The following is a 55,001-nucleotide window of genomic DNA, read 5'->3' as shown; positions in this document are numbered from 1 at the left end:
CGCTCAAGCCGATCCGCTGGCCGCACCTCGACACCCACCTGGGCGTGGTGGTGCCGTACCGGGCGGCACCGGAGACGGGGCTGCCGACCGGGGCGGCGCTCGCCGCGTTGGAGCGGCTGGAGGAGCAGATCACGGCCGCCGCCGGGGGCGCGGTGCTGGTCGCCCACGAGAGCTGCGCCGGCCGCCGGACCTTCCACCTGTACGCCGAGGCGGACGCGAACCCGCTCGGGCCGGTACGGGAGGCCGTCCAGGGCTGGGACCAGGGGCGGGTGAGGCTGCGTTCCCGCTACGACCCGGACTGGCAGGCGGTCCGCCCGCTGCGCCCGTGACCCTTTCGCCGTCCGAGGGTACTTTCCGCCCCGGTGTGGGTAACGTCCGATCCGACCGAGCACGGCGTGCGGGTTGCGCCCAACACGGAGGATGTAGCCATGGCTTCTCTTGGAAAGTGGTGGGCAAGGCTCAGCGCCGTCGTTCTCACGGCGAGCCTGGCCGTATTCGTGCCGGTGGCGGCCTGGGCGTCGTCCGGCCCCGGTGAACTGGTGTTGGAGGCGGCCCGTCGGCCGCGCCGTTCCGGTATCGGCGCGGGCCTGTTCGGGCTGGTGTGCTGCGGCGTGGTCGTGGTGGGGATCGTGGTGGTCGTACTGCTGCTGATCCGCCGCCGGTCCGGCCGCCGGTGATCCGTTCTCGGCCGGCCGGCGCCTGATCCGGTGCCGGTCCGGCCGCTCTCCGGTCCCGCCGCCTGCCGGGTCCGTGGGATCACCTCCCCGGATCGCGGCGTCGGGTGCGGTGCGGGTGCGGGTGGTCAGCCTGCGGCGAGCGCGGCGTTGGCCTGGCTGACGAAGTCCCGCGCCGCCTCCCTGGAGGTGGCCCGGCCGGCCTGGGCGCTCTCGCCGATGGTGATCAGAAGGTCCCGGACCTTCGCGTGTCCTCGTGGTGGCGGCATCGGGGCGGGCCCGAACCGCTCGGTCATCGCGGTCTCGAAGGACGCGGTGAGTTTCATGCTCCGGTCGGTCAGCGTGTCCTCGACGTACGAGCGGACGCTGAGGTTGGCGCTCAGCCCGCGCTCGGTGCCGAGGATCTGTCCGGCCTCCACGTCGTTCACCAAAAAGTTGATCACGTCCGCCACGGTTTCCGGGTGGCGGGTGCCACGGAAGCCCGCCCAGTACATCGAGGCCCGCGCCCACTGGGCCTTCGGAGCGCCGGGATAGGTGACCAGGCCGAGTTCGTCCTGGGTCAGCTTCTGCAACTCGGGCAACTGGTTCGACCACATGAAACTGGTCGCGGCCTTGCCGGTGGCGACCAGTTGGCGGGTGACGTCGCCGCTGTTCGCCTCCGCGACGACCGCCGCCGACGGGGTGGCCCGGTTGGTCCGCGCCTGGCGCCACAGATCGAACCAGCGGGTCAGGTCCGCCTCGGTGAAGCCGAGCTGCCGTCCCCGGTACAACTCCTTGCCCTGGTCCCGCAGCCACAGCCAGAGGGCCCTGTAGTCGGCCGAGGGGTCCATCGTCCCGGCGACCTTCCCGTCGGTGCTCTCGGTGACCGAGGTCGCCCATTCGACGAACTCGTCGTAGGGCATGCCGATCCGGGGTTCGGGCAGCCCGAGACGGGTCAGCAGGCTCTTGTTGTAGATCAGGCCGGGGGTGTTCTCGGCGGCGGCGACCGCCATCGTCCGGCCGGCGACCTGACCGTACTGGGCCAGGCTGGGGGGCAGGCCGGTGACGTCGAGCCGGCCGCTGCGTACGTGGTCGGTCAGGTCGAGGACGATGTCGCGTTCGGCGTACTCGGTCAGGTAGTTGTCGTCGATCTGGAACAGATCGGGGGCGTTACCGCCGGCCGCCTGGCTGGAGAGGCGGTCGTAGTAGCCGGTGTTGCCCTGCCAGGTGACCTGGAAGGTCACCTCGGGGTGCCGGGACGAGTAGAGCTGGAGCGCCCGCTCGGTCAGCTCGGCGCGCTTCTCGCCGCCCCACCAGAAGATCGAGAGTCGGATAGGGCCCTCGGACGGCGTGTCCTCGGAGCCGCCGCAGGCGGTCAGGGCGCTGCTCAGCAGCAGGCCGAGGGTCAGGGTGGCGGCGGCCAGCGCCCGCGCGCCGACCCGACCTCCGGTGCCGGCCGTCGACCCGGTGGCGGTGACTCGGTGCCGACGTCCCCAACTCACGGTCGCCCGGCGCCGGGAGGGGCGGGAGGCAGAGGGCACGTTATCTCCTGACGGCGCCGGTCACGGGGCTGGATCGGGAACATTTACACCCGTACGCCCATCGGGTGTCAACGGCCGTCCGGTCGAGATCCACAGTCCGGTGCAGCGGTGGGGTAACGACGTATTGACACGTATGACGCACGGTCGTAACGAGCGCCCGCGCCCGGCCATTCCTGCGTCGGGTGTCCCGAATCGAGCCCGGTGCCCGGATCCGCGTCGAGCCGCGCCGTTCCTGCCCAGCTCGGGCATGGTGCGCCGGGCCGACGACGGAGTCGCGTCACACCGGGGCGACGGCAAGCGAGGTGCCGCGCCGGGACGTGATGTACTTGCCGGCGTGGAACTGCTGCACTCGGGCAAGGTACGGGACGTCTACGCGGACGGCGATGACCTGATCCTGGTCGCCTCCGACCGGGTATCGGTCTACGACGCGGTCCTGCCGACGCCGATTCCGGACAAGGGCAAGCTGCTCACCGCGCTCTCGCTGTGGTGGTTCGAGCAACTCGCCGACATCGTGCCGAACCACGTCATCTCCGCCACCGACGTGCCGCAGGAGTGGGCGGGCCGGGCGATCCGGGTCCAGCGGCTGGAGATGGTGCAGGTCGAGTGCATCGCCCGGGGCTACCTGACCGGCCTGGGACTCAAGGAGTACGAGCGCGACGGCTCGGTCTCCGGGGTCGAGCTGCCGCGTGGTCTGGGCGAGGCGTCGATCCTGCCCGAGCCGATCTTCACGCCGACGACCAAGGCGCCGCTCGGTGAGCACGACGAGTTCATGACCTTCGCCGACGTGGTCGACAAGGTCGGCGCGGAAACCGCCGAGCGGCTGCGGCAGATCACCGTGGACGTCTACTGCCGGGGCGCCGAGCTGGCCGCCGAGCGGGGCATCCTGGTGGCCGACACCAAGCTGGAGTTCGGCTGGGCACCGGACGGCACCCTGGTCCTCGCCGACGAGGTGCTCACCTCCGACTCGTCGCGGTTCTGGCCGGCGGAGTCGTACCAGCCGGGACGGGAGCAGTTCTCCCTCGGCAAGCAGTTCGTCCGGGACTGGGCGGTCAGTACCGGCTGGGACAAGAAGCCGCCCGCGCCGGAGCTGCCGGAGGAGATCGTCGCGGCCACCCGCGCCCGCTACGTCGACGTCTACGAACGGCTCACCGGCCGCCAGTGGTAGACCGCTCCGAGCGATACGGGTCTGGCGCGGCCGGGGCGCTCCATGATCCACGCGCACTCAATCTGTTCGTGGGGCGCCCTCGCCGACAGCTAGGCGCGCGTGGATCTAGCTGGCGAGCGGGCGGGCGGTGCCGAGTGAGTGGATCCGGGTCAGTCGTCGGTCCAGTTGAGGGTGCGCTCGACCGCCTTGCGCCAGTTGCGTAGTTCGCGGTTGCGGTGATCCGGGTCCATCGCCGGCTCCCACTGCGCGTCCTGCCGCCACTGGGCCCGTAACGTCTCCAGGTCGGGCCAGAACCCGACCGCCAGGCCGGCCGCGTACGCCGCGCCAAGGGAGGTCGTCTCGGTCACCGCCGGCCGGACCACGGGTACGTCCAACACGTCGGCGAGGAACTGCATGAGCAACTCGTTGCCGGTCATCCCGCCGTCCACCCGCAGCTGGTGCAGCGGCACCGCGGAGTCGGCGTTCATCGCGTCGACCACCTCACGGGTCTGCCAGGCGGACGCCTCCAGCACCGCTCGGGCCAGGTGCCCCTTGGTGATGTAACCGGTCAGGCCGGCGATCACCCCGCGCGCGTCGCTGCGCCAGTGCGGCGCGAACAGGCCGGAGAACGCCGGTACGACGTAACAGCCGCCGTTGTCCTCGACGCTGCGGGCCAGGTCCTCCACCTCCGACGCGGCCGAGATCAGTCCCAGGTTGTCCCGCAGCCACTGGACCAGTGAGCCGGTGACCGCGATCGCCCCCTCCAGCGCGTACGTCGCCGGTTGGTCGCCGATCCGGTAGCCGACCGTGGTGAGCAGTCCGTGGCCGGAGACAACCGGCTCGGTGCCGGTGTTGAGCAGCAGGAAACTGCCGGTGCCGTAGGTGCACTTCGCCTCGCCGGGCTCGAAGCAGGTCTGGCCGAACAGGGCCGCCTGCTGGTCACCGAGGGCACTCGCCACCGGCACCCCGGCGAGCACGCCGGTGGCCGTACCGTAGATCTCGGCGCTGGAGCGGATCTGCGGCAGCATCGCCGGGGGGATCCCCATCAGGTCGAGGATCTGCGGGTCCCAGTCCAGTGTGCGCAGGTCCATCAGCAGCGTACGGCTGGCGTTCGTCACGTCGGTGACGTGCTCGCCGGTGAGTTTCCAGATCAGCCAGCTCTCCATGGTGCCGAAGAGCACCTCGCCGCGTTCCGCCCGCTCACGCAGCCCGTCGACCTCGGCGAGCAGCCACATCAGCTTGGGCCCGGCGAAGTACGTCGCCAGCGGCAGCCCGGTACGGGCCCGGAACCGGTGCTCGCCGTACGTCTCGTCGAGCCGGCGCAGCAGCGGCACCGTACGGGTGTCCTGCCAGACGATGGCGTTGGCCACCGGTCGTCCGGTGGCCCGGTCCCAGACCAGGGTGGTCTCGCGCTGGTTGGTGATGCCGATCGCGGCCAGCCGGTCGGGGCCGATCGAGGCCCCGGCCAGCGCCTCCCGGATCGTCCACTCGACGTTGTCCCAGATCTCCTCGGCGTCGTGCTCGACCCAGCCGGGCTGCGGGAAATACTGCCGGTGTTCGCGCTGGGCCACGGAGATCGGGGTGCCGGTGGCGTCGAAGACCATGCACCGGGAGGAGGTGGTGCCCTGGTCGATGGCGGCGACATACTGCTCGGTCACCGCCGCACCGTACCCGTAATCGGCCGACCCGCGCACCGGCCCGGTCACGCGTCGGGCGCCGGTCCGGAAACCTAGGATGCGACCGTGCGCGACATCGCCGTCTTCAGCGGAAGTGCCCATCCCGAGCTGGCCGCCGAGATCTGTGCCCACCTCGGCGTCCCCCTGCACCCGGTCCGGGTCTCCCGGTTCGCCAACGACTGCCTGGAGGTGCAGCTACAGGCCAACTGCCGGGAGCGGGACGTGTTCCTGATCCAGCCGTTGGTCCCGCCGGTGCAGGAGAACCTGGTCGAGCTGTTGCTCATGCTCGACGCGGCGCGGGGTGCCTCGGCCGGTCGGATCACGGTGGTGCTGCCGCACTACGCGTACGCCCGGTCGGACAAGAAGGACGCCCCTCGGATCAGCATCGGTGCCCGGCTGGTGGCCGATCTGCTGGTGTCGGCCGGTGCCGACCGGGTGCTGGCGCTGACCCTGCACTCACCGCAGGTGCACGGATTCTTCAGTGTTCCGGTCGACCACCTGCACGCGCTGCGCGAGTTGGCCGACCACTTCAAGCGCTACGACCTGTCCGAGACCGTGGTCGTCTCGCCGGACCTGGGCAACGCCAAGGAGGCGGCGGCCTTCGCCCGGATGCTCGGCACCCCGGTCGCGGCCGGGGCGAAGCAGCGGTTCAGCGACGACCGGGTGCAGATCAGCGCGGTGATCGGTGACGTGGTCGACCGGGACGTGATCGTGCTGGACGACGAGATCGCCAAGGGCAGCACCATGATCGAGCTGATGGATCACCTGCGGGACCTGAAGGTGCGCTCGATCCGGCTCGCCTGCACCCACGGGCTGTTCTCCAGCGACGCACTGGAGCGGCTGAGCCGGCAGGACGGCGTACTGGAGATCGTCTGCACCAACACGGTGCCGATTCCGGTGGCGAAGCGGGTGCCCAAGTTGCAGGTGCTCTCGGTGGCGCCGGCACTGGCCGAGGCGATGCGGCGGATCCACAACGGGGAGTCGGTCAGCGCCCTGTTCGCCTGACGGTCGCCGTCGCGCCGGGCGCGGGTCCGGTCAGCCCACCGCCGGGTTGCCGGGGGCGAGGCTGGTGGTGATCCGTACGGTGGTGCCGGCCGGTCCGCTCCGCACCACGAGTTCGTCGCTGAGCCGGCGGGCCAGCCAGAGCCCCCAGCCGCCGGTGGTGTCCGGCTCGGGGCGGCGCCGGTCCTCCAGCCGATCGGCGTCGATGCCGCTGCCGTAATCGGAGATCTCGCAGTTCAGTGCCCCGGTCGCGGACCAGAGCCGGAGCCACCCCCGGCCTCCGCCGTGCCGTACGGCGTTGGTCATCAGCTCGTTGACCACGAGTACGAAGTCGTCGAGGCGGTCACCGGTGAGCCCCGATGCCTCGGCGAAGGCGGCTACGGAGTGCCGGAGCTCGGTCACCCGAGCCCGGTCGAAGGTCTCGGTGAGCGGCGGGGGTGCGTCGATGGGCACCACCGTACGCGGAATGCGGGGTGCGGTGCTGGTCATGGTCGACTCGCCATCGATCGAGAGGGTGCTTTATGGCATTTCCACCCTACGTCAGGTTATGCCGCAACCATCGCTCGGCCGGCCCGCGTCGCGGTGTCGGATCGGTCGCCGTGGGCTCGTGCCGACCGCGACGATGTGACATCGTCGGACCCGTGCCGCAGAGGTCGATCGAGCAGCCGGCCGGCGGCTTCCAGATACCGCTCTGGCGGGCGATCGCGGTCTTCCGGTTCGCCTCCCTCGGCTACGTCTGCGTCCTGGCTGTGATCAACCTGGGCGAGTACGCCCACCCGGTCGACGCCGTACCGGCGCTGGTGACGATGACCGCCTGGACGGTGTTCGCCAGCTACGCGTACGCCCAACCCGCTCGGCGGCACTGGCCGCTGCTCGTCGTCGACCTGCTCGTGGTGATCGTCATCCTGCTGACCAGTGTCCGGGTGGTCGGCCAGTCCGCGCTCGCCTCGGGCGTACCCACCCTGGCCGTCGCCTGGCAGGGCGGCCCGGTGCTGGCCTGGGCGGTCACCGGCGGCCGGCGGCGGGGCGCGGTCGCGGCCCTGATCCTGGGCGGCACCGACCTGCTGATGCGCGACCAGCTCATCCAGGCCACGGTGAACGGCGTGATCCTCATGTTGCTGGCCGGGATCGCGGTCGGGCACGTGGCCCGGCTCGCCACCATCGCCGAGCAGCGACTGCAACGCGCCACCGAGTTGGAGGCCGCGACCCGGGAGCGGGAACGGCTGGCCCGGGGGATCCACGACTCGGTTCTCCAGGTTCTCGCCCTGGTTCAGCGGCGGGGAGCCCGGCTCGACGGCGAAGCAGGTGAACTGGCCCGGCTCGCCGGTGAACAGGAGGCCGCGCTGCGGGCACTGATCGCCACCCCGTCGCCGACCCCGGCCGAGGCCGCCGCCGAGAGCCCGGAGGCGGACCTGCGTACGGTCCTCGGTGGCTACGCCTCGGCGACGGTCTCGGTCGCCATGCCGGCCACCCCCGTACGGTTGCCCGGCGGCACCGCCCGCGAGGTCGGCGCGGCGACGGCGGCCGCCCTGGACAACGCCGCCCGGCACGGCGGTGGCCGGGCCTGGGTGCTGGTCGAGGAGGAAGCCGGCGTGGTGACCGTCTCGATCCGGGACGACGGCCCCGGCATCCCCGCCCAGCGGTTGGCCGAAGCGGCGGAGCAGGGCCGGCTCGGGGTGGCGCAGTCGATCCGGGGCCGGATCGTCGCCCTCGGCGGCACCGTCCGGATCACCACCGCCCCCGGCCAGGGCACCGAGATCGAACTGCGGATCCCGACCGGCTGACCGGTCGGGGTGGCGCGCACGAAACGGACGACACCGAGGGTGGGGAACATGGGTACGGGTACGCCGATCCGGGTGATGGTGGTCGACGACCATCCGATGTGGCGGGAGGGGGTGGCCCGCGACCTGACCGAGGCCGGTTACGCCGTGGTGGCCACCACCGGTGAGGGCCGCCAGGCGGTCCGGATCGCCGCCGCCGCCCGCCCCGACGTGGTGGTGCTCGACCTCCAGTTGCCGGACATCTCCGGGGTCGAGGTGATCGACGGGCTGGTCAGCCGGGTGCCGGGGGTACGGGTGCTGATGCTGTCCGCCAGCGGCGAGCAGCAGAGCGTGCTCGACGCGGTCAAGGCCGGTGCCACCGGTTACCTGATCAAGTCGGCCGCACCGGAGGAGTTCCTGGAGGCCGTACGGCGCACCGCCGCCGGGGACACCGTGTTCACGCCGGGGCTGGCCGGACTCGTGCTCGGCGAGTACCGCCGGCTCGCCGCCGTCCCCGATCCGGTCCCGGACGACGGCACACCCCGGCTCACCGAGCGGGAGACCGAGGTGCTCCGGCTGGTCGCCAAGGGGCTGTCGTACAAGCAGATCGCCGAGCGGCTCGGCCTGTCGCACCGTACGGTGCAGAACCACGTCCAGAACACGCTCGGCAAGTTGCAGTTGCACAACCGGGTCGAGCTGACCCGCTACGCCATCGAGCAGGGCCTCGACGACTGACGGCGGTCCCGGTCGGGCCGAGCGGTCAGGGCGGTGGCTGGGTCAGGCCGGGGGAGCGGTCACCGGGTGGTTCGGTCTCGTGGATGGCGAGTTCCTCGGCGGTCGGTCCGCCGCCGGCCGAGCCCGCGTCGGCGGCGATCGCGTTGGTCTCGGTGTCGTCGCGGCTGCCCTCGTCCGGCTCCACCAGCCGGCCCACCGTCGGTGTGGTCGGCCCGCCCAGATTGCCGTGGTCGTAGATCGACACCGGGGAGCGGGGATCCGAGGTGGGACCCGGATCGATCACGTCCGCGTCGAGCTGCGCCTGGGCGGCGGCCTCGTCGCTGTCCGCCTCGGCCGAGATCGCCGGGTCGACCGGACCGGCGAGCGGGTCGTCGATCGCGGGTTCGGGCTGTTCGCGCGCGATCTTGTAGTCCACCGACTCGCCGTCGAGCTGTTCCTGGGCGGTGTTCCCGAACCGGTCGACCGCCTGTGGCACGTCGGCCGGCAGGGCGGCCGGCTGGCGGCCGTCCGCCTCCCGACCCGTGGCGACGTCGTCCCCCGCGGTCGAGTCGTCGTCGGCGGTGCCGGGCAGGCCCTCGGCCTCCGGGTCGGACAGGGGTACGGGGTAGTCGTCATCGCGCATACCGAGGGAACTACCCGTTGCCCCACGGGCATAACCGGTGGCCGCTGTCCGGGTGTCCCGGCCCCGGATCGGTCTGACCGGTTCATCCCCCGCACCCGCCCGGCCGGACCGCCGTCCCAATCCACAGTGGACCAGGCGGGTTCCGCGTCGGCTCGCCCGATCGTGGCCCGCTGCCACCGGACGCGACGTTCGTGCCGGTCGGGGGCGGGACGCGCGGCTCGCGGTGGGGCGTTCCCACCGACCGGTTTCGGGTACGCGTCCGCCGTTCGTCCGGGTACGCCGGTCTGACTCGTCCGGGTACGCCGGTCGCACCGACGCCGGCAGCAGGCGGAAAAACCGGCCCGGCCGGCCAACGGACCCGCCCCGGCCGCAGGGGCCGGCGGCCCGAGTTGCAGGTTTCGGCTCCGCCGAGCCCGGTTAACGGGAGACTCTGATCGAAAGCCCGTTGGCCCGGTCACCCGTACGGCGCGTCCGTCAACGGGAAACCCCGCTCCGGCCAGTCTGCCGCTGGCCCGGCCAGCCCTCGATGGAGGTGACCCCCGATGCGTGTCGGCCTCGTCCGCGCACACGCCGGCCCACCCGGCCCGTCCGCCACGGTGACCGGCACCCGGCAACACGTGGCGCGGGTGGCTGCCGAACTCAGCGGCAGGGGCCACGACGTACGGGTCTACGAGCGGCGGGACGACCCGGAACTACCGGACACCACCGACACCGACGGCTACCGGGTGGAACGGGTCCCGGTCGGCCCGTCGACCCGCGCCCCGACGGCCAGCCTGGTGCCGCACGTGCCCGAGTTCGGGCGCTGGCTGATCGAACACTGGTCCGGCGACTGGGCTCCGGACGTGGTGCACGGCCACTTCTGGATCGGCGGCCTGGCGGCGGCGAGCGCCGTACGGGAGACCAGCATTCCGGTCGTACAGACCTTCCATTCGCTCGGTGTCGAGCAGTTGCGCCACCTCGGTCGCGCGTACGCCGGGCCGGGGGAGCGGATCCCGCTGGAGCGCGCCCTGACCCGGGCCGTCGACCTCGCGGTGGCCCAGTCGACCGACGAGGTGGACGAGCTGACCCGGATGGGGCTGGACCGGGCGGCGGTGACGGTGGTTCCGGCCGGCGTCGACGTCGACCGGTTCACCCCGGACGGCGAGGCGGCTCCCCGCGAGCGCCGGTCCCGGATCCTCTCCGTCGGCGGCCTGTCGCCCGGACACGGACAGGAGGACCTGATCCGGGCACTGCGTCTGGTCGGTGACGCCGAGCTGATCATTCTGGGCGGACCGCCCGCCGAGGAGCTCGACCGGCACCCGGAGGCTGCCCGGATTCGCGAGCTGGCGGCGCAGAACGGCGTCGGCGAGCAGGTACGCCTGGTCGGCGACGTGCCGCACGACCGGATGCCGGCCTGGTACCGCTCCGCCGACGTGGTCGCCTGCACCCAGCGGTACGCCGCCGCCGGGCGGGTGCCGCTGGAGGCGATGGCGTGCGGGGTGCCGGTGGTCGGCTACGGGCTCGGTGGCATCGCCGACACGGTGGTGGACGAGGTCACCGGCCGACTGGTCCCGCCCGGTGACGTACGCGGGCTCGGCGTGACCCTGCGCCGGCTGCTCACCGACGACGCCCGGCGGTTCGCGTACGGGCACGCCGCCGTGGACCGGGTGCGGTGCAGCTACACCTGGGAACGGACCGCCGGGGCGCTGGAGCGGGTCTACGAGAAGGTGGTTCGCCTGCGCAACCCCGACGCCGTCAGCTGAACGCCGCGCCGCCCGCCACGCCCGGCCGACCGCCGACGCAACCACGTTCGGAGCGGACGGTCATACCGGGACGCGGTGCGCCGGCCGGGGCGCGGGAGCGGCGGTCTGGTGCTGCGGCTGCGCGTACCGGGTCAGGCCGATCACCGTGGCGAGGGTGACCAGGAAACCGAGCCCGGCCAGCCACTCCCGCCCCGGCCAGATCTTGTCGTCGAGCAGCAGCAGGCCGACGACCGCCGCCGGCAGCGCCCCGGCGGCGTCCATCGCGGCGATCGCGGCGGTGGTCGAACCCCGCTGCATCGCCAACCCGAGCAGGAGCTGCCCGACGATCGAGTGGACGATCAGCAGGTAGAGCAGCGGGTTGCGGACGCAGGACCCGAACGACTCGACCGAGGCCAGGGGCCGGGCGGAGACCGCCGCCGCGGAGAACGCCAGCCCGGCCAGCGCGCCCAGGGCCACCGAGCCCGGCACGCCGTGCAGGCGTACGGCGAAGAAACCCAGCGCACCGATCAGGCCGAGGGTCACGGTCAGCGCGACCACGACGGCCGCGCCCAGCGGCCGGGAGTGCGCCGGCCGGGCGGCCAGCACCAGCGCGGTGATGCCGACCAGGAGCAGCACCAGCAGGAGCACCTCGGTGGCCGGCAGCCGCCAGTTGAGCAGCAGGACGCCGAGTACCGCGGTGACCCCCAGCCCGGCCGCCACCGCCGCCTGGACCAGGAAGAGCGGCAGGTCCCGCCGCGCCAGGAAGGCGAGGACGAAACCGAGCGCCTGGCAGCCGACCCCGAGCAGGTACGTGCGCTGGCAGGCCAGGCGCAACAGCAGGCCGGGGTCGAAGCCGTGGTGGATCGTGGTGCGGGTGGCGGCCACCGACTGGAGCAGGTTCGCGACGCCGTAGGCGACGATCATGCCCGCCAGGAAGCACCAGCCCGCAGAAGCCACCCGGCGAGGATAGAGGTTCCCGGCCCGGAGCGCGCCGGGCCGACCTCAGCCGAGGCGTTGCAGCAGGTCGTCGTGGAGCAGCCCGTTGCTGGCGATGGCGCTGCCACCGGTCGGGCCGGTCCGGCCGGCGAGGTCGGTGAAGGTGCCGCCGGCCTCGGTGACGATGGGAATCAGGGCGGCCACGTCCCAGAGCGACAGCTCCGGTTCGACCATGATGTCGACCGCGCCCTCGGCGAGGAGCATGTAGCCGTAGAAGTCGCCGAAGGCTCGGCTGCGCCAACCGCCCTGGATGAGGTCGAGCAGTGCCGGCAGCCGCCCGTTCTCGGCCCAGCCGCCCAGCGAGGAGTAGCAGACGCTCGCGTCGCCGAGCCGCCGTACGCCGGACACCTTGATCGGGGTGGCGGCGGCGGTGTGCTTCCCGGCGTACGCGCCGTGGCCGGTGGCGGCCCACCAGCGGCGCCCCAGGGCCGGTGCGGAGACCAGACCGACGACCGGACGGTCGTCCTCCATCAAGGCGATCAGGGTGGCCCAGATCGGTACGCCCCGGATGAAGTTCTTGGTGCCGTCGATCGGGTCGATCACCCACTGCCGGTTGCCGGCTCCAGCGGCCGCCGTGGAGGTGCCGTACTCCTCGCCGAGGACGCCGTCGCGGGGGCGGGTGCGGGCCAGGGTGGCCCGGATCGCGCGTTCGACCGCCTGGTCGGCGTCGGAGACCGGGGTCAGGTCCGGCTTCGACTCGACGTGCAGGTCGTGTGCCCGGAACCGGGCCGTCGAGATCGAGTCGGCGGTGTCGGCGAGCACGTGGGCGAGGGACAGATCATCCGCATACCGGGCCATGGCCGGAAAGGTAGCGGAGATCCTTGGTCCACGCGATCAAGGACGCGCCGTCCGCGTGGCGTCGGCGCGCCGCCCGGATGCCGCCTCCGGCCCTGGTGCGCCGTCCGGACCGGCCGTGGGCTGTCCGGCTATTCGGTCGTCCGGGTGGGCTGTTCGGTCTCGCCCGCGCGGGACGCCAGCAGCCGGCGGTACGACGCCAGCCGCCGCGCGTCCGCGTGCCCGGCGGCGACCCAGGCCGGCAGTGCGCACTCGGCCTCGGCGGCGGTGTGCTCGCAGTTGGGTGGGCAGTCCACCGTCCCCTCGACCAGGTCGGCGAAGCCGTGCAGCAGGCTGTCGGCGGAGACGTGGGCGAGCCCGAAGCTCCGGATTCCGGGCGTGTCGATGATCCAACCGGCGGCGGCGTTCCCGTCCGACCTCTCCCCGTCCGGCCCGTCGGGGTTCGGCGGCGGGGGCAGGTGCAGGGCGATGGCGCTGGTCGAGGTGTGCCGGCCCCGGCCGATCGCGCTGACCACGCCGACCGCCCGGTCGGCGTCCGGCACCAGCCGGTTGACCAGGGTCGACTTGCCCACCCCGGAGTGCCCGACCATGACCGAGACCCGGTCGCCGAGCATCCGGCGCAGCTCCGCGAGATCGGAGTCGGGCCGGACCAGCACGTGCCGGAGATCCAGTTCGGCGTAGTAGTCGAGCACCTCCTCCGGGCCGGCCAGGTCCGACTTGGTGAGGCAGAGCAGCGGCTCGACGTCCGCGTCGTACGCGGCGACGAGGCACCGGTCGATGAACCCCGTACGCGGTGGCGGGTCGGAGAGCGAGCTGACGATCACCAGTTGGTCGGCGTTGGCCACCACCACCCGCTCCAGCCGGCCCTCGGGGGTGGTGTCGTCGTCGTCGGCCGTACGCCGCAGCACCGACCGGCGCTCGGCGATCCGCACGATCCGGGCCAGTGCCCCGTCCCGGCCGGTGGTCTCCCCGACCAGGAAGACCCGGTCGCCGACCACCACCGACTTGCGGCCCAGTTCCCGGGCCCGCATAGCGGTCACCATGGGCGCGGCGGCCGATCCGTCGTCCGGCCCGTGTTGCGTTCCGTCGTCCTCGGAGAGCACGCAGATGTAGCGGCCCCGGGCGACGGTGACCACGAACGCGGGTACGGCGTCGTCGTGCGCCGGCCGGGTGCGGGTACGGGGACGCGACGAACGGCCCGGTCGGATCCGGACGTCCTCCTCGCGGTACTCCCGCCGTTTGCCGGTCAGCTCAGCCCCCTCGACAGCTGCCGCGTCCGCAGGTCGCGGAGCGGATCGGGGGCCGGCTGCTACACGTTTCCGTCGCCGGCCACCATCGCTGACCATAGTGCCGGGAACTCCGGCAGGGTTTTCGAGGTACACCCCACGTCGTCCAGTTCGATCCCGGCGACGGTGAGCCCGATCACGGCGGCGGCGTGTGCCATCCGGTGATCGGCGTAGGTCCGGAAGGTGCCGCCGTGCAGCGGCCGGGGGTGGATCTCCAGGCCGTCCGGGGACTCGAACACCTGCGCCCCGAGGCTGGTCAGCTCGTGGGCCAGGGCGGCCAGCCGGTCGGTCTCGTGGCCCCGGATGTGTTCCACCCCGTAGAGCCGGGACGGGCCGTCGGCCAGGGCCGCGAGGGCGGAGAGCACCGGGGTCAGCTCGGCGACGTCGGAGAGGTCCGCCTCGATGCCGTGGATCACGCCGGTGCCGCGTACGGTCAGCCCATCGGTGTCCAGCGTCACCTCGCCGCCCATCCGGCGCAGCAGCGTACGCAGGGTGTCGACGGGTTGCAGGCTGTTGTGCGGCCAGTCGGTCAGGGTCACCGAGCCGCCGGTGACCAGGGCGGCGGCGAAGAACGGAACGGCGCCGGAGAGGTCGGGCTCGATGTCCCAGCCGCGTCCGGAGAGGCGGCCGGGTTCGACCACCCAGACGTCCGGCGTGGTGTCGTCGACCCCGGCCCCGGCGGCGCGCAGCATCTGCACGGTCATCCGCAGGTGGGGGGCGGACGGGACCGGGGGGCCGACGTGCCGCACGGTGACGCCGTGGGTGAACCGGGGCGCGGCGAGCAGCAGCCCGGAGACGAACTGGCTGGAGGCCGAGGCGTCGATGACGACCTCACCGCCGGCCACCTCGCCGGCACCGTGCACGGTCAGGGGCAGCAGGCCGCCGGGGGCGGCGTCGATCCGCATGCCGATGCCGCGCAGTGCGTCGAGCAGCGGTCCGAGCGGGCGGGTCCGGGCGACCGGGTCGCCGTCGAAGGTGACCGGCCCGTGGGCCAGCCCGGCCACCGCCGGTGCGAACCGCATGATCGTGCCGGCCAGGCCGACGTCGATGTGGGCCGGGCCGCGCAGCGGGTTCGGCCGGACCAGCCAGCGTTCCTCGTCGACGGTCGACACCTGGACGCCGAGGGCGCGCAGCCCGGCGGACATCAGCTCGGTGTCGCGGGCCCGCAGCGGCCGGCGGAGGGTGGACGAGCCGACCGCGACGGCGCTCAGCACCAGGGCGCGCGCGGTCATCGACTTGGAGCCGGGGAGGGTGACCGTCGTCACCACCGGGTCGGTCGCGGTCGGGGCGCTCCACGGCTGGGTGGGACGGGTCGCGGTCAGGTTTGCCACGCCTCCATTCTGCCGCGCCGCGCCGGGGCACCGGACTCGGCGGTCCGGCCGCTCCCGCTTGCCGGGATGGCCGGGTTCGACGGTGATCTCCGCTGGTCGTTCGGTTGATCTCGGTGCGGCGACAGGTTGATCTCGGGGGCGGCCGGTCCCGGATCCACGGACTAGCGTTGGTGCCATGTGTGGGAGGTACGCGACAACCCGCAGCGCGGCGGACCTGAGCCAGCTCTTCGAGTCGTTCGACGAGACGGGCGGGCGGCTCGACGCCGACTACAACGTGGCACCGACCGATCCGGTGCCGATCGTCCGAATGTCCGCCGGTGCGGGGGCGGCCGGCGATGCCGGGGCGGCGGACGAGCGGGACCGGGGCGACGACCCCGTTGACGGGCCGGCTCCCCGGCGGACGCTCTCGGTCGCCCGGTGGGGTCTGGTGCCGGCCTGGGCGAAGGACGCCCGGGGCGGCGCGCGGATGATCAACGCGCGGGCCGAGACGGTCGCCACCACCAACGCGTACGCCCGTTCGTTCGCCCGGCGCCGCTGCCTCGTCCCGGCCGACGGCTGGTACGAGTGGGTACGTGGGGACGGCGGCGCCAAGCAGCCGTACTTCATGACTCCCGCCGACGGCGGGGTGCTCGCCCTCGCCGGCATCTGGTCGGTCTGGAAGGGCCCGGACGGCCCGGTGCTGAGTTGCAGCGTGATCACCACCGCGGCAGTCGGCGAGTTGGCCGACGTACACGACCGGATGCCGTTGCTGTTGGCGCCGCAGCGCTGGGCCGACTGGCTCGACGGTGGTGATTCCGCGGCGCATCTGCTGGCGCCGCCGTCCGATCGAATGCTGGCCGGAATCGAGATCCGTCCGGTCGGCCGGGGGGTTGGCGACGTCCGCAACGACGGCCCGGAACTTGTCGCCCGGGTCGCCGCACCCCCATTGCGTACGGGTGCAGCGACGTCCGACGAATTGACGCTTTTCTGACGTGCCCCGCCACATTGGCGAGTGCTGATTTGCCAGAGTTAGGGGTGAATCGTCGCCCCGGACTTCCTGCAGGTTCTCCGCAGACCCTTGTCTCCGCCCGCAATAGTGCGATAGAACACAGCGCCGGCAGTGGGTACGGATTCGCACCGGGCGGGCGAGGCCCACCGATCATGCCGGTCCCACGGGGGAGGTGGGTGGATGACACGGGCGCGGATGCCACGCCCGCACGAGGTTGCCGCTGCACGGCGGGACCCGCGATTGTTGCGGGCGGTGGCGGAGCGGCAACTTGACGATGCCTGGCGCACCAGGGGTGTGTGCCAGAGCGTGGACCCGGAAACATTTTTTCCGGCACCGAGTGAACCGGCGGATGCGGCGGTAGCCCTCTGTCGTACCTGCGATGTCCAGGGAGCCTGTCTGGCCTGGGCGTTGGAGGTGGGCGACTGTCACGGCGTCTGGGGCGGCACCACGCCCCGGGAACGTCGGGCCATGCTGGTCGCCTGGCGCGGCCAGGTGCAGCGTGATCCGGACGCGGTGGTGGACGACAACGGGCCGCCGGTCCGGGACAGGTTGTTGACGCTGGTGCCACTGAGTCGCTGAGCCGTGACCGGCGGGTGGGCCGGCGACCGGGTGGGCCGGTGTGCTGCTGCGGGAGCAGAATGGCCGGGTGCTCCACGGTGACCAGGTTGTCGATACCCCGAGAGGGCCCGCGCGGGTGGACGTCGACCCGCCCGACGCCGGCTCGCCCGTCAGTCTGCTGGTGCTCGGTCATGGCGCCGGTGGTGGTGTGGACGCACCCGATCTGATTGCTCTGCGTGACCAGGTGGCCGCATCTGGTGGTGTTGTGGTGCGAATCACCCAGCCGTACCGGGTCGCCGGCCGCCGGGCCCCCGCACCCGCGAATCATCTGGACGAGGCCTGGTCGGCCGTGGTCGCCGTACTGGTGAAGCGGTATCCGGGGGTGCCGCTCGTGGTCGGCGGCCGGTCCAGCGGGGCCCGGGTGGCGTGCCGGACCTCGGTCGCGACCGGTGCCGCCGGGATCGTGGCGCTCGCCTTCCCGCTCCACCCGCCGGGTCGGCCCGAGCGCTCGCGGGCGCCGGAACTGCTGACCGGGCTGCCCACCCTGGTGCTCAACGGCGACCGGGACCCGTTCGGTGTGCCGCCGGCGGACGCCGACACGACGGTGATCGTCCGTCCTGGCGAAGGGCATGACCTGCGCAGGGATCCGCTCGGTACGGCGTCGCTCGCGCTCGCCTGGCTGCGGGAGCGGGGTTGGGCCCGATGACGGGTGTCCCGACCCGGATCTGACCGGCCGCTGACCCGCAACCGGGCCGTTTCCCCGGCAATCGGAGATCGTTGCAACTCATGATGCCGGCCGCCCGAGGGGACTGCACCACACACGTAGGACGAGGGTCCGGCGTCATCCTCCCAGGCCCTTCCTGGTCCCAGCCGTGAACGCCCCAGCCAAGGGTTGCCGGCCGGGACCAGGGATGGGGCCCGGATCACCGGAATGCCCCACCGGTCGCCGAGCGTTACTACTCCCGGAAGCTACTCAGCGCGAGGGGGTTGACCGGTGCCGACCGAAACACGGAATCCGGAACGCGCCGACCAGGACACGGGGCCACGCCGCTTGGTGCGGGGCCGACAGTCGGTACGGGCGACACGTGAACTGCGCACGGTGAGCACCGGCACGGCCGGAACCCAATCTACGAGCCCGCTTTTCCGCGTATCCTCGGCGGGAAAGTCGACTGGTTCCGTGGCGTCGCTGGCGCCGACGGGGCTGGTCCTGAGCACGTCCCGGCCGTCCGCTTCAGGTCGTCCCCGGGACGTGCAACCGAGGCGGGGGGATGTGCGGTTGACACGACCGGACAAGGCGACGGACGAGCGTCGGGCGCGGTTCGAGCGCGACGCCCTGCCCTTCGTCGATCAGCTCTACGCCGCCGGCCTGCGGATGACCCGCAATCCGGCCGACGCGGAGGATCTGGTCCAGGAGACCTTTCTGAAGGCGTATGCGGCCTTCCACCAGTTCGAAGAGGGCACCAACCTCAAGGCCTGGCTGTACCGCATCCTGACCAACACGTACATCAACTCGTACCGGCGCCGGCAGCGTCAGCCGATCCAGGCGCCGACCGAGGAGATCACCGACTGGCAGTTGGCCGAGGCGGAGTCACACACCTCCAGCGGCCTGCGGTCGGCCGAGACCGAGGCGCTGGACCGGTTGCCGGACAGCGACGTCAAGCAGGCGTTGCAGCAGCTGCCGGAGGAATTCCGGCTCGCCGTCTATCTGGCTGATGTCGAGGGCTTCTCCTACAAGGAGGTCGCGGACATCATGGGAACGCCCATCGGTACGGTAATGTCCCGGCTGCACCGGGGTCGCCGCAATCTGCGCAAGCTGCTAGAGCGCTACGCCGCGGACCGGGGCTTCCACGCTGCGGCGACGTCCAAGGACTCTGCCGCAGCCGGCCGGGAGGTGTAGGACCGTGAGTTGCGGTGAACCACACGAGACCGATTGCCGTGAGGTGCTCGCCGAGGTCTATCTGTACCTCGACCTGGAATGCGCCGACGAGCGACGGAATCTGATTCGCGACCATCTCGACGATTGCACCGGGTGCCTGCGTGAGTACGGCATCGAGCAGGAGGTGAAGGCGCTGGTCGCCCGCTGCTGCGGCAACGAGACCGCGCCGACGGAGTTGCGCGAGCGACTCCGGGTCCGCCTCACCGAGTTGGTCTTCGAGACCGACCAGTCGCGGGAGTACCTGCCGGACTGAGCCGGCGTCGGGCTGCCGTGTCGGGCACCGGCCGTTCCGACGACCGTACGTATCCGATCGTGCGCACTTCGATACGTCGATCTGTGTGTCCCGCGCGGGCCCTGGTTGCAGGGCCCGCCGCGGGACCGCCGAGCATCTCCGCCTGGCGGCGTCGAGCCTCGGTCAGGAGTTGGGGCGCTTGCCGTGGTTGGCGGCGCTCTTCTTCCGAGCCTTCTTCTTGCGAGACTTCTTCGCCATGCTGGCCTCCCGTCGGACAGGTTCTCCCGGGACCGGGAGTTGACCCGATGATGTTAGTCCGCCCCGCCGTGGCCCCCGCGCGGGCCGGCGCATGATTGGATACCGTTCGCATGTAACACCGCGCCGACGAGGGAGGGGCCACACCATGGCCGAGGAGATTCGCGCCGAGATGGTGGCGAACGTCTGGAAGGTCGTCGCCACCGCTGGCGACACCGTTTCCGAGGGCGACACGCTGGTGATTCTCGAATCGATGAAGATGGAGATCCCGGTCGTCGCGGAGTCCGACGGCGTGCTCAGCCAGCTTGCGGTCAACGAGGGCGACGTGGTGCAGGACGGTGACCTGATCGCGGTCATCGAATGACCGACCTGCTCGTCCGGACGGCGGTGCCGGCCGAGTTCGCCGCGATCGCCCGACTGACCGTGGCGGCGTACCGGGCGAGCGGTCAACTCGACAGCGAGCACGACTACTCCCCGACGCTGCGCGACGTCGCCGGGCGGGCGGAGGCGGGCGAGCTGCTGGTCGCCGTCGACACGCGTACCGACGAGGTGGTCGGGTCGGTGCTGTTCGTGCTGCCCGGCACCCCGTACGCGGAACTGTCCGGTCCGGGCGAGGCGGAGTTCCGGATGCTCGCGGTCGATCCGGCGGCCCAGGGCCGGGGCGTCGGCGAGACGCTGGTCCGGGCCTGTCTGGCACGGGCGGCGGAGCTGGGTCTGGGTGCGGTGGTGATCTGCGTACGGGACTTCGCGACCGCCGCGCAGCGGTTGTACGACCGGCTCGGTTTCGTCCGGACCCCGGAGCGGGACTGGTCCCCGGGTGTCGGGGTGGACCTGCTGGCACTGCGCCTGGAACGGCTTCCGGCGACCGCTCCGACGGGCGAACCGGTGATCGCCGGCTGACCGTCCCGACGTGCCCGGCGGACTCCCGCCGGGCCTCGGTGCCCCTGGAGACAGAGTTACGGCGTGGTGCCGATCCGGTCGATCAGCTCGTACGCGATCTCCAGTGCGAGTGCCCGCCGCTCGACGTCGGTGATCTCCGGGCTGCGCAGCGCGAACCAGCTGCTGTGTACGGCGAACAGCGCGAGCGTGGCCCGCAGTTGCGCGGGCGGTGAGTCTTCCGGCCAGGCCAGGACGGTGGCGAGCTGGAGCAGCCGTTCGCGCATCATCTGCCCGGCCGGCAGGCTCTTGAGCACGGTCTGGTTCTGGTCGAAGAACCGCATCACCGAGTGTCCGGCGCTGCCGAAGAACTCGTCGGCGTAGCGGCTGAGCAGCTCCCGCCGCCGGGCCGCCACGTCGAGCGGCGGCTCCGCGCCGAGCTTGATCAGGGCGTCGAGCCGGCCGAGCCGGTCCTCGACGAAGCTGTTGACGATGTCGTCCTTGCTCTTGAAGTGGTAGTACAGGGCGGCCTTGGTCACGCCCAGCCGTTCGGCTATCTCGCGCAGCGAGGTCTTCTCGTAGCCCTGCTCGGTGAAGAGTTCGAGTGCGACCGCCTGGATGCGGGCTCTGGTGTTGCCTGTGTTGTCAGACACCCCGACCCCCACATGTCCAATTGGCTTGACTCGACCTGGTCGCCAGCTTACCGTACGGCTAGTAAGGGCACTAGCCGGTCGGCAAGTAAGTTGGTTGCAGCTCAGGGGGAGCTTACCGATGACCCAAACCGAGCAGGCGGTGGCACGACCGAATATTCGGGTCGTCCTCACCGGTCTCATGATCGCGATGATGCTCGCGATGCTCGACAACATGATCGTCAGCACCGCGCTGCCCCGGATCGTGGGCGAGTTCGGCGGGCTGAACCACTTCACCTGGGTAGTGACCGCATACGTGCTGGGCACCACCGTCTCGACGCCGATCTGGGGCAAGCTCGGCGACCTGTACGGCCGCAAGGCCGTCTTCATCACCTCGATCGTGATCTTCCTGATCGGTTCGGCGCTCTGCGGCATGGCCGGCTCGCCGATGTTCGGCGGCACCAAGGACGGCATGATCCAGCTCATCGCCTTCCGGGCCATCCAGGGCCTCGGCGCCGGTGGCCTGATGGTCGGCGTGATGGCCATCATCGGTGACCTGGTGCCGCCCCGCGAGCGCGGTCGCTACCAGGGCCTGATGGCCGGCATCATGGCCATCGCCATGGTCGCCGGACCGCTGGTCGGCGGCTTCATCACCGACAACCTCTCCTGGCGCTGGGCGTTCTACGTGAACCTGCCGCTGGGCGGCCTCGCGCTGATCGTGCTGATCACCCGGATGCACCTGCCGAAGTACCGCACCGAGCACCGGATCGACTGGGTCGGGGCGGCCCTGCTGTCGGTCGGCATCACCGCGATCGTGCTGATCACCACCTGGGGCGGCAACGAGTACGACTGGACCTCCCCGCAGATCCTCGGCCTCGCCGTACTGACCGTGGTCAGCCTGGCCGTGTTCGCCGTGGTGGAACGGCGGGTGCCGGAGCCGATCCTGCCGCTGAACCTCTTCACCAACCGCAACTTCGCGGTCATCTCGGCGGTCGGCTTCCTGCTCGGCTTCGCCATGTTCGGCGCGATGAACTTCCTGCCGCTGTTCCAGCAGACCGTGCAGGGCGCTTCGGCGACCAACAGTGGCCTGCTGCTGCTCCCGCTGATGTTCGGCATGCTGGTCGTCTCGATCGTCGCCGGCCGTGTGATCACCAAGACCGGTAGGTACCGGGCCTTCCCGATCATCGGTGGGGTCGCGATGACCGCCGGCATGGCGCTGCTGATGATGATCGACGTCCACACCAGCAAGACGATGCTCTCGCTCTACATGGTCGTCCTCGGCGTCGGCATGGGCTTCCTGATGCAGACCTCGATGCTGATCGCGCAGAACAGCGTCGAGCAGAAGGACCTCGGCGCGGCCAGCGGCGCGGCGACCTTCTTCCGCTCCATCGGTGGCTCGTTCGGCATCTCGCTGTTCGGCGCGGTCTTCGCCAACCGGCTGCACGACAGCCTCGCCGACAAGCTCGGCCCGCAGGCGGCGGACCAGCTCACCAGCGGCGGCGGGGGCGGGGTGGACCCGGCCAAGCTGGGCGAACTGCCGGCCAACGTACGCGACGCCGTGCTCGGCGGGCTGGCGGACTCGATCTCCGGCGTCTTCACCTGGGCGGTCTTCTTCGCCGCCGCCGTGGCGGTGCTGGCCTGGTTCATCAAGGAGATCCCGCTGCGCGACAGCAACGCCCCCACCGACGGGACCCCGGAGGAGCAGGCCGAGACCGCCCTGGCCAGCGCCCCGGTCCACTGACCCGACCGACCGCAGCGCACTCGCGGCCCCGGGCTCGTCACCCGACCGCAACGCATTCGCCGGCCCCGTGCTCGTCATCCGAGCGCGGGGCCGGCGAGTTCGTGGGTCAGGAACGGCGCAGGTGCCGCCAGAGGCGCGACAACCAGCCGTGCGGGCGGGGGGTGGGTGAGTCGGCGGCCAGGATCGCGCGGGCGGTGGCCCGGGTGCTGGGGTCGATCTCGGGGGTCGCCAGGACCAGTTGGGCCAGCGAGCGGGCGATCGAGACCGGGCGCTGCCGGGCCACGGCGACACTGTCGGCGAGGCGTTCGGCGGCGATCGAGGCCACGTCGGCGCGGACCGCCGGGTCGACCCAGGCCGCGGTCACCAGCGCGCAGAGCGCCGCCTCGGTGACCCAGTCCTCGACCCCCCAGACCAGGTCGACCAGGACCCGGCGCCGGGTCGAGGAGTCCCACGGCTCGTCGGTGCGGTGGTGCAGCAGCCCGAGGCAGGCCCAGACCTGCACGCACCGGACCCAGAGGGTGGGGTCGTGTTCGGCCAGCGTCCGGCCCAGCGGGGTGGCCGGCGGCGCGGGCGGGTGCACCAGCAGCCCCAGCAGGTCGTCGACCTCCAGTGTGGCCAGGCCGACCGCGGCGTCGTACGCGGCCGGCGGGTGCGGCCAGGCCGGGTGGGCGAGTTGGCGGATCCGGTCGACGGCGGTGGGCGACGGGGCCGGCAGCGCCGGTACGGCGATCGTGCCCTGGTAGCTCCAGAGCCGTCGGGCCGACGATCGACGGGGCTCCCGGATGTCCGGCGCGGCCACCTCGGCCACCTCGACGGCCAACCCCGGTACGGCCGCCGCGACCGCCCGCATCGCGCTCGGCGGTTCCAGCCCGCTCAGCCGCAACTGTCCGCCCCGGACCGGGCCCTCGTCGGCCAGCACCTGCCGGAGCACGTTGGTGACCGCCTCGCCGGCCGCCGGGATCTGCCCCAGCCAGGGCTGGCCCTGGCAGCACTCGGCCAGGTCGCCGTGCTCGTGGGTGTCGTCCGGGTGGTCGCGGCGGAAGTCGGCGAGCGCCACCAGGTGATCCAGCCGGCCGTCGCGCTGGTAACGCAACCGGTGGCCGGTGTGCACCGCGCAGTCGAAGTCGGGGTCCCGGACCAGCGCCCGGTCGATCCAGCCGAGTGCCTCGTCGAGCCGCCCGTGGTCGGCCAGGGTGCCGGCGATGTCGGCGTACACCGAGAGGTCTTCGGGGTCGTGGTCGACGGCCCTGTTCAGCGCGGCGAGCGCCTCGGCGGTGCGGCCGGCGCTGCGGTAGGCGTAACCGAGCCACACCTCGGCCAGCTTCGACGGTGTGCTCCGGGCCCCGGCCTGCGCCCAGGTCACCGCCTGGTCGACGGCGCCGACCCGGCGGGCCAGCGCGGACGCCGCGCCGAGCAACAGGCCCTGGTCCGGGTACGTGTCGATCGCGTGCCGGGCCAGCAGCAGGTACGGCCGCAGCGGCTCCCGTTCGTCCTCGTCGACCGGGTCGGCGACGGCGGCGCAGATCTGCATCAGCAGCCGGGCGATCTGCTCCGGATCGAGTTGGGCCGGCAGTTCGGGGGTGCTGACCCAGGGGACCCCGGCCCAGTCGACGCCGGGCGCGTGCGCGGTGGCGGCGGCGAGCAGTTCCAGCCCCTCGTCGGGTCGACCGGTGGCGGCGAGCAGGTGCGCGCGGGCCACCACGGCACCGATGAACGGGTGGTGGTCGAGCGGGAAGAGGTCGACCCCGCCCTCGCTGCGGGCGGCCAGCCGGGCCAGCACCTCGTGTACCTCGGGCATGGTCGGCGCGTACGCGAGCGCGCCCGCGAGGTGACCGGCCGCGTGCCGCAGGTCGCCCTCTTCCAGGGCCAGCCGGGCCAACGCCAGCTCACCCTCGGCCGACAGCCGCGGGTCGTCCATTCCCTCGGACACGGTGTCGGCCTCTCGTCGCGCGATCGTTCCCCCCTGGGTCGGGAAGCCTAAAGCATGATCGGGATGGGCGGTGATTGTCTGCTCAATACTGCTCGGTTCGTTGCTCGGTAGCTTCTGTTCGTGCAAGACTGAGCATGAAACGCGCGGCTATCGCGCAGGATGGGGGAGGTCCTCGTGGCACATCCGGGAGCCGGTATGGCGGCCGACATCGCCGAGCAGCCGGCCGGTTTCGCGCGGCTGCTGGAGCCGGCACACGCCGATCCGATCGCCCGGATCGCCGCCGTGATCGCCGAGCGCCGCCCCCGGCACGTCGTGTTCACCGCGCGGGGCACCTCCGACCACGCCGCGCTCTACGCCGCGTACCTGACCGAGATCCGGCTCGGGCTGCCCGCCGGGCTCGCCTCGCCGAGCGCGGTCACCCTCTTCGACGCCCGCCCCGACCTCTCCGGCGCGCTGGTCATCGGGGTCAGCCAGAGCGGCGGCTCGTCCGACCTGGCCGAGGTCCTGCGGCAGGCCCGCGCCTCCGGCGCGCTCACCCTCGCCGTGACCAACAACCCCGACTCGACGCTGACCGGGGTCGCCGAACTCTCCGTCGACGTCGCCGCCGGACACGAACGGGCGGTCGCCGCCACGAAGACGTACACCGCCGAGCTGTTCGCCCTGCTCATGCTCATCGAAGGGGTGCGCGCCGGGAACGGCGTGCTGCCCGAGGAGGAGCGGGCCGCGCTGGCCGCCCTGCCGGAGCTGGCGGAACGTACGCTCGCCGACCCGACCGCCGCGCAGCTCGCCGGCCGCTACCGGTTCGCCGCCCGGGTCGTCACCACCGGCCGGGGCTACGCCTACCCGACCGCCCGCGAGGCGGCACTGAAGCTGATGGAAACCTCCTACCTGCCGGCGCTCGCCTTCTCCGGCGCCGACCTGCTGCACGGCCCGCTCGCCATGACCGACCCGGACGTGCCGGTGCTCGCGATCGTCGGCGCCGGACCCGGCGGTACGGCGATGCGGGAGGTGCTCGCCCGGGTCGGCGAGCGCGGGGCCGACGTGGTCGCGGTCGGACCGTCCGACGTGCCCGGTGCCACCGCCCGGCTGGTCGTGCCGCAGGTCGACGAGCGGTACGCCCCACTGCTGGACATCCTGCCGTTGCAGCAGTTGGCGCTGGCGCTGGCGCTGGCCCGGGGCGAGGACCCGGACGCCCCGCGCGGCCTGCACAAGGTCACCTCCACGCTCTGAACCGGTTGCCATGACCGCTTCGACGGGTGGACGTGGCAGGCTTGCCTGATGTCCACGCTGCGCGACCTTGCCGAGGAGCACACACTGCTCCGTCCGGCCGACATCGACCACCTGCACCGGGTCGCCGGCGACTGGCAGCTCCTCTCCGACCTCTCCTTCGCCGACCTGCTGCTCTGGGTGCCGGTCGACGGCGACGACACGGTTTTTCTCTGCGTGGCCCAGGTGCGCCCGACCACCGCCCCGACCGCGTACCAGGACGACCAGGTGGGGCGGATCGTCGGCGGGCCGGAGGTGGCCCACCTGACCGTCGCGTACACCCAGGGGCGGATCTGGCGCGAGGGTGACCCGGTCTGGTACGGCGACACCCCGGCCCGGCACGAGGCGATCCCGGTCCGGCTGCGCACCGCCGACGGCGAGTCGGGCGAGGTGATCGCCGTGGTCGGCCGGGACACCAACCTCTCCACCGCCCGGACCCCGAGCCAACTGGAGCTGAACTACCTCACCACCGCCGACGACCTGGCCCAGATGCTCGCCGACGGCACCTTCCCGCCACCCCGGCATCCGGGCGAGACCACCTCGGCGCCCCGGGTCGGGGATGGGCTGGTCCGGCTCGACGCCAGCGGCAAGGTCACCTACGCCAGCCCGAACGCGCAGTCGGCGTACCGGCGGCTCGGGTTCGCCTCGCACCTGGTGGGGGAGGACCTGGCGGCGTTGAACACCCGGCTGGCCGCCGACCCGCTGGACGGCACCGAGGCGGGTAACCGGGTGCTGGCCGCGTTGCGCGGCGAGGCGCCGGCCCGCCGGGAGATCGAGGCGCGCGGGGCGACCGTACTGACCCGGGCGTTGCCGCTGATGCCCGCCGGGGTGCCGATCGGCGCGCTGGTCCTGGTCCGCGACATGACCGAGGTACGCCGCCGCGACCGGGCCCTGATCACCAAGGACGCCACCATCCGGGAGATCCACCACCGGGTGAAGAACAACCTCCAGACCGTCGCCGCCCTGCTGCGCCTACAGGCCCGCCGGGTCGACATCCCGGCCGCCAAGGCCGCTCTGGAGGAGTCCGTACGCCGGGTCGCCTCGATCGCGCTGGTGCACGAGACCCTCGCCATGTCCTCCGACGAGGCGGTGGAGTTCGACGGGATCGTGGACCGGGTCGCGTCCGCCGCGACCGAGGTCGCCGCGACCGAGGTGGCGGTACGGATGCGCCGGGAGGGGACGTTCGGCGTACTGCCGGCGGAGATCGCCACCTCGCTGGTGATGGTGCTGAACGAGTTGCTGCTCAACGCGGTCGAACACGGCTTCCCCCCGCCGGACGAGGAGGGCGGCATGGAGGAGGGTGCGGCCGAGGTGGTGGTGTCGGCGCACCGGTTCCGCAAGCAGTTGCACGTGACCGTCGCCGACAACGGCCGGGGTCTGCCCGCCGACTTCGACGCCGCCAAGGGCAGCCGCCTGGGTCTGCAGATCGTCCGCGCGCTGGCCACCGGTGAACTCGCCGGCACCATCGAACTGCGCAACCGCGCCGAGGGCGGCACCGAAGCCGTCCTCGTCGTCCCCCTCGGCAAACGCTGACCCGCCGCCGCTGCTCCGTGCCCGCGCGGTGCCCCACCCCGTTGATCTAGGGCAAATACGTGTTAGTTGATCTCTGATCACCACCATTTGCCCTAGATCGCGCGGGGAGGGGGTGGGGAGGGGGGTGGGGGGGTGGGGGGATTAGCGGGTTAGGAGGGTGAGGGTTAGGCCGGGGAGGGGCCAGGTTTGGGTTACCCGGAAGGGGCGGAGGGCGGCGGCCTTGGCGGGGGTGGCGCCGGCCAGGGGGTTGGCGGTGTGGTTGCCCCGGGTGAGTAGCCAGACGCGGGGGACGCCGGCCAGGCAGGTGGCCGGTTGGGGGCACTCGGGGGTGGTGAGGGTGGCGGCGGCGACCGGACCCCGCGTCGCCAGCACGTCGCGCGGGTGGTGCTCGGGCAGGTAGTAGAGGACGGCGGTGTCGAGGAAGCCGCGCATGTCGCGGGGGGAGTAGACGATGCCGTCACCGGGTCGCTGGTGTGCACCGATGATGCGGGTGGCCGCCGGATAGTCGATCGGCGCCGAGCGGGGCGTCTCGTGCGTACGCCTGAGGCTGGCCTGGGCCGGGGCGCCGAGCAGCCCGGCGAGCGCGACCACCGGCAGCGCCCGGCGCAGCCGCAGCGGGGCGAGCGGACCGGCGGCGAGCAGGCAGGCGAACGGCACCGTGAAGAGCAGGTAGCGGGGCACCCAGAGCGGCGTGAGCAGGCCGCCGACGTAGAGCAGGGCGGCCGGAAGCAGCCCGCAGGCGCCGAGCACTACACCCCGACGTCCCCGGCTGACCAGGCCGATCGCGGCCAGCCCGACCAGCAGGCCGCCGACCGCGCCGCTCTGTAGCAGGTCGCCCGGCAGGTCGGGCAGGTCGGTGAGGGTCGGCGGGCGGACCCAGCTCAGTTGCCGGGCCTGCTGGTCGCGGCCGAGCCGGGCCAACGGTGCCAGCACCAGGATCACCGGTACGAGGGCGAGCAGCCAACGGCCGAGCCGGCGGTCGTGTTGCCGCCGCCAGGCGAGCAGTACCGCGACGGCGTGCCCGAGGACCAGGCTTGTCGCCAGCAGGTGTGACAGGCCCAGGCCGAGCAGGGCGGCGGTGTAGCCGGTCCAGCGCCACCAGCCGGGGCGGTGAAGTGCCCGTACCAGCAGCAGGGTGGCGAGTACGGCGAAGAGGGTGGCCGGGGCGTACGGGCGGGCCTCCTGGGCGTACCTGGAGGTGCTCGGCAGGACGGCGAAGAGCAGCCCGGCGATCAGGCCGACCCGCCCGTCGAACAGCCGCCGGCCGAGTACGGCGGTCAGCGCCGCCGCGCCGGCCATGCTCAGCGTGGCGGGCAGACGCAGGACGGTCACCGAGTCGCCGAAGAGTTCGATCCAACCGTGCATCAGCAGGTAGTACGCGACCGCGACGCCGTCGATGTTCGCGGCCAGCCGGAACAGATCGCCGGTGGGTCGGGAGGCGGCGCTCCAGGTGGCGAGTTCGTCGCGCCACAGCGGGGCGCGGTCGATCTGCACCAGGGCGATAGCCAGGGTCAGCAGGGCCGGCCAGAGCCAGACCGAGCGGTCGAACCAGCTCGACGACGGACGGACCGCCCCGGTGGCTGCCGGTAGTGGCATGGTCGACCCTCGTAGATCTGATCGGTCGAACGTCGTGTCCGAGGCTCCGCGATCAGCGGATCATGGACCTTCCGTCAGCATATGAGGCGTCGGCCCGACCGGAGAGGTTTTCGGCAGGTGTCCGGGTCCGGCCGTGGGGCGCTCAGAACGGGGTGACCATGATCAGCGACATGGCGTTGCGGTCGAGTTCGAAGGTCGCCGTGAGGCTCGACGTGGCGGGAATCGTGTACCGCTCCACCCGCTGGAGATCGGAACGGGTCGGGTCGTACGCGTAGTTGCTGGTGGTGGCGTCCACCAGGTAGCGCTCGACCAGGATGTTGCCCCTGGTGTACTCGGTCGGAAGATCGTCGATCGTCAGGTCGACCAGATATCGCGCGGTCCCGTCGGTCCACTGGTAGTTGGTGGCCAGAACGGCGATTCCGCTCCGATCCCGGGTGGCGATGGCATTGACCCCGATGCCCTTGGGACTCAGCGGCCCGGCGGTCGCCCTGATCCGTTGACTCTTGAGCTTCCGCTGCATCGCCACCAGGTTGTAGTACGGATAGACCTTGCCGTCGGCACCGTCGACCAGCAGTGATTTCCGGTCGTTCTCGCCGTGGTCGAAGACCCAGTGCATCACCATGTCGGTGCCGCCGGCGACGTAGTAGTAGCCGAGGGTGGACATCGCGGCGGCCTGGGTCAGCAGGTCCTCCTCGAAGGTGGTTCCGGTGTTCACGCCCGGGAAGACGCCGTATTCGGTCACGTACACGGGTGTGGCCGGGTCCAGGCCGCGTTCCGACAACCACTGCTGCGCGATCTTCTTCTCGGTCTGCGCGCTGGCCGGGTCCTCGCGACGCCGGTACTGGTGATAGGAGAGGAAATCGAGTTTCTTGGCCGGGTCGGGATCCGCCCGGAACCGGTCGAGGAATTCCTTGAGGAACGGCGATTCGAACGTGTATGCGGCGGGGCCGCCGATGCGCAGTGGAACGTCCGGGTCGAGTTCCTCGTTGAGCTCGTTCACGATGGAGTATCCGACCTTGTACCAGGTGTAGTAGTCGGCCGCGTTGATCGGGGCGCGCTCCACCGGGCTCGGTTCCCAGGTCTTGTCCGGCTCGTTGAACAGCTCGATGTACCGCAGACTCGGATAACGCTGTTTGTAGTGCCGGATACCGGCTTTCAGTACGGCCCGGCACCGCTGCGGGTCGTTCGGTGTCATCAGCTCCGGATCGCACTGGTCGAAGTTGGCGAAGATCTGCTGGGACAGGCGGTCGAGCTGCTCCGCGTACGGATAGAAGCGCTTGCCGCCGCCGGTCGTCGGATAGTCGAAGTCGTAGCTGTCGGTGAGGTGGTCGTAATAGCTCTCCGGCTTGAACCAGCCGCGGATGACAACCGGTTCGAGTTGCGCTATCCGTTTCTCGTCGAGCGCGGTGAGCGTCTGCGACGGGCCGCTCTGGTTCTGGTACCTGGCCGGGTTGTCGAGCGTGCCGAGTTCGGTGCTGGCGGCGACGGTCACGGTGGCGGGAAGGCCGGTTTTCGGTGCGGTCGGCGGCCCGTTCGACGGCGGGTCGGACGGGGTTGCCGCCGCGCCCGGCGGGTTCGGCTGTGGACGGAGGACGATCGTGACGCCCGTCGTGACGGCGAGGCAGACGACGAGCGCCCCCAGCCAGAACAAGGCCCTCTTCGACACCCGGTAGCCATCCCTCCCCGGGCCCGCTGGTCCGCGCACCGCGATTCGTCGGTCACCCGCCGCGAGCAGCGGTACGACCATGCGTTCCGCACCGGATCACGGATCCGTAAGGGATTGTACCGACGATTCCCCGGACAGGTTCTGCCGCTACCATGAGAACTGGTGGTCAGGCGTGTTGCGAGTTCGTGGCAGGTGCGTTCGCAACTGGCTGCGCCGTTCCGTTGATGCTTGCGGGCTGGAATTCCGGGCAGCGTCGAGATTCGTTGGAGGACGCACGTGGTGACCGCTGGCCGTAGATCGGCCGTACTGCTATTGGTCGCGTTTGCGGCGGCCGCGACTTTGGCGGGGTGCGGGTCGGACGACCGTTCGCCGGCCGAAGCGGCGGCGGCCGAGGCCGGAGTGCCGAGCCGGGTGTTGGGCGTTGCCATGGATCCGTGGCACGTCGACGAGTGGGCGACCGCGGTGGGTGCCAAACCGACCATGGTCATGGAATTCGAGGCGTGGAGCCGTAACCGTACGATCGACACGCACTTCGCCGAACTCCGGCGGCAGGGCATCAGGACGTTCATGCTGACCTGGGAACCGTGGCAGTCGGTGAGCGCGGACAAGGGCAGGGTCGCCCAGTACGTCGAGCAGCCGGAATTCAGTAACGCGGCGATCGCGGCGGGTAAGAAGGACGAATACATCAGGAGTTGGGCCAGATCCGTCGCGGCCTCGGGCCTGATCGTCTACGTACGCTATGCGCACGAGATGAACGGCAACTGGTACCCGTGGAGTCGGGATCCTGCCGCCTACGTCGCGGCTTGGCGGCACATAGTGGACATCTTCCGGGCGGAGGGTGCCACGAACGCCCGGTTTGTCTTTTCGGTGAATCCCTCCATCTTCGAGCCGGCCGCGGAGTGGGAGAAGAATCTGCGCGGGTACTGGCCCGGCGACGACTACGTGGACCTGCTCGGTTCGACGATGATTAACTTCGGTGCCCGCAAGGAGTACAGCGTCGCGGACTTCGTCGCCCGGTTCGACCTGGCCCGGCAGCTCTTCAACAAGAAGTTCATTCTCACCGAGGTCAACACTGCCGCCGCAGGGCGCGTCAAGTGGCTGAGCGATCTGCGTACCTGGCTCGACACGGCGGGCGCGGACTGGACCGAGGGACTCGTGTTGTCCCAGGCCGAGTCGCGTGGTGCGGCGCAGCTCGGCGACCGGGTCGGTGACCTGTCCTGGAACGTGGTGGACGACCCCGAAACCCAACCCGTGGTCCGCGGCATGTTGCAGGACTTCGAGAAGGCGCCGCCCAGACCGTAGCTCTCACCGGGGGCGGCCGGACACCGGCCCGGCCGCCCCCGGTCTCAGCCGCCGGGCGCGGGAGCGAGCTTCAGGCTGGTGACGCCGGTCCGGAACGCCTGGATCGTCTGGGGAGTGGCGGTGAACCGCCAGTCCTCGTTGCCGCCCTCCTTGGCGCTGTACTCGAACCACACGAAGCCGATGACCTCCGGATGCTTCGGCAGCCACCGGAAGAAGTCCCGGATCCAGCCGACCTTGCGCGCACCGGGCTGCGCACCGGTCTCGGTGATCACCACGGGCTTCTGGGTCACCGCGCGCAACGCCTTCAGGGTCGGTTCGAACACCGGTGCGGCCGTACTCTCCGCGACGGCGTAGCCGACCATGCCGACCCAGTCCACGTACTTGTCGCCGGGATAGAGCGCGCTGATGCTGACGTTGGGTACAGGACGGAGGATGTTCGGGCTCCAGAGCCAGATCGCGTTGGTGGCGCCGACCTTCTCGAAGATGTCGTGCACGTGCCGCCAGGCGCGGACGTACTCGCCCTTCTTGTTGCCCGACTGCCGTTCCGACCACGGGTACCAGTTGCCGTTCATCTCGTGTGCGAACCGGATCGCGACCGGCCACCTGACGTCGCGCAGCGCGGTGGCGAACCGCGTGATGTACGGGTCGAAGTCGCCGTTCTCGATCTTGGACAGGGCGTAGGCCGGCTGGCTGGTGCCGCTCTTGATGCCGGCCCACGGCTCCCACGACACGATCGGTACGGCGCCCTGCTCGTAGCTGCGTTTCGCGACGTCCGGCCGGAACTCCTCGGTCCACTTGGTGAACGTCATGATCATCGATGGCTTGGCGCCGGCGCTGGTCGACAGTTCGTCGAGTCGGGTGCCGGACCACGGCACGTCCGGCGAGCTGATCCCGAAGTGCTGGCCGGGCAGCGCCAGCACCGCCTCCTTCGTGACCACCGTCGGCCCGGACGGAGGACTCGCGGTGACGCTGGTGGCGGGGGCGGGCGCGGCGGCGGGCGCCGGCAGGTCGTCGGTGCCGGGCTTGAGCAGCCATCCGGTGATCGCCGCGAGCACCACCCCGTTCGCCACCATCCAGATCCGGAACTTCCGGCGTGACGCTTCCTTGTGCTCAGACACCGATCATCACCGAAGCCACCAGCATGAGCCCTCCAAGTGCGTACGGGACCAACCGCAGCGGGTTGCGTTCCTTCTCGCCCGCGAATCCGCCCGCCCGGGTGCCCCAGCCCGCGTTGTGTGCCATCCGGAAGAAGCCCAGCACCCGTACCGGCATCAGCAGCAGAGTGTTGATCATCATGAAGGTGGGCAGGTGGACCAGGTCGCCGGGGCGGTGGGCGAAGTGCCGACCGAACCGGATGGCCAGTGACAGGGTGGTCAGCAGCCCGCTCAGGACCAGGACCGCGGCCACCGCGAGCAGCGGACTCGTGGGCAGCGGAAGCGTCCGGTAGAGCTCGGAGTGCACGCCGGAGATGAGGGAGATGGCCCAGGAGATGAAGGAGCCGACGAGCACGAACGGGACCACGATGTCGGCGATGTAGAAGATCGCCAGCAGGGGGGTCCGGCGCAGCATCCAGCCCATCATGCGCAGGGTGTTGTACTGCGAGCCCCTGGCCCAGCGGTACTGCTGCTTCGCCAGCTTCTTGAGCTCGGTCGGCGCGTCGGTGTAGACCAGTGAGGTCGACTGGTAGACGGTCCGGAAGCCGCTCATCAGGGTGTAGTTGGTCAGCGTCCGGTCATCGCTGACCTCAAGGAAGACACCGAGGAACTTCTCGCTCATGAAGCGGTCCATCGTGCGTACCAGGATCGACCGGCGGAACGCGATGGTCCGACCCGGCAGGCAGCCGACCGTGCCCAGCACGCTCATCGCCGGCATCGAGTACTCGTTGCGGACGTTCTCCAGCCAGTCGGCCCAGCGGGTCAGCACCGTGCGTCCGGGATCGAGGATCCGCTGCTGGGTGGTGACCCCGCCGATCCGCGGATCGCGGAACGGCTTCACCAGTTCGGCCAGGGTGTTCGTGGTCCAGACCGTGTCCGAGTCGACCAGTACGGCGATGTCCGAGGTGGCCAGGCCGACGCCGACCTTCAGGGCGTTGCGCTTGCCCGGGATGTCGGTCCACGCCCAACGTACGCCAAGGTCGCCGCAGATCTTCTCCAACACCTCGTTGCGTGGTCCGTTGATCACCACGATGATCTCGCTGGGGTGCTGTTCGATGATCCGGTTCAGCACGGAACGGAACAGTTCCTCCGGCTCGTCGACCACCGGGATGATCACCGACGTGGTCACGTCGTACGGGGTCTTCCACGGCCGGTAGTGGCTGGCCAGGCTGACCCGCAGGATCCAGAGAACCCAGATCATGAGCATGAACGCGGCGAACAGGAAGAATTGCCCGCTTTCCGTCCATGCCCGAATTTGGAGGATAAATGCAAGCATTCGGTTTTATCCTCGTCTACCGCGTTGCCGGCGTCGCCGGGGGAGCGGCCGGGGCCAGGGTGAACAGGGTCAGGGTCAGTCCGGTCGGGCGCCAGGTGCGCTCCGCCACATACCGGGTACGCAGCTCGCCGTCCTTGGCCGCCGGCAGGTCGGCGAGGACGTCCTCCGTCGAGCCCGCCCGCAGGAGCCAGACCCGCGGTGCCCCGGCGAGGCACTTGGCGACGTCGACGCACTCCTGCGCCAGGAGCTGACCGTCGGTACGCGGAGCCCGCGTCATGAGTACGTCCCGGGGGCGCAGGTTCGCCGGCAGGTAGCGGGCCACCAGGTCCCGCCCGGTCCGCTCGTCGTGCGGCCCCGGACCGTAGACGATGACGTCCTCGGAGGTGAGGTGCTCGGCGAGTACGGCGGCGAGGGCGGCGTCGTCCTGCCCGTGCCCGTCGCGGGCCCGTACGTCCACCTGGGTGGAGACGGCCAACAGGGCGATCAGCAGGGTGGTGACGACACCGCGTACCACCGGAGCCCGCAGCAGGGCCGTGCCGACCAGAAGCGTCCAGGCGGGCAGGGTGAACAGCAGCGCCTCGGCGTGCCACACCCCGACGAACTGGCTGCACACGTAGAGCACGAGGACCGGTCCCACGGCCCAGGTCGTGAAGATCACGGCGGGTCTGCGGAACGAGAAGCTCAACAGGCCCAGCCCGACGACGATGCCGGCGAGCAGGGCCAGGCCGAACAGTCCCTGTGGCAACCGGGTGACCTCTGGCAGGTCGACCGGCGAGGTCCACTCGAAGCCGAGCTTCGGCGGTCGCAGGAGGTAGAAGAACCCGGCCACGACCACGAGCGCCGCCAGCGCGGCGACGAGCCAGGAGACGAAGATCCGGCGGCGCATGGTGAGGACCGCCACGGCGTGCCCGGCGAGCAGGGCCAGCGCGGGCGCGCTGACCAGACCGAGCAGTACGACCGCTACGCCGTACCCGAAGGCTCCGCCGAGGCTCGGCCGGTCGAAGAGGCGTACCAGGACGAAGGTGGCCAGTACGGCAAGGCAGATGCTCAGCGCCTGCGGACCGATCTCCTGGGCGTACCGGGAGGTGCTCGGCAGGATGGCGAAGAGGATCCCGGCGAGGAAGCCCACCCGTGGGGTGAGTAGGTCACTGCCGAGCCTGGTGAGCAGCGCGGTCGCTGCCACCATGGCGATGATGGCGGGCGCCCGCAGGGCGAAGTCCGAGCTGCCGAAGATCTCGGCCCACACCCGGAGTCCCAGGTAGTACGGGACCGAGGTGGATTCGAGGTTGCCGAGCAGCGGCCACACCTCGTGCCACGGTCGCAGGACGAAGCCCCAGGCATCCAACTCGGACGCCCGTTGGCCGGGCCAGTTCGGTCGCACCAGTGCCAGTGCCGCCATCAGCAGAGTGGGCAGCAACCAGGAAAGATGCCGCATCGCTAGACGCTGACCATCCAGACCGTTTTCGATTTCCTGGTCGTTGCTTTGGCGATCCCAGGCATCCCTTGGGGATGGCACCTCCACAGGCAGTGGCGCTTGCTGTTTCGGCAAGAGGGCGGTCTGGTCATTAGCAGGCATCTGAGCTCACCAAGGGCGGGCGAACGCGAAGTCGCGGGGCGGGAAGTGGGTATGTCCTTGCCGTGTTGCTGAGCCCCCTGGCCACCGTGGGGCGCAACAGGTTCGATGCTTGATCGTTTGTCAGCCTCAGCATGCTAGCCGCGAGGCCCGACAAGCGTTGCAGGCGCATGGCAAAGGGCGTCTGCTACATCTCCTGTTGATTGCGAAGAGGTTACGTAGCCCTGGGCCTTTTACGGATAGGCCGGGCACCTCCAGACAAACATCCCCGGCACCGACAGCCACTCGGTGAGGGTGAGAATTGTCATGCTGTCCTTTCGTAATCGGGTGCTACTCGGGCGCAATTTCCCTTTTGAGAAGCGCCCCGGCTGTGCCGGAGGGTCCGGCCGCGGCGGGCCGGTGCCGCCGCGTACGCCCGCGGCACCGCTGCCACCGCGGCGACGGCACCAGCGGCGGTGCCGGCCCGAGTCTTGGCGGTTGTCCCGGCCGCATGAGATGCTAGGCGGCATGAGCGCCGTCGAAGGCCGCGTCGTGACGCTGGGGCTGACCTGCCGCCGTCACGTCGACTACGGCCGCGTACGCAGCGCGATCTGTCCGGCTTACTGACGCCACCTGGACCAATTCTGTCTCGGGTGCGCTCCGCGCCGGCCTGCTGACACCGTTGTCTCCGCCCCGCTGATCAACTGGGGTGCCGTCGCTTCCGCGTACGTCGAGCAACTCGTCTCAGCAGACAAACGGAGGACGCCGCGATGGCGGTCAGCAGCACCCCCGCCCCACCCGAGCGCGCAGACGCACCGGTAGCCGCCGCAACCCGGCCGGCGCGGGCACCTCGCCGTCCGCGCGGAGAGGGCCAGTGGGCGCTCGGGCACCGCGAGCCGCTCAACCCGAACGAGCGGACCAAGAAGGACGACAACCCGCTCAACGTACGGGCCCGGATCGAGAACATCTACGCCCACCGGGGCTTCGCCTCGATCGACCCTGCCGACCTGCGCGGCCGGTTCCGCTGGTGGGGGCTCTACACCCAGCGCAAGGCCGGCATCGACGGTGGCCGTACCGCCGTGCTCGAACCGCACGAGCTCGACGACGAGCACTTCATGCTCCGGGTGCGGATCGACGGCGGCCAGCTCAGCCTGGCGCAGTTGCGCACCATCGCCGACATCTCGACCACCTTCGCCCGCGACAGCGCCGACATCACCGACCGGCAGAACATCCAGTTGCACTGGATCCGGGTCGAGGACATGCCGGAGATCTGGCGCCGGCTGGAGGCGGTCGGGCTGGAGACCACCGAGGCGTGCGGTGACTGCCCCCGGATCGTGCTCGGCAGCCCCGTCGCCGGAGTGGCGCAGGACGAGGTGATCGACCCGACGCCGGCGATCGACGAGATCGTCTCCCGCTACGTCGGCGACCCCGCCTACTCCAACCTGCCGCGCAAGTTCAAGTCGTCGATCTCCTGGCTGGCCGACACCCCGTACGAGGTCAACGACATCTCCTTCCTCGGCGTCGACCACCCCGAGTACGGCCCCGGCTTCGACCTCTGGGTCGGCGGCGGCCTGAGCACCAACCCGATGCTGGCCCAACGCCTCGGCGTCTGGGTGCCGCTCGGTGAGATCCCGGACGTCTGGGAGGGCGTTGTCTCGATCTTCCGGGACTACGGCTACCGCCGGCTGCGCCACCGGGCCCGGTTGAAGTTCCTGGTCGCCGACTGGGGCGTGGAGAAGTTCCGCGAGGTGCTGGAGAAGGAATACCTCGGCCGTACGCTGCTCGACGGTCCACCGCCGGCACTGCCGGAGAAGCCGGTCGACCACATCGGCGTACAGCGCCAGCGTGACGGGCGGTTCTTCGTCGGTGCCGCCCCGGTGGTCGGACGGGTCTCCGGCAGCCAGCTCACCGCACTGGCCGACGTCGCCGCCGAGCACGGCAGCGACCGGGTACGGCTCACCCCGTACCAGAAGCTCCTGGTCCTCGACGTCGCCGAAGAACGGACCGAGTCGCTGGTCACGGCCCTGCGCGGGATCGGCCTGGAAGCCCGGCCGTCGGTCTGGCGGCGCAGCACGATGGCCTGCACCGGGATCGAGTTCTGCAAGCTCGCCATCGTCGAGACCAAGGCCAGGGGCCAGGAACTGGTGGCCCGGCTGGAGGAGCGGCTGCGCGACTTCGACGCCGACCTCTCCATCCACATCAACGGCTGCCCGAACGCCTGCGCCCGGACCCAGACCGCCGACATCGGCCTCAAGGGACAGATCGTCGTCGGACCGGACGGGCGCCAGGTCGAGGGCTACCAGATCCACCTCGGCGGCGGCCTCGGCATGGCCCAGGGCCAGACCGCCGGTTTCGGCCGCAAGCTGCGCGGCCTCAAGACCACCGCAGAGGAACTTCCGGAGTACGTCGAACGAGTGGCCCGCCGTTACCTGGCCGGACGCCAACAGGGCGAGGCATTCGCCCAGTGGGTACTCCGGGCCGACGAGGAGGAGCTGAGATGAGCGACACCCGCGCGGCACCGCTGTACTGCCCGTACTGCGGTGAGGAGGACCTTCGGCCCAACGAGGAGTCGCACGGCGCCTGGGAGTGTCACGCCTGCGCGCGGGTTTTCACGGTCAGGTTCAGCGGACTACTGGGACGGGCGGTGGCGCGATGACCATGCTCTCGGCAACCAACCTCGGGCTGGTCCGGCTCGGCCCGGCCGCCACACCGGCCGACCCGGCCCGGCGGTCCGCCGCACAGCTCAAGGCACTGGCCGACGAGGCCGCCCACGAGTTGGAGGGCGCCCCGGCGGACGAGATCGCCCGCTGGGCGGCGGACACCTTCGCCGACCGGTTCTGTGTCACCAGTTCGATGGCCGACGCCGTCCTCGCCCACCTCGTCTCGCGGGTGGCACCCGGGGTGGACGTCGTCTTCCTCGACACCGGGCTGCACTTCCCGGAGACGCTCCGGGTCCGTGACACGGTCGCCCGTACGCTGCCGGTCACCGTCCGGTCGATCCGGCCCCGGCTGACCGTCGGCCAGCAGGACGGCGAGTACGGCCCGCGCCTGTTCAACAAGGCGCCGGACGACTGCTGCGCGCTGCGCAAGGTCGAGCCGCTGGAACGGGCGCTGGGCGACTACGACGCCTGGGCCGCCGGGCTGCGCCGGGACGAGTCCCCGACCCGGGCCAACACCCCGGTGGTGACGTTCGACGCCCGGAAGGGCAAGGTCAAGGTCAACCCGATCGCGGCGTGGAGCCAGGCGGACGTGGACGCGTACATCTCCCGCTGGAACGTGCCGGTCAACGAGCTGTTCCGGTCCGGCTACACCTCGGTCGGCTGCTGGCCGTGCACCCGGCGGACCAAGGCCGGCGAGGACCCTCGGGCGGGCCGCTGGGCGATGTTCGAGAAGACCGAGTGCGGCCTGCACCTATGAACCTGCCGGCCGGACCCGATGCGCCGGCGCCCGGACCCGATCCGGTGAGCCCGTGACCGCCGGATGGGATCCGGTGGTCCTGGTTGCCCACGGCAGCCGGGACCATCGGGCGGCGGTGGCGACCCGAGCGCTGGTCCGGGCGGTCGAGGCGGCCCGACCGGGGCTGCCGGTCCGGGCCGCGTACCTCGACCACACCGCCCCGGATCCGCCGACGGTCCTGGCCGAGCTGGAGTCGGCCGGGTACCGGGCCGCCACGCTGGTGCCGTTGCTGCTGACCGCCGCGTACCACGGTCGGGTCGACATCCCCGGTACGGTCGCCGCCGCCCGAGCGCGGGGCCTGCGGCTGCCGGTACGGGTCACCGACGTACTCGGCCCGCCGGACGTCTCCGTCGACCCCGACGAACTGCTGCTGGCCGGGCTCCGGCACCGCCTGGCCGAGGCCGTCGACGCCGAGGTGCCCGGTACCGGGTGGAACGCCGGGCCGGTCGGGGCGGGTGCGCTGGACGGGTTGGTGCTGGCGGCGGCGGGGACCCGGGACGCGTCGGCGCTCCGTACGGTCGAGGCGGTTGCCGGGGCCCTGGGAGCGGCGCTGGGCGTGCCGAGCCTGGCCGCGTACGCCTCGGCCGCCCCGCCCACCGCGGGCGCGGCGGTGGAGCGCCTACGGGCCGCCGGGGCCCGTCGGATCGCGGTCGCCACCTACTTTCTCGCCCCCGGTCGCCTCTACGAGAGCGCGGTGGCGTCGGCTCGGGCTGCCGGAGCGGTGGCGGTCGCGGCACCGTTGACCGACTCGCCGCAGCTCGCCCGGTTGGTGCTGGACCGGGTCGGCGTCGGGAGCGCGACGGCCCACCCGATCGCCGCCTGACCGGCTCGGTACCGGCGTTGCACGGGGCATCGGCGGCGCTCACCGCTGGCTAGGGTCACCGATCATGGAGCATCGTCAGCTGGGCCGTAGTGGTCTTCGGGTAAGTGAGGTCACCTACGGGAACTGGCTCACCCACGGGGAGCTGGTGGCGCGGGAGGCCGCGCTGGTGTGCGTACGGGCGGCGGTCGAGGCGGGTATCACCACCTTCGACACCGCCGACGTCTACGCCATGGGGGCGGCCGAGGAGTTGCTCGGTGAGGCGCTGCGCGGCGTACGCCGGGAGTCGGTGGAGATCGCGACGAAGGTGTGTCTGCCGACCGGTGCCGGACCGAACGACCAGGGCCTGTCCCGCAAGCACATCATGGAGTCCTGCCACGCGTCGCTGCGCCGGTTGGGCACCGACTACGTCGACCTCTACCAGGCCCACCGGTACGACGACCGGACGCCGCTGGAGGAGACACTGATCGCCTTCGACGACCTGGTACGTCAGGGCAAGGTGCGCTATCTGGGTGTCTCGGAGTGGACCGCGCCGCAGATCCGGGCCGCGCTCGATCTCGCCGACCAGCTCGGGCTGCGCGGCCGGATCGTGTCCAACCAGCCGCAGTACAACATGCTGTGGCGGGTGATCGAGCCCGAGGTGCTGCCGCTGTGCGAGCGGGAGGGGCTCGGCCAGGTCGTCTTCCAGCCGTTGGCCCAGGGGGTGCTGACCGGCAAGTACCGGCCGGGGCAGCCACCGCCGACCGGCTCCCGCGCGGCCAGTGGGGGCAGGGCGCCGACGTTCATCCGGCGGGTGCTCGGTGACGGGCTGCTCCGGCAGGTGCAGGCGTTGCGTCCGGTGGCAGCGGAGGCGGGCCTGTCCATGGCCCAGCTGGCGGTCGCCTGGACGCTGCAACATCCCGGTGTCAGTACGGCGATCATCGGGGCGACCCGGCCGGAGCAGGTGACGGAGAACGCGGCGGCGGCCGGGGTCAGGCTGGACGCCGATGTGATGCTGCGCATAGACAAGACACTGGCGGACCTGATCGAAAATGACGCCACGAAGACGGCTCGGATGATGGCGGTCAAAGCCGAGTGGGCCGGGGCCGAGTCGAGCCGCTAAGCGCGGATCCACAGTGATCCCGTTATGACGCGCGGTGTTGATCCATTCGCACAATGACAACAGAACGCGCCGGGGGAGTAACTCCCCCGGCGCGTTCAGCGTTTGTGGTTGGTCAGGCGGTGTGAGCGCGCAGGACCCGGAGTCCGCCACGGCGCTTGACCGCGCGCCGCTCTTCTTCGCTCATTCCGCCCCAGACGCCCGCGTCCTGACCGGATTCGAGTGCCCACTGCAGGCAATCGTCGGTCACGGAGCAGCGCCGGCAGACGGCCTTGGCCTGCTCGACCTGCAGGAGAGCCGGGCCAGACGTCCCGATCGGGAAGAACAGCTCCGGGTCTTCATCGCGGCAGGCAGCATGGTGACGCCAGTCCATGGCGGCAACACTCCTCAATCTGGGTGGGTGGCAGTGGATAGCGTGGATCTTTTCCTATATGCATCCGTGGCGCCGATCCCGACGGTGTACACCCATCGATTCGACAAGCACGTGCGCAGGCTGTTGTGCGCTTGGGAGCGCCGCGTAACAACTCGCTTAGCGAGCGGTCCGCAGCAACTTCCCGGTAACTCAAGTTCGCTTGTGAATACTTTCACGAACTCCCGCGATGTCAAGGGGACCGCTCGGAAAAACTCTGAACGGGTGAGCAAGCCCACAACCCTTTTGTCCGAATTCCGGCGCTTGCCGAGACCCGGCGTGCCACAGCCAAGGATCAATATAGTACAGTCCACGCGACATTGCTGGCATTTCCGACACTCGTCCCCTCGTCCGGCTCGTTTTCAGGGGGCCATGGAGGAGGCTGTACCCCAGCGCTAGCAGATTACTCTTAGTGCGGCGCTTACGGAGGCGAATCGAACTTTTTCTCGCTCGCCGAGGTAGTCCCCGTCGAGCTGGAACGCCTGCGGACGGCCTGCGACCAGGGAGAACTCCTCCAGGTCGTGCATCCGAAGAATTTGGCGCCCGTGCGGCTGAGTTTTCCGCGAGAGCAGCTGTGTCACCGTACGTGCGGTACTCGGCACACGGAGCCGGCGTACGGCCATCACGTCGAGCCCGAGATCGAACGACGCGTCCGGGTTCGGGTTCACTTCCCGGTCCCCGATGTACGTCCACGGCGCGGTGTTCTGGATCGCCACGGTGGCCAGCTCGCTCGCCACCACCCCGTCCGGCAACTCCAGCGTGATGTCCGGGTGCCGGCGCTCGGGGCCGAGGGCGTACTGCGTGATCATCGCGCGCAGGTAGAGCGACGGGGTGGAGACCCGACCGCGCCGCCGAGCCTGCTCCACCCGGTGGATCACCGCGGCGTCCAGCCCGAAACCGGCGCAGAACGTGAAGTAGCGGTCGTCCGCCCGGCCCAGCCCCACCAACCGGAACCGGCCCAGCCGGACGCCGTCGAGGATCACGCTGGTCGCCTCCGGCCACTCCCGGGGCAGACCCAGGGCGCGGGCGAAGACGTTCGTCGAACCACCCGGGACCACGGCGAGGGCCGGCAGCCGCTCGGCCGACGGTCGGTCCGGGTCGACCGTCGACGGCTCGGCGGTCATCAACCCGTTGACCACCTCGTTGACCGTGCCGTCGCCACCGAGGGTGACGACCAGGTCCATGGCATCCCGTACGGCCTCCCTGGCCAGGGCGACCGCGTGATCACGCCGCCGGGTGTACTCGACGGTGAGGTCGACCTCGCTGCGCAGGGCCCGGACGAGCACGTCCCGGCTGCGCTGGCTGGTGGCGGTGGCCTTGGGATTGACCACCAGAAGGGCCCGCATGGGCGGCACTGTACCGCGACAAAGCGCAGGTATCGTTTCGCCCGTGACCACCGACTCACCCGTGACCAGCGAATCCGTCCTGGTGCCCGGACCGCTGCGCTGGGCCGTGTGGCTGCTGCGCGGCGAGGCCACCGGACTCGGGCTGCTGGCCGTCTACCTGATCTACGCGGACCTGACCGCGGACGCCGCCGACCTGGTGAACGCGCTGTTCGTGACCGCCTTCACGGCCGGCGGCGCGCTCGTCCTGTGGCTGCTGGCCGGAGCGCTCGTACGCCGCCGGGCCGCTGCCCGCGCACCCGCGATCGTGCTCCAGTTGATGTTGCTGCCGGTCGGCTACTACATGATCCAGGGCGGGCTGGCCTGGCTCGGCATCCCGCTGATGGCACTCGGGGTGCTGGTCATCGGCCTGCTGGTCTGCGCACCCACCACCCGCGCCCTCGGCGTCGGCTGATCACCAGCGCCCTCGGCGTCGCTGATCAACCGTGCCTCGGCGTCAACTGATCGACCGCGCCGCTGGCGTCGGCTGATCAACTCCCGGCCGGGATCGACCGGCCCCCGGTTCGGCTCAGAACTCGGCGGCGCGGCGGGTCAGCAGGGTGATTGTCGCCTGCCGCCCGTTGGCGGTGGCGTTGGCGGAGGTGGTCAGCGCGGTCAGCACCTTCCACGCGAACGACGACTCCGCCGGCAGTCGGGCTCCGGCGGCGGTCGGCACGGTCACCTCGACGGTGAGGGCGTCGTCGGTCACCGAGAACCTGCACTCCAACTCGGCGTCGCGGGTGGCGATGGCGAGCAGCATCGCGCACGCCTCGTCGACCGCGATCCGCAGGTCCTCGATCTCGTCCAGGGCGAAGTGCAGCCGAGCGGCCAGACCGGCGGTCGCCGTACGCAGCACCCCCAGATACCCGCCGTCGGCGGGCACCGTGAGCATCACGATGTCGTCGTCGACCGTCGGCTGGGTATTTGATCGAGTCACCGGTGCCCATCTCCCTCGGCTGCCTACGCTCGGCGATCACACCGGTCCCCTGAACGGGACCTGCCCCGCCCCCGCCGAACACCCTCACCGTACCGCCCGCCCCTCCCTCTCGCCCCCGCCACCATCCCGCCCCGCCCCAACTGTTCGTTGATCATGAGGTTGGCAACCGGTTCAACGCCCGGAACCTGTTGTTAACTTCATGATCGACGCCTGTGTGTGGGACACGGAGGAGGTGTTGGTGGGGTGGGTGTGCGTGTTGGGTGAGTGGCTGGTGATCCTGGCGATGGTCGGCATCCCGATCGTGGGAATCGCCATCCTGCTGCCCGTGCTCATGCTGGTCGGGCGCCGTGGGCGGGCCGGTGTACGTTCCGGTCGTAACACCGCGCGGCCGGGAAACTCCTCGAACGTGTTCTGATCCGCCGTGAGCAGGTCGGGGGTCATCGACGACATCCTCACCGAGTACGAGCGCGCAGCCTGCCGCATTCGTCCCGAGCGCAACGGTGGTGGTCAGGGTCGGGGTTCGACCAAGACCCCGCGACGCACAATGAGGGGATGCGGGTGGACCTGGGCGACCGGTGGACTGTGGAGCTTCCCGGCCAGTGGCACCCGGACTCCCAGCGGATCCAGGCATCCCAACGCCGTTGGACTGCCGGTGGCTACTCGCTGCTGGCGGCGCGTGGGGAAGAACTATGGCGCTGTGCGAGCGAAGTGGAGATCCTTGCTGATCTGGAGGCGCGTCTGCCTCCCGAACCCACCGGCAAGGTTGGCGAGGGTGGCAGCCGTGGAGTCGGACACCGGGCAGCCTGGTTCTACCGGCACCCGCCCGGTCCGGGGCCGCATTTGTTCTACTCGCTCTACGGCTACACCTTCGTCCGTGGTGAGCACCTGGAGACGATCTTCCTCAGTGCCAACTCCGATGATCCCGCCTGGGCCTTCGACGCGTGGCGCTCGGTCCGCCACTCGGCGATGTAGACGAGTGCCGGTCGGATCGTGATGAGGCGGTTCCTTCCGAGGAACCTGCGCACTTAAAACTGCCTCCTTGTCGATCGCGGTGTTCGCGGGCAGCCTTGGTCGTGTCACCGGACAGACCCGAAATTGAGGGCTCCGGAGGATTTAGTCTGACCATTTCCGAAAGGGACACGGGGAAGATGTCTGCGCGACTGCAATCGAAGGTAATCATTGTCACCGGCGGCACCCTGGGAATGGGGCGGGCGTTCGCCCACCGGGCCGCCCGGGAGGGCGCGAAGGTTGTCATCGGCGCCCGCGACGGGGCACGCGGTGCGGAGCTGGTCGCCGAGATCACGTCGGCCGGTGGTCGGGCGCTGTTCGTGCCGACCGACGTCACGGTGGAGGAGCAGGTCGCCGAGCTGGTACGGGTCACCGTCGCCGAGTTCGGTCGGCTCGACGGCGCGTTCAACAACGCCGGTGGCGGCAACGCCGTCGGTGGCGTACGTGACATCGACAGCGCCTTCTGGCGCAGCACGATCGAGCTCAACCTGACCAGCGTGTTCTACAGCCTGAAGTACGAGATCCCGGCGATCGTCGCGTCGGGCGGCGGTTCCATCGTCAACAATGCCTCGGTCGTGGGTGTTGTCGGGGACGCGAGTGTGGCGGCCTATTCGGCGGCGAAGCACGGAGCCATCGGACTCACGCGTTCGGTGGCACTGGACGTGGCGCGAGAGGGAGTGCGGGTCAATGCATTGGTGACCGGACTGGTCGACACCCCGCTGTGGCGGCAGGTCTCGACCGACCCGGAAATCGAGCGGTATTTCCTGGGGGCGCAGCCGACCGGAAAGGCCGGCGCGGAAGATGACATCGCCGCGTTCACGGCATTCCTGCTGAGCGACGAGGCGACCTACATCACCGGTGCCGCACTGGCGATCGACGGCGGCCTGACCGCGAAGTAGCCGCCGGCGTCACTGGTCGCCGGCTGCGGGGTCCTCGCGGCGACGGTCGTACGCGGTGCGGGTGGCGCGGATGCCGTCGAGGTTCTGCTCGGTCCAGCCGGCGAGGTCCTGCACGATGCCGAGCAGGCTCTGCCCGGCTGGGGCGAGCGCGTACTCGACCCGGGGCGGGACGGTGGGGTGCACCGTACGGGTGACCACCCCGTCGCGCTCCAGGCCGCGCAGGGTCGCACTGAGCATCCGCTGGGTGATCGGGTACGCCAGCCGCCGCAGTTCGTTGAACCGGCGGGACCCCTTGCCCAGCTCGCAGATCACCACGACGGACCACTTGTCCCCGACCCGTGCCAGCACGCTGCGGATGAGTTCGGCGTCGCAGGTGACCACGGCCTGCGCCGGTTCCGCTGCCGGTTCGATCTTGTTGACGAGTGCGGCGGTCATGGTGCTTCCTCCACGGGCGACCCTGGTATTCGAAAGGTACTAGCTGGGCAACCAACCGGCTCCGGGCTCTGTTCCCGACTCTGTTTCCGGCGCCGTTCCTCCGGAGGTTCCCGGCGACGGGTGCGACGGCAGTCGCCGGAGGCCGTCGAGGAGGCGTTCCAGGGTGGCCATGGTGGCCTCCGGGGCGCTCGGATCGGGGGATGTCGCCAGCCAGAGCGCGGCCTCGTTCATCGCCCCGGAGAGCAGTCGGGCCAGCGGCTCCACCGGCTGCGGGGCGATCACTCCGGCGGCGATCAGTGCCTCCAGTGCCTCGCTCAGGTGGTGGGCGGAGGAGGACTCGTCCACCGCCCGCCACTCGTTCCAGCCGAGCACCGTCGGTGCGTCGACCAGCACGATCCGTCGGATCGCCGGATCGGCGGCGGCGGAGAGGAAGGCGCGGCAGCCGGCGAGCAGTTGCCGCCACGGGTCGTCGTACGCCTGCGCGGCAGTGGCCACGCTCTCCCCGAGTTCCCGCTGCGCCTGTTCGACCACGGCCCGGAACAGCCCGGCCTTGCTGCCGAAGTGGTGGTACGCCGCACCCTTCGTCACCCCCACGGCGTGGGCGACCTCCTCCAGCACCACTGCGTGGAAGCCGTCGCGCGCGAACCGTTGCCGGCCCTCGGCCAGCAGTGCGCGTCGGGTCTCGGCCAGCCGTTCCGCCCGACTCACCATCCGCTGCCCGTCCCGTGCCTCGTGATTGACATACCGAGAGTATGTCACTAGCGTCCGTTCACATACCCGAGGTACGCGAACGGATGACGGAGATCCCATGAAAACGGCGCTGACCAGCTTTTATCCGGTGATCTGTACCCGTGACGTGGTCGCGTCCCGCGACTTCTACACCCGGCACTTCGGCTTCGAGATCACCTTCGAGGCCGACTGGTACGTCAGCCTCCGCCACCCCCGACCACCGCACCACGAGCTGGCCCTGCTCGACCACACCCACGAGACGCTGCCCGACGGCTACCGCCGCCCGGTTCAGGGGCTCATTCTCAACTTCGAGGTGTCCGATGTGGACGCCGAACACCGACGCCTGGTGCACGAGACCGGGCTCACCGAGGAACTGACCCTGCGCAGCGAGGACTTCGGCCAGCGGCACTTCATCGTCGCCGCGCCCGACGGCGTGCTGGTCGACGTCATCACCCCGATCGCCCCCTCCACCGCGTACGCCGCACAGTTCGCCCCGGCCCCGGCCGACCACTGAGGACGTACGGCGGCGCCCGTCCCGTTCTGTGATCAACGAATTTCGGCCTCAGCGGATCCGTGCTGCCGGCTGCACCGTCGAAAGCTTCGCCGCCGTGCCCGTGCTCCGTGCCGGGCCACGGTGGTTCGTAGAGTTCGACCTGGTGACGGGGTGCAGGGGAGGCACGATGTTCGACGACACCGGGCTGCTGGGAGCCGGCGAGGAACGGGCGTACCGGCTGCTGTTGCGGCTCTCGGCGGCCAGCCCCGCCGACCTGGCCGGGCTGGCGGCGCTGCCGGTGCCCGAGGCGGCGGCACTGCTGGAAGTGTTACGCAACAAGGGACTCGCGGTGCTCCGGCCCGGCCCCGATCCGGTGTTCGAACCGCTGCCGCCGGACGTCGCCCTCGGCAACACCCTGCTGCGCCGGCAGGAGTCACTCGAAACCGCCCGGCAGGCGGTCGCCGCGCTGACCGAGGAGTACCGGGCCAGCGCCCGCCGCCGGGACGCCGACCACCTGGTGGAGGTGGTCGTCGGCGCCGCCGCACTCCGCGACCAACTACGGGACCTGCAGAACTCGGCCCGCGAGGAGATCCTCTGGTTCTGCCGGGCCAACCCGCTGGCCATGTCCGGGCCGGAGAACGTCGAGGAGTCACCCGCTCTGACCAGGGGAGTACGGTACCGGGCGATCTACGAACGGGCGCTGCTGGAAATGCCCGGCGAACTCGACAGCATCATCGAGAGCGTACGCGGCGGCGAGGAGGCCCGAACCCTGCCGGCGCTGCCGGTCCGGCTCGCCATCGCCGACCGTTCCACCGCCATCTGTCCGCTCGTCCCCGACGACCACCAGGGGATCGGCGAACCGACCGCCGCCCTGATCCGGCGCAGCGAACTGCTCGACGCGCTGCTCGCCCTCTTCGAGAGCCACTGGGACCGGGCCAGCCCGCTGCGCTGGGACGGCGACACCGGCACCCCCGGCGGTGGACCGGACGCCAACCCCGGCACCGGACTGAGCACCGTCGCCGTCGAACCCGGTGCCGACGACAAACTGGACGAGAGCGAGCGGTTCCTGCTGTCGCTGTTCGTGGCCGGCTTCCCGGACAAGTCGATCGCGTCGCAACTCGGCATCAGCCGCCGTACGGTGCAGCGCCGGCTGGAGCGGCTGATGCTGCTGGCCGGCGTGGACACCCGTACCGGACTGGCCTTCCAGGCCGCCCGACGGGGCTGGCTCTGACAGTGGGGCCGGGGCCGCGTACGGGCGGGACGACGGGACCGGTCGTCCCGCCCGACGGGACTCGGCGCGGCGCCGGCCGGACCACCGGGGCGAGCCAGCTCCCCCGCGCGCTACCGGCACGGTAGGCGGTGGGCGCCTCGGTCATCCCACCGGCCGACGCGCCGAAGTCGTTCCACGGTCAGTGGAGCACCACCCGGTGCTGCCACAGTGAGTCCCCGCTCGTCACCCACTCCTCGCGGACCAACGGGGTCGCGACGAAGCGGGACGGGTCGTTCCACGAAAACGTCTGCCAGGGGCGCCATCCGAATCGCTGCTCCTTCTGCCAAGGGAAACGCCGTGGTCGGCGTGACTGGAGGTGATGCGTACCGAGTTGGCCGGGTCACCCGGTCGACGATCCGGTCGCTACCAGCCGGTCGCGGCGACCGAACCGGCGGCCGTACGACGCAGGGGGTGGACACGGCCCAGACTCCTCGGGTTCAGCGGGACGCCGTCAACGGCGACAGCTCGGAGTCTGTGGCTGGAACATTTCCCCAGTCCCGGATCGACGGTGCCGCAGAGGCGACATGGCGCTAAGTGGACATCCCACCGCAGCACGGGGTGAACCATCGATCAACGGTCGGTAATCATGGCGGTGCCTCCGGGGACCCGGAGGGCGGGCGGGTACGACTAGCCGGCGTGGCGGGCGAGGGCGGTGAGGCCGTCGCCGGTGAGGCGGTACGGCAGCCACTCGTCCATCGCGGCGGCCCCGATCGAGTGGTAGAACTCGCGGGCCGGGTTCCAGTTCAGCACCCACCAGTCCAGCCGCTGGTAGCCGCGCTCGACGCAGACGGCGGCCAGGGTGGCGAGCAGCCTGCGGCCGGCTCCGGTGCCCCGGGCCGCCGGACGGACGTAGAGGTCCTCCAGGTAGATCCCGTGTACGCCGCGCCAGGTGGAGAAGTTGAGGAACCAGAGGGCGAACCCGATCGGGTTGCCGTCGGCGTCGAGCGCCATGTGTCCGAACAGCGCCGGCTGCTCGGCGAAGAGGGCGGCGTGCAGCTGCTCCTCGGTGAGGTGGCACTCGTCCGGGGCCCGCTCGTACTCGGCGAGCTCGTGGACCATCGCGACGATGGCCGGCACGTCCGAGGGACGCGCCGGCCGAATCGCGGGTACGGGACTGACGTCCCCCCGGTCGGCGGGTGGCCGGCCGGTGGAAACCGTGGAACTCACGCCTGCTTGGTCTCCCAGAAGATCTTCGAGATCTCGTCGATCTTCTGAAGCAGCTCGTCGGCCTTGGCCGGGTCGGTCGACGCCTTGGCGCCGCCACCGCCACCGGCCAGCTTGGTGGCCTCGTTGAAGAGCGAGTGCAGGTTCGGGTACTTCTCGAAGTGCGGCGGCTTGAAGTAGTCGGTCCAGAGCACCCACAGGTGGTGCTTGACCAGCTCAGCGCGCTGTTCCTTGATGATCAGGGCCCGGGTCCGGAACTCCGGGTCCGAGTTGGCCTGGTACTTCTCGCAGATCGCCTTGACCGACTCGGCCTCAATCCGAGCCTGGGCCGGGTCGTAGACCCCGCAAGGCAGATCGCAGTGGGCATGCGCGATGAAACGTGGTGTGAGGATGCGTGGAAGTCGCATCAAGGCCCTCCGTGGGATGTTTGCGATGATCCGAGACGACATTACTCCTGACTTACGTCCCCAGGGGCGCGGAGGTGAAACCCGGTGCGAACGAGACCAGCCGTACAGCCACCGGATCGTCCGCATCCGAGCGGGCGTGGACTCTTCGCCGTACTCGTGATCGGTCCGTCCATGGTGCCGACGCTGCGTCACGGCGACGCGGTGCTGGTACGCCACGGTGGCCGCGCCGTACGCCCCGGAGACGTGGTCGTCGCGGTCTTCCGTAGCCGCCCCGACCTCGTGGTGGTCAAGCGGGTGGTGCGCGCCGAGGACGGCGGCTGGTGGTTGCACGGTGACAATCCGTTGATCGGCGACGATTCCCGAGCGTACGGAGTCGCCGACGTGCTCGGTCGGGTGGTGTTCCGCTACTGGCCGCGCCCCCGGAGGTTCGGTTACCCCTCGGTATGACCCTGCTCACAGGTACGGTAAACAGACGACAGTATGCTCGTTGGCCGTGCCCGGGTGATCCCCCCGCACCGCACCGCCGGTCATTCGCCGACCTCGCGTCGAGCCGGTTGGGTCCAACAACTGCTCGACGAATCCTGGAGTTCCCATGCCATCGTCTTTTGTGGATCATTCTGACCCGGTCTTCGAACTGCATCGCGGCGGCAAGTTGGCGGTGGCCTCGACGGTGCCGCTGACCAGCCGGGAAGATCTTTCGCTCGCGTACACCCCCGGGGTCGCCAAGGTCTGCGAGGCGATCGCCGCCGATCCCACCCTGGTCGACGACTACACCTGGGTGTCGCACACCGTGGCCGTGGTGACCGACGGGTCGGCCGTGCTCGGGCTGGGCAACATCGGTCCCCGTGCGGCGATGCCGGTGATGGAGGGCAAGGCGGTGCTGTTCAAGCAGTTCGGCGGCGTCGACGCGGTGCCGGTCTGCCTGGACACGCAGGACGTGGAAGAGATCATCTCGGTGGTGACCGCGCTGGCTCCGTCGTTCGGCGGGATCAACCTGGAGGACATCAGCGCCCCTCGCTGCTTCGAGATCGAACGCCGGCTGGAGGAGGCGCTGCCGATCCCGGTCTTCCACGACGACCAGCACGGCACCGCGATCGTGGTGCTCGCCGCCCTGCGCAACGCCGCCACGCTGCTCAACCGCAAGCTCGGTGACCTGCGGGTGGTGGTCAGCGGTGCGGGCGCGGCCGGCGTCGCGGTGACCCGGATGCTGGCCGCCGGCGGGGTCAACCCCGGCGACATCGTGGTCTGCGACTCGCGCGGCATCCTGCACCGGGACCGGGGCGGGCTCACCGAGGTCAAGGCGGAACTGGCCGAGTTCACCAACGCCGCCGGGCGCCAGGGCGACACCACCGCCGCGCTGCGCGACGCCGACGTGCTGATCGGTGTCTCCGGCGGGCAGATCCCGGAGGAGGCGGTCGCCGGCATGGCACCGGGGGGCATCGTCTTCGCCCTGGCCAACCCCACCCCCGAGGTGCACCCGGACGTCGCGGCCCGGCACGTCGCGGTGGTCGCCACCGGCCGCAGTGACTTCCCGAACCAGATCAACAACGTGCTCGCCTTCCCGGGGATCTTCCGGGGCGCGCTCGACGCGCGGGCCACCCGGATCACCGACGGCATGAAGGTGGCGGCGGCCGACGCGATCGCCGCGGTGGTCGCCGAGAACCTGACCGCGGACGCGATCGTCCCGTCGCCGCTCGACCCGAGGGTCGCCCCGGCGGTCGCCGAGGCGGTCCTCGAAGCCGCCCGCCGCGACGGCGTCGCCCGCGCCTGAGCGCGAGCACGCTCCTGATCGTGGGATGAGCTCACCCGTGTTCGCGGGGTGCGGTTGCCCGTGTTCGTGGGGGTGAGCTCGCCTGTGTTCGCGGGGCGAGTGGGGGTGCCATCGCTGGGAAAAGGCCCCTGGTCACCTGCGGGGTGAGTGGGTGGTGCCGGGCCGGGCGGGTTCCGGCCCAAGGCCGGCGCTGTTAGCGTGCGGATCATGCGTGCCGCCTTCGCCTCCGCGTTCGATGCCGACAACCCGCTCGCCGCGCTCACCGTCGGCGACCGGCCGGAGCCGGTGCACCCGGCCGACGACTGGGTGACCGTGGAGGTCAGGGCCAGCTCCCTCAACCGGCACGACCTGTGGTCGCTGGCCGGGGTCGGGCTGCGGGCGGAGCAGTTGCCGATGATCCTCGGCTGCGACGCCGCCGGGCTGGACCCGGACGGCAACGAGGTCCTCGTCTACCCGGTGGTGGTGGATCCGGACGACCCCCGGGGAGTGTCGATCCTGTCGGAGCGGTTCCCGGGCACGCTCGCCGAGCGGGTCGCGGTGCCGAGGGCGAACCTGGTGCCCGTACCGGCGGGGTTCTCGCTCACCGACGCGGCCTGCCTGCCGACGGCGTGGCTGACGGCGTACCGGATGCTGACCGACCGGGGGCGGATCGCCGAGGGCGACTCGGTGCTGGTGCAGGGCGCCGGGGGCGGGGTGGCGACGGCCGCTGTCGTGCTCGCCGTGGCGCTGGGCAAGCGGGTGTACGCGACCAGTCGGGACGCCGCCAAGCGGGACCGGATCGGTGCGCTCGGGGCGACCGCGCTGGCGCCGGGGGCCCGGCTGCCGGAGCGGGTCGACGTGGTGATCGAGACCGTCGGTGCGGCCACGTTCGAGCACTCGATGAAGTCGGCCGCGCCCGGTGCCCGGATCGTGGTGTCCGGTGCGACCTCGGGGTACGAGCCGAAGGTGAACCTGCGCCGGGTGTTCGCCATGCAGTTGGAGATCCTCGGCACCTCGATGGGGACTCCGGCGGAGCTGGCCGAGCTGTTGGCGCTCTGTGTCGACTGGGGGATCCGTCCGGTGGTCGACTCGGTCCACGGCTTCTCCGGGGTGGCCGACGCGTTCGCCCGGCTCCAGTCGGGCGAGGTGTTCGGCAAGGTGGTAGTCGACCACGCACGGTGAGCGGGAGCGTCCGTTCCGTACGGCGACACCGGCTCTCGCGTACGGTAGCGACCCGAACACGCGCGACCACGCGATTTGAAAATCCGGACCTTTCCCCCTGGGCAAAGCAGGGCAAACGAGCGGGATAAGGCCCTTGAAAAGCGGAGATAAGCCGTGGGAAAGCCGGACTTCAGGAAAACTAAAGGTTCGGGTTTCGATCTCCTTGTGATACCTCATGGTCACCTTGTGTGCGCGGTACAGTCAGGCGGTTCTGCTCTGCTGATTGCGGACTATATGTAGGTCGAAGGGGTTAGATCTTGAGGTTCTCGGCGGCGCACAAAGATATTGAACAAGAATCACGATCCTCGCGAGGCGGGCATAAGTTATTTAGCCGGCGCCCGCGTTCATTATTGGTAATTCTGACAACCGTCGCTATTGCCGTCGCAGGTATCGGGGTCGCCGTCGCCGGCAGCCGCGACGGCTCGATGGCGGTCTACAAGGACGGCACCGTGATCGACGGTGCCGTGGTCAACGGCTACCTGCACGTACGGGCGAACAACGTCACGATCAAGAATTCGACCATCCGGTACGGCGGCGCCTCGCACGCGCTGCGCGTGTTCGACGGTTTCTCCGGCACCGTGGTCGAGGACACCAAGATTCATTGCGGTTCGGCCCGCACGAATGGCCTGGTCTTCGGTAACTACACCGCGCGGCGGGTGCAGATCTTCGGCTGCCGCAACGGTTTCATGTATTCCGACTCCTCACCGGCGACGATTGTCGACTCGACCTGGAACGGCAAGGCGATCACCGCCGGAGCGGAACTCGGGCCCGCGCCCCAGCCCGAGCGGCCGCCGGCCGAGTCGACGGCCACCCCGAGCGCCCGCCCCAGCGCCAGCCGTACCACCGCGCCACCGGCCACCAACGCGCCGCCGCCGGAGGCGATCGGCCGGATCCCGGACTCGTTCCCCGGTCCGAACACCACCGGCGTACCGGCCGGCACCACCCTCAAGGCCTCCGGCGGAATCAACGCGACCAAGGACGGCCAGGTTTTCACCGGGCTCGACATCAAGGGCTGCGTGACCGTCACCGCCAAGAACGTGATCCTGCGCAAGTCACGGATCAGCTGTGGCGGGCTCTACTCGATCAAGACCACCGGCGCGGTCAACCTGCTCGTCGAGGACGTCGAGATCAACGGACAGGGCAAGAACTCGGCGGCGGTCTGCTGTGGCGACTACACGCTGCGCCGGGTGGAGATCACCAACACCATCGACGGCCCGCGCCTAGGCAGCAACACGGTGATCGAGAACTCCTGGATCCACCATCTCGCCCGGGTCAGTGGCTCACACAACGACGCGTTGCAGACCACCGGTGCCTCGAACATCGTGGTACGCGGCAATTCGCTGGAGACGTACAACCCGACGACGAAGGACCCGTTCAACGCCTGCATCATGATCGGCTCGACCACCGGCCCGATCGTGTCGAACCTGACGTTCGAGCAGAACTACTGCAACGGCGGCAACTATTCGATCGGCATCCGTGACGACCTCAACGGCTCGAACATCAGGTTCCGGCAGAACGTGTTCGGCCGGGACTTCCGGTTCGGTGTGGTCGCCCGGCCGACCCAGGCCGGAATCAGCTGGGACAAGCCGAGCAATGTCTGGGTGGACGACCGCAAGCCGGTTGTCCCGTAGTCGCGAGCCGGGCGCTCCCGTAGCTCCACCCCGGCCACCCCCCCGGGGGGGGGGGGGGGGGGGGGGGGGGGGGGGGGGGGGGGGGGGGGGGGGGGGGGGGGGGGGGGGGGGGGGGGGGGGGGGGGGGGGGGGGGGAGGG

General features: G+C 70.7%; 55 protein-coding genes and 1 pseudogene (1 of these 56 running past the window's edge). 33 read left to right on the top strand and 23 right to left on the bottom strand.

The window, feature by feature from the left end:
• Together ACZ6QQ_RS20350 and ACZ6QQ_RS20345 are read left to right on the top strand one after the other, a co-directional pair.
• Window positions 1-329: the 3' portion of a DUF695 domain-containing protein gene (locus ACZ6QQ_RS20350; RefSeq protein ID WP_465878044.1), read on the top strand. 697 nt of this gene lie to the left of the window's left edge; 329 of the gene's 1,026 nt are visible here — the last part of the coding sequence; its start codon lies beyond the left edge, outside the window; it ends in the stop codon at window positions 327-329.
• Window positions 330-428: 99 nt separating this feature from the next.
• Window positions 429-677, top strand: coding sequence for a hypothetical protein (locus ACZ6QQ_RS20345; RefSeq protein WP_465878043.1), 249 nt, complete (start codon window positions 429-431; stop codon window positions 675-677).
• 125 nt (window positions 678-802) lie between these two features.
• Here the strand turns inward: ACZ6QQ_RS20345 and ACZ6QQ_RS20340 are convergent, their stop codons facing one another.
• Window positions 803-2,194 (bottom strand): ABC transporter substrate-binding protein, encoded by a 1,392-nt coding sequence (locus ACZ6QQ_RS20340; protein WP_465878041.1) that lies wholly within the window; start codon window positions 2,192-2,194, stop codon window positions 803-805.
• 334 nt (window positions 2,195-2,528) lie between these two features.
• Between ACZ6QQ_RS20340 and ACZ6QQ_RS20335 the strand changes: the two genes are divergently transcribed.
• The gene (locus ACZ6QQ_RS20335) at window positions 2,529-3,359 is read left to right on the top strand and encodes a phosphoribosylaminoimidazolesuccinocarboxamide synthase (RefSeq protein ID WP_465878040.1); all 831 of its coding nucleotides are present in this window, start codon (window positions 2,529-2,531) and stop codon (window positions 3,357-3,359) included.
• A gap of 149 nt (window positions 3,360-3,508) precedes the next feature.
• On the opposite strand, the gene glpK is transcribed toward ACZ6QQ_RS20335, so the two are convergent.
• Window positions 3,509-4,996: a glycerol kinase GlpK gene (gene glpK, locus ACZ6QQ_RS20330; RefSeq protein WP_465878038.1), complete on the bottom strand. Its 1,488-nt coding sequence runs from the start codon at window positions 4,994-4,996 to the stop codon at window positions 3,509-3,511.
• A gap of 84 nt (window positions 4,997-5,080) precedes the next feature.
• On the opposite strand from glpK, the gene ACZ6QQ_RS20325 reads away from it, so the two are divergent.
• Complete coding sequence (locus ACZ6QQ_RS20325; protein WP_465878036.1) at window positions 5,081-6,019, top strand: ribose-phosphate diphosphokinase; 939 nt, start codon at window positions 5,081-5,083, stop codon at window positions 6,017-6,019.
• Window positions 6,020-6,049: 30 nt separating this feature from the next.
• Here ACZ6QQ_RS20325 and ACZ6QQ_RS20320 read toward each other — a convergent pair whose 3' ends face one another.
• Complete coding sequence (locus ACZ6QQ_RS20320; protein WP_465878034.1) at window positions 6,050-6,505, bottom strand: ATP-binding protein; 456 nt, start codon at window positions 6,503-6,505, stop codon at window positions 6,050-6,052.
• Window positions 6,506-6,657: 152 nt separating this feature from the next.
• On the opposite strand from ACZ6QQ_RS20320, the gene macS reads away from it, so the two are divergent.
• Complete coding sequence (macS, locus tag ACZ6QQ_RS20315; protein ID WP_465878033.1) at window positions 6,658-7,800, top strand: MacS family sensor histidine kinase; 1,143 nt, start codon at window positions 6,658-6,660, stop codon at window positions 7,798-7,800.
• A gap of 48 nt (window positions 7,801-7,848) precedes the next feature.
• Entirely contained in the window at window positions 7,849-8,511 is a 663-nt protein-coding gene (locus tag ACZ6QQ_RS20310; RefSeq protein WP_465878032.1) for a response regulator, read from the top strand.
• A 25-nt stretch (window positions 8,512-8,536) separates the two neighbouring features.
• Here the strand turns inward: ACZ6QQ_RS20310 and ACZ6QQ_RS20305 are convergent, their stop codons facing one another.
• A complete protein-coding gene (locus tag ACZ6QQ_RS20305) occupies window positions 8,537-9,133 on the bottom strand; it encodes a DUF5709 domain-containing protein (RefSeq protein WP_465878031.1) in 597 nt (198 codons plus the stop codon).
• Between the two features lie 542 nt (window positions 9,134-9,675).
• Between ACZ6QQ_RS20305 and ACZ6QQ_RS20300 the strand changes: the two genes are divergently transcribed.
• Window positions 9,676-10,875 (top strand): glycosyltransferase, encoded by a 1,200-nt coding sequence (locus ACZ6QQ_RS20300; RefSeq protein ID WP_465878030.1) that lies wholly within the window; start codon window positions 9,676-9,678, stop codon window positions 10,873-10,875.
• Window positions 10,876-10,935: 60 nt separating this feature from the next.
• On the opposite strand, the gene ACZ6QQ_RS20295 is transcribed toward ACZ6QQ_RS20300, so the two are convergent.
• From ACZ6QQ_RS20295 to aroA, 4 genes are all read right to left on the bottom strand, one after another.
• The gene (locus ACZ6QQ_RS20295) at window positions 10,936-11,811 is read right to left on the bottom strand and encodes a hypothetical protein (RefSeq protein ID WP_465878028.1); all 876 of its coding nucleotides are present in this window, start codon (window positions 11,809-11,811) and stop codon (window positions 10,936-10,938) included.
• A gap of 45 nt (window positions 11,812-11,856) precedes the next feature.
• Window positions 11,857-12,648 (bottom strand): histidinol-phosphatase, encoded by a 792-nt coding sequence (hisN, locus tag ACZ6QQ_RS20290; RefSeq protein ID WP_465878027.1) that lies wholly within the window; start codon window positions 12,646-12,648, stop codon window positions 11,857-11,859.
• 128 nt (window positions 12,649-12,776) lie between these two features.
• Window positions 12,777-13,781 carry a ribosome small subunit-dependent GTPase A gene (gene rsgA / locus ACZ6QQ_RS20285; RefSeq protein ID WP_465878026.1) on the bottom strand — a complete coding sequence of 335 codons (1,005 nt, stop codon included), beginning with the start codon at window positions 13,779-13,781 and terminating at the stop codon, window positions 12,777-12,779.
• A gap of 173 nt (window positions 13,782-13,954) precedes the next feature.
• On the bottom strand, window positions 13,955-15,262 hold the full coding sequence (gene aroA, locus ACZ6QQ_RS20280; RefSeq protein WP_465878025.1) for a 3-phosphoshikimate 1-carboxyvinyltransferase: 1,308 nt from the start codon (window positions 15,260-15,262) through the stop codon (window positions 13,955-13,957).
• Between the two features lie 175 nt (window positions 15,263-15,437).
• Between aroA and ACZ6QQ_RS20275 the strand changes: the two genes are divergently transcribed.
• From ACZ6QQ_RS20275 to rsrA, 5 genes and pseudogenes are all read left to right on the top strand, one after another.
• Entirely contained in the window at window positions 15,438-16,232 is a 795-nt protein-coding gene (locus tag ACZ6QQ_RS20275) for an SOS response-associated peptidase (RefSeq protein WP_465878024.1), read from the top strand.
• A 198-nt stretch (window positions 16,233-16,430) separates the two neighbouring features.
• Window positions 16,431-16,829, top strand: coding sequence for a WhiB family transcriptional regulator (locus ACZ6QQ_RS20270; protein WP_465878023.1), 399 nt, complete (start codon window positions 16,431-16,433; stop codon window positions 16,827-16,829).
• Between the two features lie 67 nt (window positions 16,830-16,896).
• Complete coding sequence (locus tag ACZ6QQ_RS20265) at window positions 16,897-17,514, top strand: alpha/beta hydrolase family protein (RefSeq protein ID WP_465878022.1); 618 nt, start codon at window positions 16,897-16,899, stop codon at window positions 17,512-17,514.
• A gap of 549 nt (window positions 17,515-18,063) precedes the next feature.
• Window positions 18,064-18,705: pseudogene (locus ACZ6QQ_RS20260) on the top strand (sigma-70 family RNA polymerase sigma factor); the annotation flags it as partial.
• 4 nt (window positions 18,706-18,709) lie between these two features.
• A complete protein-coding gene (gene rsrA / locus ACZ6QQ_RS20255; RefSeq protein ID WP_465878021.1) occupies window positions 18,710-18,997 on the top strand; it encodes a mycothiol system anti-sigma-R factor in 288 nt (95 codons plus the stop codon).
• Between the two features lie 162 nt (window positions 18,998-19,159).
• Here the strand turns inward: rsrA and ACZ6QQ_RS20250 are convergent, their stop codons facing one another.
• On the bottom strand, window positions 19,160-19,234 hold the full coding sequence (locus ACZ6QQ_RS20250) for a 50S ribosomal protein bL37 (protein ID WP_369814844.1): 75 nt from the start codon (window positions 19,232-19,234) through the stop codon (window positions 19,160-19,162).
• 145 nt (window positions 19,235-19,379) lie between these two features.
• On the opposite strand from ACZ6QQ_RS20250, the gene ACZ6QQ_RS20245 reads away from it, so the two are divergent.
• Both ACZ6QQ_RS20245 and ACZ6QQ_RS20240 read left to right on the top strand, forming a co-directional pair.
• Window positions 19,380-19,595: a biotin/lipoyl-binding carrier protein gene (locus ACZ6QQ_RS20245; protein ID WP_329104172.1), complete on the top strand. Its 216-nt coding sequence runs from the start codon at window positions 19,380-19,382 to the stop codon at window positions 19,593-19,595.
• Window positions 19,592-20,131, top strand: coding sequence for a GNAT family N-acetyltransferase (locus tag ACZ6QQ_RS20240; protein ID WP_465878020.1), 540 nt, complete (start codon window positions 19,592-19,594; stop codon window positions 20,129-20,131). Before ACZ6QQ_RS20245 ends, ACZ6QQ_RS20240 begins: the two co-directional genes overlap by 4 nt.
• A gap of 56 nt (window positions 20,132-20,187) precedes the next feature.
• Here ACZ6QQ_RS20240 and ACZ6QQ_RS20235 read toward each other — a convergent pair whose 3' ends face one another.
• A complete protein-coding gene (locus tag ACZ6QQ_RS20235) occupies window positions 20,188-20,760 on the bottom strand; it encodes a TetR/AcrR family transcriptional regulator (RefSeq protein ID WP_465878019.1) in 573 nt (190 codons plus the stop codon).
• A gap of 118 nt (window positions 20,761-20,878) precedes the next feature.
• Between ACZ6QQ_RS20235 and ACZ6QQ_RS20230 the strand changes: the two genes are divergently transcribed.
• Complete coding sequence (locus ACZ6QQ_RS20230) at window positions 20,879-22,477, top strand: MDR family MFS transporter (protein ID WP_465878018.1); 1,599 nt, start codon at window positions 20,879-20,881, stop codon at window positions 22,475-22,477.
• 106 nt (window positions 22,478-22,583) lie between these two features.
• On the opposite strand, the gene ACZ6QQ_RS20225 is transcribed toward ACZ6QQ_RS20230, so the two are convergent.
• A complete protein-coding gene (locus tag ACZ6QQ_RS20225) occupies window positions 22,584-24,395 on the bottom strand; it encodes a tetratricopeptide repeat protein (protein WP_465878017.1) in 1,812 nt (603 codons plus the stop codon).
• Between the two features lie 207 nt (window positions 24,396-24,602).
• Between ACZ6QQ_RS20225 and ACZ6QQ_RS20220 the strand changes: the two genes are divergently transcribed.
• The gene (locus tag ACZ6QQ_RS20220; RefSeq protein ID WP_465878399.1) at window positions 24,603-25,637 is read left to right on the top strand and encodes an SIS domain-containing protein; all 1,035 of its coding nucleotides are present in this window, start codon (window positions 24,603-24,605) and stop codon (window positions 25,635-25,637) included.
• 48 nt (window positions 25,638-25,685) lie between these two features.
• Complete coding sequence (locus ACZ6QQ_RS20215; RefSeq protein WP_465878016.1) at window positions 25,686-27,206, top strand: sensor histidine kinase; 1,521 nt, start codon at window positions 25,686-25,688, stop codon at window positions 27,204-27,206.
• A gap of 141 nt (window positions 27,207-27,347) precedes the next feature.
• Here ACZ6QQ_RS20215 and ACZ6QQ_RS20210 read toward each other — a convergent pair whose 3' ends face one another.
• Window positions 27,348-28,802 carry a glycosyltransferase family 39 protein gene (locus tag ACZ6QQ_RS20210; protein ID WP_465878014.1) on the bottom strand — a complete coding sequence of 485 codons (1,455 nt, stop codon included), beginning with the start codon at window positions 28,800-28,802 and terminating at the stop codon, window positions 27,348-27,350.
• A gap of 142 nt (window positions 28,803-28,944) precedes the next feature.
• Window positions 28,945-30,468, bottom strand: a complete 1,524-nt coding sequence (locus ACZ6QQ_RS20205) for a hypothetical protein (protein ID WP_465878013.1) — start codon at window positions 30,466-30,468, stop codon at window positions 28,945-28,947.
• Between the two features lie 426 nt (window positions 30,469-30,894).
• Between ACZ6QQ_RS20205 and ACZ6QQ_RS20200 the strand changes: the two genes are divergently transcribed.
• Window positions 30,895-31,770: a glycoside hydrolase family 26 protein gene (locus ACZ6QQ_RS20200; protein ID WP_465878012.1), complete on the top strand. Its 876-nt coding sequence runs from the start codon at window positions 30,895-30,897 to the stop codon at window positions 31,768-31,770.
• A gap of 44 nt (window positions 31,771-31,814) precedes the next feature.
• Here the strand turns inward: ACZ6QQ_RS20200 and ACZ6QQ_RS20195 are convergent, their stop codons facing one another.
• Genes ACZ6QQ_RS20195 through ACZ6QQ_RS20185 form a run of 3 tightly spaced genes read right to left on the bottom strand, consistent with a single transcriptional unit; the run spans window position 31,815 to window position 35,635 of the window.
• Window positions 31,815-32,888: a glycoside hydrolase family 26 protein gene (locus ACZ6QQ_RS20195; protein ID WP_465878011.1), complete on the bottom strand. Its 1,074-nt coding sequence runs from the start codon at window positions 32,886-32,888 to the stop codon at window positions 31,815-31,817.
• Window positions 32,881-34,200: a glycosyltransferase family 2 protein gene (locus ACZ6QQ_RS20190; RefSeq protein WP_465878009.1), complete on the bottom strand. Its 1,320-nt coding sequence runs from the start codon at window positions 34,198-34,200 to the stop codon at window positions 32,881-32,883. The genes ACZ6QQ_RS20195 and ACZ6QQ_RS20190 overlap by 8 nt, the downstream gene beginning before the upstream one ends.
• Window positions 34,201-34,216: 16 nt before the next feature.
• Window positions 34,217-35,635 (bottom strand): glycosyltransferase family 39 protein, encoded by a 1,419-nt coding sequence (locus ACZ6QQ_RS20185; RefSeq protein WP_465878008.1) that lies wholly within the window; start codon window positions 35,633-35,635, stop codon window positions 34,217-34,219.
• Between the two features lie 887 nt (window positions 35,636-36,522).
• On the opposite strand from ACZ6QQ_RS20185, the gene ACZ6QQ_RS20180 reads away from it, so the two are divergent.
• From ACZ6QQ_RS20180 to ACZ6QQ_RS20160, 5 genes are all read left to right on the top strand, one after another.
• Complete coding sequence (locus ACZ6QQ_RS20180) at window positions 36,523-38,253, top strand: nitrite/sulfite reductase (RefSeq protein WP_465878007.1); 1,731 nt, start codon at window positions 36,523-36,525, stop codon at window positions 38,251-38,253.
• Window positions 38,250-38,408: a hypothetical protein gene (locus tag ACZ6QQ_RS20175; protein WP_465878006.1), complete on the top strand. Its 159-nt coding sequence runs from the start codon at window positions 38,250-38,252 to the stop codon at window positions 38,406-38,408. The genes ACZ6QQ_RS20180 and ACZ6QQ_RS20175 overlap by 4 nt, the downstream gene beginning before the upstream one ends.
• Complete coding sequence (locus ACZ6QQ_RS20170; RefSeq protein ID WP_465878004.1) at window positions 38,405-39,169, top strand: phosphoadenylyl-sulfate reductase; 765 nt, start codon at window positions 38,405-38,407, stop codon at window positions 39,167-39,169. The genes ACZ6QQ_RS20175 and ACZ6QQ_RS20170 overlap by 4 nt, the downstream gene beginning before the upstream one ends.
• A 52-nt stretch (window positions 39,170-39,221) precedes the next feature.
• Window positions 39,222-40,031: a sirohydrochlorin chelatase gene (locus tag ACZ6QQ_RS20165; protein ID WP_465878003.1), complete on the top strand. Its 810-nt coding sequence runs from the start codon at window positions 39,222-39,224 to the stop codon at window positions 40,029-40,031.
• Window positions 40,032-40,095: 64 nt separating this feature from the next.
• Window positions 40,096-41,130, top strand: coding sequence for an aldo/keto reductase family protein (locus ACZ6QQ_RS20160; RefSeq protein ID WP_465878002.1), 1,035 nt, complete (start codon window positions 40,096-40,098; stop codon window positions 41,128-41,130).
• A gap of 112 nt (window positions 41,131-41,242) precedes the next feature.
• On the opposite strand, the gene ACZ6QQ_RS20155 is transcribed toward ACZ6QQ_RS20160, so the two are convergent.
• Complete coding sequence (locus ACZ6QQ_RS20155) at window positions 41,243-41,500, bottom strand: WhiB family transcriptional regulator (protein WP_121156870.1); 258 nt, start codon at window positions 41,498-41,500, stop codon at window positions 41,243-41,245.
• 431 nt (window positions 41,501-41,931) lie between these two features.
• Window positions 41,932-42,882 (bottom strand): diacylglycerol/lipid kinase family protein, encoded by a 951-nt coding sequence (locus ACZ6QQ_RS20150; RefSeq protein WP_465878001.1) that lies wholly within the window; start codon window positions 42,880-42,882, stop codon window positions 41,932-41,934.
• 61 nt (window positions 42,883-42,943) lie between these two features.
• Here ACZ6QQ_RS20150 and ACZ6QQ_RS20145 point away from each other — a divergent pair, with 61 nt between their 5' ends.
• Window positions 42,944-43,333: a hypothetical protein gene (locus ACZ6QQ_RS20145; RefSeq protein WP_465878398.1), complete on the top strand. Its 390-nt coding sequence runs from the start codon at window positions 42,944-42,946 to the stop codon at window positions 43,331-43,333.
• A gap of 114 nt (window positions 43,334-43,447) precedes the next feature.
• Here ACZ6QQ_RS20145 and ACZ6QQ_RS20140 read toward each other — a convergent pair whose 3' ends face one another.
• Complete coding sequence (locus ACZ6QQ_RS20140) at window positions 43,448-43,810, bottom strand: ATP-binding protein (protein WP_465878397.1); 363 nt, start codon at window positions 43,808-43,810, stop codon at window positions 43,448-43,450.
• A gap of 244 nt (window positions 43,811-44,054) precedes the next feature.
• Here ACZ6QQ_RS20140 and ACZ6QQ_RS20135 point away from each other — a divergent pair, with 244 nt between their 5' ends.
• The 3 genes from ACZ6QQ_RS20135 to ACZ6QQ_RS20125 all read left to right on the top strand — a co-directional run bounded on the left by ACZ6QQ_RS20135 (window position 44,055) and on the right by ACZ6QQ_RS20125 (window position 45,762).
• On the top strand, window positions 44,055-44,270 hold the full coding sequence (locus ACZ6QQ_RS20135) for a hypothetical protein (RefSeq protein ID WP_465878000.1): 216 nt from the start codon (window positions 44,055-44,057) through the stop codon (window positions 44,268-44,270).
• Window positions 44,271-44,407: 137 nt separating this feature from the next.
• Complete coding sequence (locus ACZ6QQ_RS20130) at window positions 44,408-44,827, top strand: hypothetical protein (protein ID WP_465877999.1); 420 nt, start codon at window positions 44,408-44,410, stop codon at window positions 44,825-44,827.
• Between the two features lie 176 nt (window positions 44,828-45,003).
• On the top strand, window positions 45,004-45,762 hold the full coding sequence (locus ACZ6QQ_RS20125; protein WP_465877998.1) for an SDR family NAD(P)-dependent oxidoreductase: 759 nt from the start codon (window positions 45,004-45,006) through the stop codon (window positions 45,760-45,762).
• A 9-nt stretch (window positions 45,763-45,771) separates the two neighbouring features.
• Here ACZ6QQ_RS20125 and ACZ6QQ_RS20120 read toward each other — a convergent pair whose 3' ends face one another.
• Window positions 45,772-46,197, bottom strand: coding sequence for a winged helix-turn-helix transcriptional regulator (locus tag ACZ6QQ_RS20120; RefSeq protein ID WP_465877997.1), 426 nt, complete (start codon window positions 46,195-46,197; stop codon window positions 45,772-45,774).
• Window positions 46,198-46,236: 39 nt separating this feature from the next.
• The gene (locus ACZ6QQ_RS20115) at window positions 46,237-46,908 is read right to left on the bottom strand and encodes a TetR/AcrR family transcriptional regulator (RefSeq protein ID WP_465877996.1); all 672 of its coding nucleotides are present in this window, start codon (window positions 46,906-46,908) and stop codon (window positions 46,237-46,239) included.
• A gap of 97 nt (window positions 46,909-47,005) precedes the next feature.
• Between ACZ6QQ_RS20115 and ACZ6QQ_RS20110 the strand changes: the two genes are divergently transcribed.
• Both ACZ6QQ_RS20110 and ACZ6QQ_RS20105 read left to right on the top strand, forming a co-directional pair.
• Complete coding sequence (locus tag ACZ6QQ_RS20110) at window positions 47,006-47,440, top strand: VOC family protein (protein ID WP_465877995.1); 435 nt, start codon at window positions 47,006-47,008, stop codon at window positions 47,438-47,440.
• A gap of 166 nt (window positions 47,441-47,606) precedes the next feature.
• Window positions 47,607-48,650, top strand: a complete 1,044-nt coding sequence (locus ACZ6QQ_RS20105) for a helix-turn-helix domain-containing protein (RefSeq protein WP_465877993.1) — start codon at window positions 47,607-47,609, stop codon at window positions 48,648-48,650.
• A gap of 666 nt (window positions 48,651-49,316) precedes the next feature.
• On the opposite strand, the gene ACZ6QQ_RS20100 is transcribed toward ACZ6QQ_RS20105, so the two are convergent.
• Window positions 49,317-49,748, bottom strand: coding sequence for a GNAT family N-acetyltransferase (locus ACZ6QQ_RS20100; RefSeq protein ID WP_465878396.1), 432 nt, complete (start codon window positions 49,746-49,748; stop codon window positions 49,317-49,319).
• A 104-nt stretch (window positions 49,749-49,852) separates the two neighbouring features.
• On the bottom strand, window positions 49,853-50,260 hold the full coding sequence (gene sodN / locus ACZ6QQ_RS20095) for a superoxide dismutase, Ni (RefSeq protein WP_465877992.1): 408 nt from the start codon (window positions 50,258-50,260) through the stop codon (window positions 49,853-49,855).
• A gap of 84 nt (window positions 50,261-50,344) precedes the next feature.
• Here sodN and ACZ6QQ_RS20090 point away from each other — a divergent pair, with 84 nt between their 5' ends.
• The 4 genes from ACZ6QQ_RS20090 (at window position 50,345) to ACZ6QQ_RS20075 (ending at window position 54,862) form a co-directional block, all read left to right on the top strand.
• Window positions 50,345-50,707 (top strand): S24 family peptidase, encoded by a 363-nt coding sequence (locus tag ACZ6QQ_RS20090; RefSeq protein ID WP_465877991.1) that lies wholly within the window; start codon window positions 50,345-50,347, stop codon window positions 50,705-50,707.
• Window positions 50,708-50,852: 145 nt separating this feature from the next.
• Window positions 50,853-52,031, top strand: coding sequence for an NAD(P)-dependent malic enzyme (locus ACZ6QQ_RS20085; RefSeq protein WP_465877990.1), 1,179 nt, complete (start codon window positions 50,853-50,855; stop codon window positions 52,029-52,031).
• Window positions 52,032-52,229: 198 nt separating this feature from the next.
• On the top strand, window positions 52,230-53,192 hold the full coding sequence (locus tag ACZ6QQ_RS20080) for a zinc-binding dehydrogenase (protein ID WP_465877989.1): 963 nt from the start codon (window positions 52,230-52,232) through the stop codon (window positions 53,190-53,192).
• 464 nt (window positions 53,193-53,656) lie between these two features.
• Complete coding sequence (locus ACZ6QQ_RS20075) at window positions 53,657-54,862, top strand: hypothetical protein (RefSeq protein WP_465877987.1); 1,206 nt, start codon at window positions 53,657-53,659, stop codon at window positions 54,860-54,862.
• Window positions 54,863-55,001: the final 139 nt, after the last annotated feature.

Source organism: Micromonospora sp. NPDC049529 (assembly GCF_055586685.1).
Note: the sequence above shows the minus strand (reverse complement) of the source record. Positions and strands in the feature narration are given on the sequence as shown.

What these genes read in the sequence shown, in the direction of transcription:
- ACZ6QQ_RS20175 (WP_465878006.1), top strand. Translation starts at nt 38,250, where the DNA reads ATGAGCGACACCCGCGCGGCACCGCTGTACTGCCCGTACTGCGGTGAG.
- ACZ6QQ_RS20190 (WP_465878009.1), bottom strand. Translation starts at nt 34,200, where the DNA reads ATGCTTGCATTTATCCTCCAAATTCGGGCATGGACGGAAAGCGGGCAA.
- ACZ6QQ_RS20140 (WP_465878397.1), bottom strand. Translation starts at nt 43,810, where the DNA reads ATGCTCACGGTGCCCGCCGACGGCGGGTATCTGGGGGTGCTGCGTACG.
- ACZ6QQ_RS20220 (WP_465878399.1), top strand. Translation starts at nt 24,603, where the DNA reads ATGGCGGCCGACATCGCCGAGCAGCCGGCCGGTTTCGCGCGGCTGCTG.
- ACZ6QQ_RS20270 (WP_465878023.1), top strand. Translation starts at nt 16,431, where the DNA reads ATGACACGGGCGCGGATGCCACGCCCGCACGAGGTTGCCGCTGCACGG.
- ACZ6QQ_RS20185 (WP_465878008.1), bottom strand. Translation starts at nt 35,635, where the DNA reads ATGCGGCATCTTTCCTGGTTGCTGCCCACTCTGCTGATGGCGGCACTG.
- ACZ6QQ_RS20110 (WP_465877995.1), top strand. Translation starts at nt 47,006, where the DNA reads ATGAAAACGGCGCTGACCAGCTTTTATCCGGTGATCTGTACCCGTGAC.
- ACZ6QQ_RS20130 (WP_465877999.1), top strand. Translation starts at nt 44,408, where the DNA reads ATGCGGGTGGACCTGGGCGACCGGTGGACTGTGGAGCTTCCCGGCCAG.
- ACZ6QQ_RS20150 (WP_465878001.1), bottom strand. Translation starts at nt 42,882, where the DNA reads ATGCGGGCCCTTCTGGTGGTCAATCCCAAGGCCACCGCCACCAGCCAG.
- ACZ6QQ_RS20240 (WP_465878020.1), top strand. Translation starts at nt 19,592, where the DNA reads ATGACCGACCTGCTCGTCCGGACGGCGGTGCCGGCCGAGTTCGCCGCG.
- ACZ6QQ_RS20105 (WP_465877993.1), top strand. Translation starts at nt 47,607, where the DNA reads ATGTTCGACGACACCGGGCTGCTGGGAGCCGGCGAGGAACGGGCGTAC.
- ACZ6QQ_RS20120 (WP_465877997.1), bottom strand. Translation starts at nt 46,197, where the DNA reads ATGACCGCCGCACTCGTCAACAAGATCGAACCGGCAGCGGAACCGGCG.
- ACZ6QQ_RS20200 (WP_465878012.1), top strand. Translation starts at nt 30,895, where the DNA reads ATGGATCCGTGGCACGTCGACGAGTGGGCGACCGCGGTGGGTGCCAAA.
- ACZ6QQ_RS20300 (WP_465878030.1), top strand. Translation starts at nt 9,676, where the DNA reads ATGCGTGTCGGCCTCGTCCGCGCACACGCCGGCCCACCCGGCCCGTCC.
- ACZ6QQ_RS20100 (WP_465878396.1), bottom strand. Translation starts at nt 49,748, where the DNA reads ATGGTCCACGAGCTCGCCGAGTACGAGCGGGCCCCGGACGAGTGCCAC.
- ACZ6QQ_RS20230 (WP_465878018.1), top strand. Translation starts at nt 20,879, where the DNA reads ATGACCCAAACCGAGCAGGCGGTGGCACGACCGAATATTCGGGTCGTC.
- ACZ6QQ_RS20170 (WP_465878004.1), top strand. Translation starts at nt 38,405, where the DNA reads ATGACCATGCTCTCGGCAACCAACCTCGGGCTGGTCCGGCTCGGCCCG.
- ACZ6QQ_RS20305 (WP_465878031.1), bottom strand. Translation starts at nt 9,133, where the DNA reads ATGCGCGATGACGACTACCCCGTACCCCTGTCCGACCCGGAGGCCGAG.
- ACZ6QQ_RS20115 (WP_465877996.1), bottom strand. Translation starts at nt 46,908, where the DNA reads ATGGTGAGTCGGGCGGAACGGCTGGCCGAGACCCGACGCGCACTGCTG.
- ACZ6QQ_RS20160 (WP_465878002.1), top strand. Translation starts at nt 40,096, where the DNA reads ATGGAGCATCGTCAGCTGGGCCGTAGTGGTCTTCGGGTAAGTGAGGTC.
- ACZ6QQ_RS20180 (WP_465878007.1), top strand. Translation starts at nt 36,523, where the DNA reads ATGGCGGTCAGCAGCACCCCCGCCCCACCCGAGCGCGCAGACGCACCG.
- ACZ6QQ_RS20310 (WP_465878032.1), top strand. Translation starts at nt 7,849, where the DNA reads ATGGGTACGGGTACGCCGATCCGGGTGATGGTGGTCGACGACCATCCG.
- sodN (WP_465877992.1), bottom strand. Translation starts at nt 50,260, where the DNA reads ATGCGACTTCCACGCATCCTCACACCACGTTTCATCGCGCATGCCCAC.
- hisN (WP_465878027.1), bottom strand. Translation starts at nt 12,648, where the DNA reads ATGGCCCGGTATGCGGATGATCTGTCCCTCGCCCACGTGCTCGCCGAC.
- ACZ6QQ_RS20225 (WP_465878017.1), bottom strand. Translation starts at nt 24,395, where the DNA reads ATGGACGACCCGCGGCTGTCGGCCGAGGGTGAGCTGGCGTTGGCCCGG.
- ACZ6QQ_RS20135 (WP_465878000.1), top strand. Translation starts at nt 44,055, where the DNA reads ATGATCGACGCCTGTGTGTGGGACACGGAGGAGGTGTTGGTGGGGTGG.
- ACZ6QQ_RS20075 (WP_465877987.1), top strand. Translation starts at nt 53,657, where the DNA reads ATGGCGGTCTACAAGGACGGCACCGTGATCGACGGTGCCGTGGTCAAC.
- ACZ6QQ_RS20085 (WP_465877990.1), top strand. Translation starts at nt 50,853, where the DNA reads ATGCCATCGTCTTTTGTGGATCATTCTGACCCGGTCTTCGAACTGCAT.
- ACZ6QQ_RS20245 (WP_329104172.1), top strand. Translation starts at nt 19,380, where the DNA reads ATGGCCGAGGAGATTCGCGCCGAGATGGTGGCGAACGTCTGGAAGGTC.
- ACZ6QQ_RS20320 (WP_465878034.1), bottom strand. Translation starts at nt 6,505, where the DNA reads ATGACCAGCACCGCACCCCGCATTCCGCGTACGGTGGTGCCCATCGAC.
- ACZ6QQ_RS20210 (WP_465878014.1), bottom strand. Translation starts at nt 28,802, where the DNA reads ATGCCACTACCGGCAGCCACCGGGGCGGTCCGTCCGTCGTCGAGCTGG.
- ACZ6QQ_RS20215 (WP_465878016.1), top strand. Translation starts at nt 25,686, where the DNA reads ATGTCCACGCTGCGCGACCTTGCCGAGGAGCACACACTGCTCCGTCCG.
- ACZ6QQ_RS20345 (WP_465878043.1), top strand. Translation starts at nt 429, where the DNA reads ATGGCTTCTCTTGGAAAGTGGTGGGCAAGGCTCAGCGCCGTCGTTCTC.
- ACZ6QQ_RS20155 (WP_121156870.1), bottom strand. Translation starts at nt 41,500, where the DNA reads ATGGACTGGCGTCACCATGCTGCCTGCCGCGATGAAGACCCGGAGCTG.
- ACZ6QQ_RS20275 (WP_465878024.1), top strand. Translation starts at nt 15,438, where the DNA reads ATGTGTGGGAGGTACGCGACAACCCGCAGCGCGGCGGACCTGAGCCAG.
- ACZ6QQ_RS20125 (WP_465877998.1), top strand. Translation starts at nt 45,004, where the DNA reads ATGTCTGCGCGACTGCAATCGAAGGTAATCATTGTCACCGGCGGCACC.